The sequence below is a fragment of the Thalassospira sp. MIT121401 genome (genome assembly GCF_047125595.1).
Taxonomy (GTDB): domain Bacteria; phylum Pseudomonadota; class Alphaproteobacteria; order Rhodospirillales; family Thalassospiraceae; genus Thalassospira; species Thalassospira povalilytica.
Map to the genome: position 1 here is coordinate 2,324,113 of NZ_CP138926.1, position 57,671 is coordinate 2,381,783.

The 57,671-nt window shown below is 54.4% G+C and carries 54 protein-coding genes and 1 tRNA gene (2 of these 55 only partly in view); 34 read left to right on the forward strand and 21 right to left on the reverse strand.

Annotated features, from left to right (window positions below):
• The 3 genes from SIB88_RS10655 to SIB88_RS10665 form a co-directional block, all read left to right on the forward strand.
• A protein-coding gene (locus tag SIB88_RS10655; protein WP_412558036.1) for a plastocyanin/azurin family copper-binding protein crosses the window boundary here: on the forward strand, positions 1-281 show its end. The gene continues 286 nt to the left of window position 1, outside the view; the window shows 281 of its 567 coding nt (coding positions 287-567); the start codon falls outside the window, past its left edge; its stop codon occupies positions 279-281.
• 83 nt (positions 282-364) lie between these two features.
• Positions 365-2,203, forward strand: coding sequence for a copper resistance system multicopper oxidase (locus tag SIB88_RS10660; protein WP_412558037.1), 1,839 nt, complete (start codon positions 365-367; stop codon positions 2,201-2,203).
• A gap of 6 nt (positions 2,204-2,209) precedes the next feature.
• Positions 2,210-2,935 (forward strand): copper resistance protein B, encoded by a 726-nt coding sequence (locus tag SIB88_RS10665; RefSeq protein ID WP_412558038.1) that lies wholly within the window; start codon positions 2,210-2,212, stop codon positions 2,933-2,935.
• 83 nt (positions 2,936-3,018) lie between these two features.
• Here SIB88_RS10665 and SIB88_RS10670 read toward each other — a convergent pair whose 3' ends face one another.
• Positions 3,019-3,867, reverse strand: coding sequence for a DODA-type extradiol aromatic ring-opening family dioxygenase (locus tag SIB88_RS10670; protein ID WP_412558039.1), 849 nt, complete (start codon positions 3,865-3,867; stop codon positions 3,019-3,021).
• A 306-nt stretch (positions 3,868-4,173) separates the two neighbouring features.
• Between SIB88_RS10670 and SIB88_RS10675 the strand changes: the two genes are divergently transcribed.
• Positions 4,174-5,226, forward strand: coding sequence for a helix-turn-helix domain-containing protein (locus tag SIB88_RS10675; RefSeq protein ID WP_412558040.1), 1,053 nt, complete (start codon positions 4,174-4,176; stop codon positions 5,224-5,226).
• Between the two features lie 912 nt (positions 5,227-6,138).
• On the opposite strand, the gene SIB88_RS10680 is transcribed toward SIB88_RS10675, so the two are convergent.
• The 3 genes from SIB88_RS10680 to SIB88_RS10690 form a co-directional block, all read right to left on the reverse strand.
• A complete protein-coding gene (locus tag SIB88_RS10680; RefSeq protein ID WP_114100004.1) occupies positions 6,139-6,498 on the reverse strand; it encodes a hypothetical protein in 360 nt (119 codons plus the stop codon).
• 111 nt (positions 6,499-6,609) lie between these two features.
• Complete coding sequence (locus tag SIB88_RS10685; RefSeq protein ID WP_114100003.1) at positions 6,610-8,415, reverse strand: hypothetical protein; 1,806 nt, start codon at positions 8,413-8,415, stop codon at positions 6,610-6,612.
• Positions 8,412-9,176 (reverse strand): hypothetical protein, encoded by a 765-nt coding sequence (locus tag SIB88_RS10690; protein ID WP_147252105.1) that lies wholly within the window; start codon positions 9,174-9,176, stop codon positions 8,412-8,414. The genes SIB88_RS10685 and SIB88_RS10690 overlap by 4 nt, the downstream gene beginning before the upstream one ends.
• A 353-nt stretch (positions 9,177-9,529) precedes the next feature.
• On the opposite strand from SIB88_RS10690, the gene SIB88_RS10695 reads away from it, so the two are divergent.
• On the forward strand, positions 9,530-11,164 hold the full coding sequence (locus SIB88_RS10695; RefSeq protein ID WP_114100001.1) for a tape measure protein: 1,635 nt from the start codon (positions 9,530-9,532) through the stop codon (positions 11,162-11,164).
• 53 nt (positions 11,165-11,217) lie between these two features.
• Here the strand turns inward: SIB88_RS10695 and SIB88_RS10700 are convergent, their stop codons facing one another.
• Positions 11,218-11,592, reverse strand: coding sequence for a hypothetical protein (locus tag SIB88_RS10700; RefSeq protein WP_147252103.1), 375 nt, complete (start codon positions 11,590-11,592; stop codon positions 11,218-11,220).
• 89 nt (positions 11,593-11,681) lie between these two features.
• Between SIB88_RS10700 and SIB88_RS10705 the strand changes: the two genes are divergently transcribed.
• On the forward strand, positions 11,682-12,242 hold the full coding sequence (locus tag SIB88_RS10705) for a helix-turn-helix domain-containing protein (protein ID WP_114099999.1): 561 nt from the start codon (positions 11,682-11,684) through the stop codon (positions 12,240-12,242).
• Positions 12,243-12,291: 49 nt separating this feature from the next.
• Positions 12,292-12,888 carry a DNA-binding protein gene (locus SIB88_RS10710; RefSeq protein WP_114099998.1) on the forward strand — a complete coding sequence of 199 codons (597 nt, stop codon included), beginning with the start codon at positions 12,292-12,294 and terminating at the stop codon, positions 12,886-12,888.
• 78 nt (positions 12,889-12,966) lie between these two features.
• On the opposite strand, the gene SIB88_RS10715 is transcribed toward SIB88_RS10710, so the two are convergent.
• Together SIB88_RS10715 and SIB88_RS10720 are read right to left on the reverse strand one after the other, a co-directional pair.
• Positions 12,967-14,037 (reverse strand): DMT family transporter, encoded by a 1,071-nt coding sequence (locus SIB88_RS10715; RefSeq protein ID WP_412558041.1) that lies wholly within the window; start codon positions 14,035-14,037, stop codon positions 12,967-12,969.
• A gap of 139 nt (positions 14,038-14,176) precedes the next feature.
• Entirely contained in the window at positions 14,177-15,085 is a 909-nt protein-coding gene (locus tag SIB88_RS10720; protein WP_412558042.1) for a DMT family transporter, read from the reverse strand.
• Positions 15,086-15,384: 299 nt separating this feature from the next.
• Between SIB88_RS10720 and SIB88_RS10725 the strand changes: the two genes are divergently transcribed.
• The 13 genes from SIB88_RS10725 (at position 15,385) to SIB88_RS10785 (ending at position 27,574) form a co-directional block, all read left to right on the forward strand.
• Positions 15,385-16,308: a LysR family transcriptional regulator gene (locus SIB88_RS10725; protein ID WP_068518517.1), complete on the forward strand. Its 924-nt coding sequence runs from the start codon at positions 15,385-15,387 to the stop codon at positions 16,306-16,308.
• Positions 16,309-16,452: 144 nt separating this feature from the next.
• Entirely contained in the window at positions 16,453-17,490 is a 1,038-nt protein-coding gene (locus tag SIB88_RS10730) for a C4-dicarboxylate TRAP transporter substrate-binding protein (protein ID WP_068518516.1), read from the forward strand.
• 96 nt (positions 17,491-17,586) lie between these two features.
• Positions 17,587-18,105, forward strand: a complete 519-nt coding sequence (locus tag SIB88_RS10735; RefSeq protein ID WP_068518515.1) for a TRAP transporter small permease subunit — start codon at positions 17,587-17,589, stop codon at positions 18,103-18,105.
• Positions 18,102-19,412: a TRAP transporter large permease gene (locus SIB88_RS10740; protein ID WP_068518514.1), complete on the forward strand. Its 1,311-nt coding sequence runs from the start codon at positions 18,102-18,104 to the stop codon at positions 19,410-19,412. The genes SIB88_RS10735 and SIB88_RS10740 overlap by 4 nt, the downstream gene beginning before the upstream one ends.
• Before the next feature lie 10 nt (positions 19,413-19,422).
• Positions 19,423-20,088 carry a glutathione S-transferase N-terminal domain-containing protein gene (locus SIB88_RS10745; RefSeq protein ID WP_228196539.1) on the forward strand — a complete coding sequence of 222 codons (666 nt, stop codon included), beginning with the start codon at positions 19,423-19,425 and terminating at the stop codon, positions 20,086-20,088.
• Entirely contained in the window at positions 20,085-20,633 is a 549-nt protein-coding gene (locus tag SIB88_RS10750; RefSeq protein ID WP_412558044.1) for a carboxymuconolactone decarboxylase family protein, read from the forward strand. The genes SIB88_RS10745 and SIB88_RS10750 overlap by 4 nt, the downstream gene beginning before the upstream one ends.
• A 48-nt stretch (positions 20,634-20,681) precedes the next feature.
• Positions 20,682-21,554: an amidohydrolase family protein gene (locus SIB88_RS10755; RefSeq protein WP_068518725.1), complete on the forward strand. Its 873-nt coding sequence runs from the start codon at positions 20,682-20,684 to the stop codon at positions 21,552-21,554.
• 10 nt (positions 21,555-21,564) lie between these two features.
• Positions 21,565-22,365 carry an SDR family NAD(P)-dependent oxidoreductase gene (locus SIB88_RS10760; protein ID WP_068518511.1) on the forward strand — a complete coding sequence of 267 codons (801 nt, stop codon included), beginning with the start codon at positions 21,565-21,567 and terminating at the stop codon, positions 22,363-22,365.
• A gap of 202 nt (positions 22,366-22,567) precedes the next feature.
• Positions 22,568-23,497 carry a helix-turn-helix domain-containing protein gene (locus tag SIB88_RS10765; RefSeq protein WP_082817790.1) on the forward strand — a complete coding sequence of 310 codons (930 nt, stop codon included), beginning with the start codon at positions 22,568-22,570 and terminating at the stop codon, positions 23,495-23,497.
• A 500-nt stretch (positions 23,498-23,997) separates the two neighbouring features.
• Positions 23,998-24,978: a C4-dicarboxylate TRAP transporter substrate-binding protein gene (locus SIB88_RS10770; protein ID WP_114114143.1), complete on the forward strand. Its 981-nt coding sequence runs from the start codon at positions 23,998-24,000 to the stop codon at positions 24,976-24,978.
• Between the two features lie 92 nt (positions 24,979-25,070).
• Complete coding sequence (locus tag SIB88_RS10775) at positions 25,071-25,523, forward strand: TRAP transporter small permease (protein ID WP_228196535.1); 453 nt, start codon at positions 25,071-25,073, stop codon at positions 25,521-25,523.
• Positions 25,523-26,803 carry a TRAP transporter large permease gene (locus SIB88_RS10780; RefSeq protein WP_082817781.1) on the forward strand — a complete coding sequence of 427 codons (1,281 nt, stop codon included), beginning with the start codon at positions 25,523-25,525 and terminating at the stop codon, positions 26,801-26,803. Before SIB88_RS10775 ends, SIB88_RS10780 begins: the two co-directional genes overlap by 1 nt.
• A gap of 54 nt (positions 26,804-26,857) precedes the next feature.
• Positions 26,858-27,574 (forward strand): GntR family transcriptional regulator, encoded by a 717-nt coding sequence (locus SIB88_RS10785; protein ID WP_068518721.1) that lies wholly within the window; start codon positions 26,858-26,860, stop codon positions 27,572-27,574.
• Between the two features lie 76 nt (positions 27,575-27,650).
• Here the strand turns inward: SIB88_RS10785 and SIB88_RS10790 are convergent, their stop codons facing one another.
• Positions 27,651-28,490 carry an SDR family oxidoreductase gene (locus SIB88_RS10790; protein WP_412558045.1) on the reverse strand — a complete coding sequence of 280 codons (840 nt, stop codon included), beginning with the start codon at positions 28,488-28,490 and terminating at the stop codon, positions 27,651-27,653.
• Positions 28,491-28,672: 182 nt separating this feature from the next.
• Between SIB88_RS10790 and SIB88_RS10795 the strand changes: the two genes are divergently transcribed.
• On the forward strand, positions 28,673-29,278 hold the full coding sequence (locus tag SIB88_RS10795; protein ID WP_289078480.1) for a TetR/AcrR family transcriptional regulator: 606 nt from the start codon (positions 28,673-28,675) through the stop codon (positions 29,276-29,278).
• 10 nt (positions 29,279-29,288) lie between these two features.
• Here SIB88_RS10795 and SIB88_RS10800 read toward each other — a convergent pair whose 3' ends face one another.
• Positions 29,289-30,359: an EAL domain-containing protein gene (locus tag SIB88_RS10800; protein WP_412558046.1), complete on the reverse strand. Its 1,071-nt coding sequence runs from the start codon at positions 30,357-30,359 to the stop codon at positions 29,289-29,291.
• Positions 30,360-30,834: 475 nt separating this feature from the next.
• Here SIB88_RS10800 and SIB88_RS10805 point away from each other — a divergent pair, with 475 nt between their 5' ends.
• On the forward strand, positions 30,835-32,613 hold the full coding sequence (locus SIB88_RS10805; protein ID WP_412558047.1) for a tetratricopeptide repeat-containing sulfotransferase family protein: 1,779 nt from the start codon (positions 30,835-30,837) through the stop codon (positions 32,611-32,613).
• Between the two features lie 66 nt (positions 32,614-32,679).
• Entirely contained in the window at positions 32,680-33,654 is a 975-nt protein-coding gene (locus SIB88_RS10810; RefSeq protein ID WP_412558048.1) for an adenosine deaminase, read from the forward strand.
• A 75-nt stretch (positions 33,655-33,729) separates the two neighbouring features.
• Here SIB88_RS10810 and SIB88_RS10815 read toward each other — a convergent pair whose 3' ends face one another.
• Positions 33,730-34,710: a phytanoyl-CoA dioxygenase family protein gene (locus tag SIB88_RS10815; protein ID WP_101247637.1), complete on the reverse strand. Its 981-nt coding sequence runs from the start codon at positions 34,708-34,710 to the stop codon at positions 33,730-33,732.
• A gap of 144 nt (positions 34,711-34,854) precedes the next feature.
• Here SIB88_RS10815 and SIB88_RS10820 point away from each other — a divergent pair, with 144 nt between their 5' ends.
• Entirely contained in the window at positions 34,855-35,817 is a 963-nt protein-coding gene (locus SIB88_RS10820; protein WP_412558049.1) for a helix-turn-helix domain-containing protein, read from the forward strand.
• 45 nt (positions 35,818-35,862) lie between these two features.
• Here the strand turns inward: SIB88_RS10820 and SIB88_RS10825 are convergent, their stop codons facing one another.
• The 3 genes from SIB88_RS10825 to SIB88_RS10835 all read right to left on the reverse strand — a co-directional run bounded on the left by SIB88_RS10825 (position 35,863) and on the right by SIB88_RS10835 (position 38,701).
• Positions 35,863-36,816 (reverse strand): alpha/beta hydrolase, encoded by a 954-nt coding sequence (locus SIB88_RS10825; protein ID WP_412565914.1) that lies wholly within the window; start codon positions 36,814-36,816, stop codon positions 35,863-35,865.
• A gap of 2 nt (positions 36,817-36,818) precedes the next feature.
• Entirely contained in the window at positions 36,819-38,123 is a 1,305-nt protein-coding gene (locus SIB88_RS10830) for an alpha/beta hydrolase (RefSeq protein ID WP_412558051.1), read from the reverse strand.
• Between the two features lie 173 nt (positions 38,124-38,296).
• The gene (locus tag SIB88_RS10835; RefSeq protein ID WP_412558052.1) at positions 38,297-38,701 is read right to left on the reverse strand and encodes an OsmC family protein; all 405 of its coding nucleotides are present in this window, start codon (positions 38,699-38,701) and stop codon (positions 38,297-38,299) included.
• 198 nt (positions 38,702-38,899) lie between these two features.
• On the opposite strand from SIB88_RS10835, the gene SIB88_RS10840 reads away from it, so the two are divergent.
• Positions 38,900-39,235, forward strand: a complete 336-nt coding sequence (locus SIB88_RS10840; protein ID WP_068518501.1) for a hypothetical protein — start codon at positions 38,900-38,902, stop codon at positions 39,233-39,235.
• 177 nt (positions 39,236-39,412) lie between these two features.
• Positions 39,413-41,065, forward strand: coding sequence for a diguanylate cyclase domain-containing protein (locus SIB88_RS10845; protein WP_412558053.1), 1,653 nt, complete (start codon positions 39,413-39,415; stop codon positions 41,063-41,065).
• A 30-nt stretch (positions 41,066-41,095) separates the two neighbouring features.
• Here SIB88_RS10845 and SIB88_RS10850 read toward each other — a convergent pair whose 3' ends face one another.
• The 5 genes from SIB88_RS10850 to SIB88_RS10870 form a co-directional block, all read right to left on the reverse strand.
• Complete coding sequence (locus SIB88_RS10850; protein WP_412558054.1) at positions 41,096-43,003, reverse strand: tetratricopeptide repeat-containing sulfotransferase family protein; 1,908 nt, start codon at positions 43,001-43,003, stop codon at positions 41,096-41,098.
• A gap of 113 nt (positions 43,004-43,116) precedes the next feature.
• Positions 43,117-44,868: a tetratricopeptide repeat-containing sulfotransferase family protein gene (locus SIB88_RS10855; protein ID WP_412558055.1), complete on the reverse strand. Its 1,752-nt coding sequence runs from the start codon at positions 44,866-44,868 to the stop codon at positions 43,117-43,119.
• Positions 44,865-45,395, reverse strand: coding sequence for a hypothetical protein (locus SIB88_RS10860; protein ID WP_412558056.1), 531 nt, complete (start codon positions 45,393-45,395; stop codon positions 44,865-44,867). Before SIB88_RS10860 ends, SIB88_RS10855 begins: the two co-directional genes overlap by 4 nt.
• Before the next feature lie 174 nt (positions 45,396-45,569).
• Positions 45,570-46,979: a type I glutamate--ammonia ligase gene (glnA, locus tag SIB88_RS10865; RefSeq protein WP_008890688.1), complete on the reverse strand. Its 1,410-nt coding sequence runs from the start codon at positions 46,977-46,979 to the stop codon at positions 45,570-45,572.
• 62 nt (positions 46,980-47,041) lie between these two features.
• Positions 47,042-47,380 carry a P-II family nitrogen regulator gene (locus SIB88_RS10870; protein ID WP_007091888.1) on the reverse strand — a complete coding sequence of 113 codons (339 nt, stop codon included), beginning with the start codon at positions 47,378-47,380 and terminating at the stop codon, positions 47,042-47,044.
• A 482-nt stretch (positions 47,381-47,862) separates the two neighbouring features.
• Here SIB88_RS10870 and SIB88_RS10875 point away from each other — a divergent pair, with 482 nt between their 5' ends.
• Positions 47,863-49,035 (forward strand): aminotransferase, encoded by a 1,173-nt coding sequence (locus SIB88_RS10875; protein ID WP_068518497.1) that lies wholly within the window; start codon positions 47,863-47,865, stop codon positions 49,033-49,035.
• Positions 49,036-49,138: 103 nt separating this feature from the next.
• Here SIB88_RS10875 and SIB88_RS10880 read toward each other — a convergent pair whose 3' ends face one another.
• A complete protein-coding gene (locus SIB88_RS10880) occupies positions 49,139-50,140 on the reverse strand; it encodes a Gfo/Idh/MocA family protein (RefSeq protein ID WP_101247631.1) in 1,002 nt (333 codons plus the stop codon).
• Positions 50,141-50,478: 338 nt separating this feature from the next.
• Between SIB88_RS10880 and SIB88_RS10885 the strand changes: the two genes are divergently transcribed.
• From SIB88_RS10885 to SIB88_RS10905, 5 genes are all read left to right on the forward strand, one after another.
• Positions 50,479-50,555, forward strand: a tRNA-His gene (locus tag SIB88_RS10885).
• A 223-nt stretch (positions 50,556-50,778) separates the two neighbouring features.
• Positions 50,779-51,789: a serine hydrolase domain-containing protein gene (locus SIB88_RS10890; protein WP_412558057.1), complete on the forward strand. Its 1,011-nt coding sequence runs from the start codon at positions 50,779-50,781 to the stop codon at positions 51,787-51,789.
• Between the two features lie 185 nt (positions 51,790-51,974).
• Positions 51,975-52,505: a hypothetical protein gene (locus tag SIB88_RS10895; RefSeq protein ID WP_412558058.1), complete on the forward strand. Its 531-nt coding sequence runs from the start codon at positions 51,975-51,977 to the stop codon at positions 52,503-52,505.
• Positions 52,506-52,598: 93 nt separating this feature from the next.
• On the forward strand, positions 52,599-53,645 hold the full coding sequence (pyrC, locus tag SIB88_RS10900; protein WP_412558059.1) for a dihydroorotase: 1,047 nt from the start codon (positions 52,599-52,601) through the stop codon (positions 53,643-53,645).
• Positions 53,646-53,738: 93 nt separating this feature from the next.
• A complete protein-coding gene (locus SIB88_RS10905; protein ID WP_412558060.1) occupies positions 53,739-54,425 on the forward strand; it encodes a hypothetical protein in 687 nt (228 codons plus the stop codon).
• A 2-nt stretch (positions 54,426-54,427) separates the two neighbouring features.
• On the opposite strand, the gene SIB88_RS10910 is transcribed toward SIB88_RS10905, so the two are convergent.
• Entirely contained in the window at positions 54,428-55,318 is an 891-nt protein-coding gene (locus tag SIB88_RS10910) for a putative metalloprotease CJM1_0395 family protein (protein WP_412558061.1), read from the reverse strand.
• A gap of 169 nt (positions 55,319-55,487) precedes the next feature.
• On the opposite strand from SIB88_RS10910, the gene SIB88_RS10915 reads away from it, so the two are divergent.
• On the forward strand, positions 55,488-56,459 hold the full coding sequence (locus SIB88_RS10915; protein WP_412558062.1) for a DUF547 domain-containing protein: 972 nt from the start codon (positions 55,488-55,490) through the stop codon (positions 56,457-56,459).
• A 94-nt stretch (positions 56,460-56,553) separates the two neighbouring features.
• Here SIB88_RS10915 and SIB88_RS10920 read toward each other — a convergent pair whose 3' ends face one another.
• The gene (locus SIB88_RS10920) at positions 56,554-56,793 is read right to left on the reverse strand and encodes a hypothetical protein (RefSeq protein ID WP_147250651.1); all 240 of its coding nucleotides are present in this window, start codon (positions 56,791-56,793) and stop codon (positions 56,554-56,556) included.
• 474 nt (positions 56,794-57,267) lie between these two features.
• On the opposite strand from SIB88_RS10920, the gene SIB88_RS10925 reads away from it, so the two are divergent.
• Positions 57,268-57,671, forward strand: partial view of a DMT family transporter gene (locus SIB88_RS10925; RefSeq protein WP_412558063.1) — the beginning only. The gene runs 571 nt beyond the window's last position; only the first 404 of its 975 coding nucleotides appear in the window; its start codon is at positions 57,268-57,270; its stop codon lies beyond the right edge, outside the window.

The window sequence follows — 57,671 nt, forward strand, 5'->3', positions numbered from 1 at the left end:
ATATCGGCACCGCGGCAATGCATGCAGACCATCAGAAGGAAATGTTCATGATGATGGAGCATGGCGCGCTTGAAGCCGACAAAATCAACATGGCGATGATGGAAATGGACATGGGCAACGGTATGACGATGAAGCATGACGATCCCAACAGTGTCCTGCTTGAGCCGGGCCAAAGTGCCGAAGTGATCTGGACATTCCCCAAGGACACCGAACTTGAATTCGCGTGCAATGTGCCGGGCCACTATGAAAGCGGCATGATGGGCAAAATCCGTCTTCAGTAATCATCATTGATGTGACCGGGGGCGTTCGGGATCGGCTTGTCTGCCATCCCGGGCGTCTGTCCGGCCTTTTCAGGTAATTTGAAATGAAACAACGAATTGTCTTACGCGCCCTGTTGGGTGCGCTGGGGACGGTTATGCTGTCTGCGCCCAGTTTTGCCGCGACCTATGATCTGACGGTCGATTATGTCGAGATCGATACCGGAACCATGAAAACGCGCGGCATCGGATATAACGGGTCATCGCCCGGGCCGACCTTGCAATTCAAGGAAGGCGAGGAGGTGGTGATCAATGTCACCAACAATCTCGATGAAGCAACGTCGATCCACTGGCACGGGTTGATCCTGCCCTATCAGATGGACGGGGTGCCGGGCATCAGTTTCCCCGGCATTGAGCCGGGCGAGACTTTTACCTATCGCATTCCGGTTTCGCAAAGCGGCACCTACTGGTTTCACAGCCATTCGGGTTTTCAGGAACCCGACGGGGCCTATGGGTCGATCATTATCGAGCCGCAAAAGCGCGAACCGTTCAAATTTGATCGTGAATATGTGGTGGTTCTGAAAGACAAGCACCCGCATTCGGGCGAACGCATCCTGCGCAATCTGAAAATGATGCCTGATTATTACAACCGCAATCAGCGCAGCCTTGGCGATTTCATCATGGATGTGCGCAAGAACGGCTTGGGCGCGACACTTTCGGAGCGTGCCGACTGGGGCGCGATGCGCATGATGCCGACCGATATCGAGGATGTGCAGGGCTTTGTCGGCCTGATCAACGGCATGTCGCCCGAACAGAACTGGACGGGGCTGTTCCATCCCGAAGAACGGGTGCGGTTGCGGTTCATCAATGCATCGGCCATGACCTATTTCGATGTGCGGATTCCCGGACTTGAAATGACGGTGGTGCAGGCCGATGGCAATAATGTGCAGCCGGTAAAGGTTGATGAATTCCGCATTGCGGTTGCCGAAACCTATGACGTGATTGTCCAGCCCAAAGACGACGAGGCCTATGCGATCATGGCGGAATCGATGGGGCGTTCGGGATACGGATTTGGCACATTGGCCCCGCATGAGGGCATGCGTGCCGAAATGCCCGAATTGCGCGAGGAAGCGCCGCTTTTGACCATGGCCGATATGGGCATGAACCATGGTGACATGGGGCACGGTGATATGGGCCAAAGTGAGATGGGCAAAGGCGATATGGCCGGTATGGATCACGGCGCAGCACCATCGGGCAATTCGGCGATGGGCAATGCGGCAATGGATCATGGATCGGCCGGGTCGATGCCGGGCATGGATCATTCCGGCATGGCCGGTATGGACCATTCGAATATGACTGCCATGGACCATTCTAAAATGGCGGGCATGAACCATTCAAATATGGCGGGGATGGATCATTCGGCGATGGCGATGGGCAATCGCGCCGATCCGTTTTATGCGGCGGGCAGCGGATTGACGCCCAAGGCGGCAAATGGCGGCAAGTTCCTGTCTTATGCCGATCTCAAGGCGCAAAAGCCGCTTTATGCCGACCGTCCGGCCACGCGCGAGATCGAGCTGCGCCTGACCGGGAATATGGAACGTTATAGCTGGTCGATCAATGGCGTGAAATACGAGGATGCCGAACCGATCCGCCTGAAATACGGCGAACGGGTGCGGTTCAAGTTTGTCAATGAAACCATGATGTCGCACCCGATGCATCTGCATGGCATGTGGTCGATCCTTGATACCGGGCAGGGCAAATGGAACCCGGTCAAGCACACCATCAATATCAATCCCGGCACCACCGTCTATTCCGAGACCGAAGTCGATGAGCCCGGCCAATGGGCGTTTCATTGCCATCTGAGCTATCACATGGCGACGGGCATGTTCCGCAAGGTCGTGGTTGAAGGCGGTCCGGCGGTTGCGACACTGAAGAACGGGAATTGATCCATCATGAAACGACATGATCTGATGATGAAAGGCGGCTTTGTCGCCATGGTGATGGCCGCCGTTCCGGGCACCGGACAGGCCGCAGAAGGGCGGACCTATTACGGGTTCCAGGCCGAGCAGTTTGAATATCGTCTTGGTGACGAGAATGAAAAACGGCTGGTCTGGGATGCGGATGCCTTTTGGGGAACGGACGAGCTCAAATTGCGCTGGCAGGGTGAGGGTGAACGCGACCTTGATGCCGATATCAATGAAGGGCTTGAAAACCGGTTGGTGCTGCAAACCCCGATCAGTGACTTTTTCGATGCCAAGGCGGGGGTCAGGCTTGATACCCCGACGGGCACGGATCGCTGGTACGGGACGATCGGGATCATGGGGCTTGCCCCGCAATGGATCGAAGTTGATGCCGATCTTTTTGTCAGCGAAACCGGGGATGGCAGCGCGCGGCTTGATCTTGAATATGAGGGGCTAATTACCAATCGCGTCATCCTGACCCCGTCGATTGAACTGAATGCTGCCTTTTCCGAGGATCGGGAAATTGAAGTCGGCACAGGGATATCAAGTGCAGAGATCGGATTGCGGTTAAGCTACGATCTGATTGATCGCAGTGTCGCGCCCTATATCGGGGTGTCCTATGAACGCAAATTTGGCGATACCGCCGACTTTGCCAAGGAAGACGGCGAGGATTTCGAGGCGACCTATATCGTCACGGGGCTTCGGTTGATGTTCTAGAAACAAGGGCCGGGAGGATGTCCTTCCGGCCCATTTTATATGTGATGATCAGCAAGGCCCGGCAGATCGGGCGGGTAGCTTGATCAGGCCGCAATGCGGTCCTCGTTCGGTCCATAGAAACGAAGGGCCGTCATGGCAAGATTGCCAAATTCATAGCTGTCATGGATGACATCGGGGGCGAAATCATCGGATGCGGCGCCAAGGGCGACATAGAACGGCATCAGATGGTCGTCTTCGGGATGGGCCATGGCGGCATGGGGCGCAAGGCGGCGATAATCGAGCAGGGCGTCAATATCATGGGCCTTGACCCGGTCGATCATCCAGGTGGTGAATTCGATCGCCCAGGGATCAATCGGGCCCTCGTGACGATCAAGCGCACGCAAATTATGGGTCATCGCCCCGCTTGCCACCACCAGAACGCCAAGATCGCGCAACCCGCGCAATTTTTTGCCCAGTTCAAAATGATCGGCCGGACCGCCATGAGCCAGCATGGAAAGCTGGAAGACCGGGATGTCGGCATTGGGCCTTGCAAGGATCAACGGCATCCAGGCCCCGTGATCAAGACCACGCGCATCGTCGGTGGCACAGCCGATCTGATCGGCAATCTGCCGGGCCAGTGCCGGATCGCCAGCAACGTCATAGTGCAACTGATAAAGGGGCTGCGGGAAGCCATAGAAATCGTGAATGGTTTCCTGACGCGCAGCGGTCGATATGGTCGGTTCAGCTGTTTGCCAGTGGGCAGAAACCATCAGGATGGCGCGCACGCCATCGGTATGACGGCCAAGATTGCCGACAAAGAAATCAAATGCCGGCGTGCTTTGGCGCGCCACCAGCATCGGCGAGCCGTGCGAAATAAAGATCGGGGCCAGATTATGCTGGTCTTGCGGCGCGGATTGATCCGGCCGGGACGGGGAGATCGCGGTGTCAGTCATGGCGGACTACCTTGGTCAGAATTGCATCATTTGCCATGACTATGCGCCGCTGCGGACAACAAGACCAGAGCCGGTTTGGCAACAGTCTGTTGCCAGCAAGCAGGCAGGGGTAAACGGACTGGAGTAAAAAGGCAGGGGCAAACAGGCCGGATTTGCCACCGGTTTGCCGCCGGTTTGCCGTCAGTTTGATGACGGGGGCCGATAATGGCACCATTCACGGTGCGATATAAATGACCGGCGGTCTTGATAATGAAACGGAATTGCATCAATCTGGGCAAGTCATTGTTCCACCGAGGCATATTTTGAATGGACCAGCAGCCGCCACTTGGCAGCCGGATATTGGAAAGATCGGTTTTCTCGCTTGATGCGCTTCCACGCGACCAGCAGTTTGAAGTCTGGAAGGACAGCATCAATTGCGTCTATTCGGTTGATGCCCGTCGGCAGGATCGCAAGGACGGCTTTAGCGCCGATCTGAATTCATGGTGCCACAAGGACATGGTGATGGTGCAGGCGAAAAGCCAACCCCAGAACTTTGTCCGATCCTCCCAGATGGCAGGCCGGGACGGGCTTGACCATTACAATGTGCAGCTTTTTACCAGCGGGCATGTTGCGGCGGAAAAAGGACTTGGCGGCGATACGATTTCCCATGGCGGATTGCTTTTGCTTGATCTGGCCCAGCCCACAGAAGCTCAGACCAGCCATTTCAATTCCCTGCATCTGTTTTTGCCACGCCGGCTTCTGGAAGATCAGCTTAAAAATCCCGATGACCACAATCTGCGTTTTTTGTCGGAACGCGATCCGCTGGTGCGGATCCTGCATGACCAGATTTTGGCGTTGCATCGCCATGTTGATGTTATGAGTGACGAACAGATTGCCGTGATGCAGAAAACCATCGTCATGATGCTAGCTGCCTGCATGAATGATGCATCGGGCATGGGGGCGCAAAATACAGGTTTTCGCCAGGATCTTGATAAACTGGTACGTGCGCGGCGCTATTTGCGGGCCAATATGCTGTCGACGGAATTGACCGCAAGACGTGCGGCATCCGATCTTGGGGTGTCGCGCAGTGTTTTGTATCAGCTGTTTGCGCAATATGGCGGCGTGAACCAGTTTGTGCGCGATATGCGCCTGCGCCATGCGTTGCATTTGCTGAGCGATCCGGCACGGCGCAGCAGTTCGATCTATGACATTGCCCTTGAATGCGGATATGCAACCGATGCCAGTTTTATCCGGGCCTTTCGCGCCAAATATGACGTGACGCCGGGGGATGTGCGGGCCGGATATGTACCGCGTTCGACCAAACCGCAAAATGGTCTGCTGGATCATCGCTATGAAAGCTGGATCCACGGCCTGAGCTGACGGCCATGCACCAGCCATCGTAATTCCAAACACACATACGGGCATTTCCGGTGCCGGGTAAGACCGGTGCGGGCCGGGCTTGTCCGGGTAAAACCTGCTTTGGGCGTCGGAGCGCGGGACTTGAGTTGAAAGCGGGCGAGAGAGCGCGTCTTGTCGTGTCGCGTCGTGGTGATGGCGTGTTCGGTTGGTGTCTTGGGAAGGGATGCCAGAGATGCGGTGCCGGAGATCGGCTTTCCGGGGTGCTGCATGGGAACTGCCATTGGGCGTCTGGCGGGGATTGCCGGTGCTTTGTGTTAACCGTCACTTGTTCTTAGAGTAATCCGGGATATACCGGGATAAGGCGGGACTTAGTGGGATGGCATTGATAATAAACATCTTATGCGGTGTTGCATTGGCCCGCACCCAAAAGGTGTTTGAATCTGGAGTAAAACGGAAAGTCACAGTTTTCGCCAGTTGAAGTTGGAGAAAGTCAGTGCGCACTGAACGGTCTCTAAATCGGCTCTTAATCTAATGTTTGCGCGGGATCAAGGTAGTCGCGGCCATTGTCGGTGGTTCCGGGTTGGGCGAGAGAAGTCGGAACGAACTTTCCCACTTCAGCGATAGTTTCCGAGTTGATCAAAATTTCAATAATTATTGTTATAGTTCAGATGCTTAAACACTGTTGACGAGTGGGTATTTCGGTCGATAACTTTCGCCCAACCCGGAACGAATTTGGGTAAATTACCTGACCATTCATTCGGATTGACAGAAGTTTCGGTTTTACGGTTTAGAACCGCAACCGTAAAGTCTGCTTACTGGTTCTCTCTATGTTTACGGTTCTTTGTATGTAGCTGATATGACTTGTTAAAATTCAGGAAGTTTCATTTTCTGGTGCATGCTGAAGAGTAAATAAAAACTTCTCGTCAGCACAGATTAATGGACACTCTCACCCTTTTTTCCGGCATTGGCCAGAATGCTCTTAGCAAAGTGTGAACGAGGTATCTGAGAGAAGGTTGCCCCCCACATTATCGCCCTTGCTTCGTGGATGATTTCTTCGGCCTCATTCAAGGTCACTGATCCATCCAATGAGTTGGCAATCTGGATGGCCTGCTCTGTTTCTTCGGTTGTCATACCAAGAATTAATGCCTGTTTCGAGGCACCGGAGAATTGTCGCAGCCACAAGTACCGCCGCACATCGTCAAGTACCACATCGGCGATCATCAGAGGAACATCATCTAGTTGTTCCGCTAGATCGACTGCGGCGTCTGCGTAGTTGTGTTCTGCGAAGTCCATTACGATCCTATTGATTTGCCAAGATATGAAAAGGGAAGCCGCCACCACGTGAGAAGCACAATCTACATGGTGGCGGCATTGGGCCAGAAGCTGCCAGTGGCCCAAGGTCGATTAGGCGACTACGGATTTGTAGACCCCGCGATAATCAAGCGCCGTGCCGCCATAGATATGGCGGATTTTGTAAGTCACTTTGTCGTGCGTGAACATTGATCCACTGGTCGGACTGTCTTGAACGAAAATTTCCGGCTCTTCTGTTCCACCCAAGAAACCGAGTTCAATAACGGGAACGTCATTGGTGTCAGTTGACAGGCACCAATCATTCACATCTGTCCAGTACCAAACCGGGATAACGTCAAGGCTGAGAGATTGGATGAAAGTTTTGTCCTGTTCCGTATTTCTACGAAACAGATTGACAGCTTCTTCTTCCAGTTCGTCCGGCACCCAGAGAAAACGCGGCCCGATCCCGATCTTTTCGCCGGAATCCTTCTCTGGCTGACTTTTGATAGCAAGCCTTCCAGCAGCAACCGATGCCGCGTCAAGTGCTGACGTACCCAGATTGTTGTGAGTGGCATGGAACAAGGTAACCCCGTCATAAACGACAGGATTGTTTTTCAGGAAATCCAGAACAAACTTTGACAAAGTTCGCTTGGCTGATCGTACCAATTTTGTCGGGATGCGTTGGACCGCGCCGACATCATCGTTGGTGATCATTTCGAGAGTGAGGTCTTCAGTGCCGCCACGCTTTTCTACCGAGTAGGTGGCTTTTTCGTCGGTTGGAGAGGACAGCGAGGTGTATGGATTTGACTCTAGAACTTTCGGCAAGTCGCCATAGCCACCAAACCGCGTGCGCTCCTGGGCACGGAAGTCATTCACTGGAACAATGCTGACAAGATTTTGCCAAACGTCATAAACGCTGGGATTGTTGTATTCGGCGACAAGACGACGAGAAATACTGTCACCCAGAACATCACCAAAACTCTGACTACCAAGAGATTCCCGAAGCCGTGCCTGATCGCAGTTGCGCAAAATTCCGGAAAAAGTTCGGTCGCCAGTGATATCCAGATAGCACTCGCGGATTGAAATAACTGAACGGTCCGAAGGATCAAAAAACGCATCGAGCATCTTGCTGACCTTTTCATCCCGGCTTTCGAGGATCTGGACGCGGCTATTTGAGTGGTAAGCGTCATCACCCAAGCCTTTAACTTTCCCGCTATCGGATACCGATGCCAAATAGTCGGCCTCTGTATTTATGGCTTCCCGCAAGTCATCGGAGGTCACCTGAGAGGGGGACGAATTTTGGTTGATCAATTTCTGTTTGGCGACCAAAGGCAAGCGAGTGGCATTGACGGTGGCTTTGACGTCTTCATCATTCAGGTATTGCGGGTCCATTTCTTGAGCTCCATTGCTTTCAATCAGGTTGAGGACTTGACCACCGGCACCGGGTTCAACGATCAAATCCACGGAACTAACAGCCGAAAAATCGGTAATGATGCGTGCACGCTGCCGCCCAATTTTGCCGACTGTAGATTTTCCTTTTGCATCTATGGAGAGACCCATTAGGTCGGTCATTTTTCGGTCCCACGCTGACTTCAGCTTTTGGGATTCAGGAGCGGTCGGATCGATCATTTCCAAAGTGCCTTCAATCTGACCGGTGTCAGGAGATTGTCCGTCAGAGAAAGACACATCAACAATTCTACCGATCAAATTGCGAACATCTTTACCTTGGCTCTTCAGATGTTCGTTGTCAGATTTAACAAAAACCCGGACACCCTCAAAAAGAGGTACCGCTTTTTTCAAAGTTTCGTCGGGATAAAAATTCATGTTACCCGACAACCCTGCCCGGATAACCCGCACTTTGAAGCGCCCTTTGTATGCATCTTCTTGCGGTGTCTGCATCGCCATCAGGGTATCGGTCATTTTACAGTATCCTTTTGGAGGATGGCGTGGCCATTTGGTTCGGCAGCGGCTCTAAGTTTTGCCAGAAATTGTACGGGATTTTCCCGGTACGCGATCTGATTGGAAGCCGAAAGGCAGGATATCGCCCGTTTGGTGAGAGGCGTATCTTTCAATATCGAGTTGATGAGGCTCCGCACGCTGCTGCACTTTTCTTGTGGCAAATTGAGCTTAGTCGCGACACGAGCGGCAGTCTGTTCATTGCAATTTGCAATTAAACTTTCGGGGCTGTCAGCATTCCATCCCAGTATTCTTAATAGTTCAGGTGAAATTTGAGGGTGGCGGGTGTCAGGTGTTTCGGGGCGTCCAACCCCGATGTCACGCAATTCAGCGAAGATTTTCCTCACGTAACGTTCAGTGACGTTAAACCGTTGAGCGATTGCCTGCTGAGACAGGTTGCCCTCCATCAGTACTCCGATGATGCGATGTTTCTTACTGGAGACTTCTGGTGATTTCGGGATCAGAATATGACAGCCACCGAAAGCATCAATGAGCTTACGGAAATTATCATCACCAACAGTCAGGGAAATCCTGTGGTCAGCCACAAACTTCTTCGGGATATAGAAACGGTCTGACTGAGGCATCGCATTCACAAATGTGAAGGCCGCATGAAACCCGATAATATCGGCCAATGCCAAAAAAGATTGATGGTAATAGATATCCGGTAAATGGCGCATGTTATTCCGATCCATTTGAATAGACCGGAACATTTCACGGATAGACAAAATGAAAACTCCCGGAACTGTTCCGGGAGATACGCAGCCTTATCATCCATTATTTTTGAAGTATGCTTCAATATTGCAATCTGGTCGGTGCAATATCGTCCAGATGCGACCACTAGATCGTAGCGAGGTTGGGCGTCTCGCCGTGACCAGATTGCACTCTTCGATCCTGATGCTTGACGTTAAGGGATCATAATCCTTCTGGCAATGCCTATTCCATTGCTTAAGAGGCGATAAGAGCCGCTAAGAGATGTGTGTCCGATGTTTTCGCACCCATCCCTATCAAATCATGTTACGCGCACTGACGGGGCGATTTTCGGGCTTGTGCGCTTTGGAAAAAACACTGGAGAGCAACCATGTCTCGCGAATTGAATCTCAAGATGATCATTCAGGCCGTTGATCGGGTAACCAAACCGGCCCGCCAGATCGGCGCTGCACTAGGCGATATTGCTCGCCGAGCGCGTCTGGATCGTCTTCAGGCAAATCTTGCTGCCGCGCGGGAACGGTTACAGGCGCTTGGTCAAGCTGCCCGTAATGTGGGGCAGCGGTTCCGCGATTTTGGTGGCGAAGCACTTATGAAGGTGACAGCGCCTCTTGCGGCAATTGGTGGCTTTGCCTTGCGAGCATTCGGGCAAATGGAGCAACTTCAAACATCGTTCCGAACTATGTTGGGCAGTGGAGACGCTGCCAAGAAAATGGTTCAGGGGTTGTCTGAGTTCGCTGCACGCACACCCTTCCAGATGGAAGGGATCGGACAGGCCGCGAGACAACTTCTCGCGTTCGGCGTTGAAGGTGGCAAGGTAATCAAAAAGCTCACCATGCTGGGCGATATCTCGGCTGGTGCGAATATCCCACTGACTGAAATGGCCGCAATCTATGGCAAGGTCAAGGCCAAAGGAAAGGCTATGACCGAGGAGCTTTTGCAGCTTTCTGACCGGGGCGTTCCAGTCATTGACGTACTGGCAAAAGGGCTGGGAAAATCGAAAGACGAGATATTCGAACTTGCGTCTCAGGGGCGGATCAGCTTCGACATTCTCACCCGAGCAATGGAAACCATGACAGCGCAGGGCGGCGTATTCCACAAACAGATGGAAGAACAGTCCAAAACCCTATTCGGCAAACTCTCAACATTGATGGATAATATCGGCCTGTTCTTTACCGAGATCGGCGAAGTAATGACCGAAATGCTTGGCATCAAAGGCGGGCTGGATGGCTTGATCGTTACGATTCAGCGCGTGACTGCTGGTTTCCGGGATTTCGCAAAGGCAAATCCCTTGCTGACACAGGTTGCATTTGTTGCGGGTGTTCTGGCGGCTGCAATTGGGCCATTGGTTTTCGGTCTGGGGCTTGCGGCTTCTGCCGCTGGGGTGTTTGCCACAGGGTTCAGTCTACTCTTGACCCCGATTGCTGCGGTGGTCGCGGCATTGGCTGGGTTGGCCCTCGTTGTTTACAACTGGGAAGCCGTTTCGACGTTCTTTATTGAGGCGATGCAACGCGCATCGATTGCCATCAAGCGGGCATGGGCACCTATCGGAAAGTACTTCTCTGAGTTGTGGGAAGGTGTCAAAGAGACATTCAATTCATTCGTCAAAAGCGTCTTTTCGACCTTCTCCGGTTTCAGCCTTTCGGCCATTGGCGGGCAATGGATTGATGGTCTCTTGCAAGGTATGCAGGCAAAAATGTCCGAACTGATTGCCTGGCTAAGTTCTGCCGTGACCGAATTGATGGACTGGATGCCTGATTGGGTCAAAGAACGGATTGGTGTCGATGCCGGCGGCTTTGGTCAGATGCCCGGTGCTATGGGCAATGCCGCGTCGGCGATAGCACCCGCGATCGGGCGGCAAAATGGGCAGCCTCAGGGCCGCTTTGGTGGTGAGGTTAAGGTTTCCTTCGAGAACGCCCCGTCAAACATGCGGGTCAAGGAAGTCAAATCCGACAACCCCGATTTTGTGCCATCCGTCTATGCAGGCTACGCAATGGGTGGATCGTAAAGAAATCTGCTAAACGAAATGATTGCGTTTAGCAACGGACACCGTGTCCATTGTTAAATCAAACATTCAAGGTAGCTCATAGCAAGTTTGCAAACGACATCGTGTCGTTTGCATCGACCACGCTGCGAGAACGACACGATGTCGTTCTCAATAGGCACCTCAGAAAATATGGAGAACGACATTGTGTCGTTTTCCATTATGGAGAACGCAATCATTGCGTTCTCAAACAGGTTGACGAAACCGGCCCATGCGAATATCTTTTCATCGGGCCTAGAAACCCATCCACTGGCGGCAAACACCGCCGAACGGCTTCCTAGATTGAGGTCGTTGAAGGTGTTTTTTTGTGCCTGAATTCCGACAGGCCTACATTTGCGGATTTCAGGCCGGGGGACCATGGCGAATGTCCAAGGCGTAAGCCCAAAGGTCATGGTGCCGTACCAGTGACGGTTTCTAGCCCCCGGCTGTCTGCGGTGGTCGCAGACAGTGGATGCCCTAGAAAGCACACTGGAGAAACCCTATGGAAAACCCTTATCCGTTCAATAGCCACAGCCCTATGGAAGGGCTTCAGGACTCAATGGATGTTTTGGACCTGATAGATTGCCTGATCTCTGGCAGTCAGGATTTGAGCATGTTGGACCGCAATCCTCTGAATAATTCAATTTCCGGGCTCGTGACGCTGGTCGGCGCAATCCGTAAAAACATAGCGATTGCAACAGATGAACTTGACGAACAATTCCATCGTACCGGGACGGAAAATCTGGATCATCAGTTGCGGGAAGCTGAGCAACGGGGACTGCGAGCCGGGATGATGATGCATAAAATGGCCTCGACAGAACACAGCAGTCAGCAGGAAAATGCGACAACATCAAGTGCTGATGAGAGCTATCCAAAGCTCTCTGTACGTGACCATGCAATCATTGCGACCTATCGCCAAGGTCATCCAGTCGAGGAAATCGCCAAAGCGGTTAATCTTAAAAAACAGACCGTCCAGCGGATAATCGAACAACTCCGCGACAGCGGTGCAATCTCCGACATTGATCCGGATAGTAGCGGCACGGATATGGCCGCTACTGCCTGACCTGTACCGGTGCCGGGTTTATCCGGCACTTCGGTTTTATGGAGGTTGCATGACGGACAAAACCGATAGTTTCGACCTGACAGTGCAGGTGCCCATAGAAGAATGGGCCTATTGCCAGCGTCGGACAACATATCTTGAGGCCGTGCTGGTTCAGGTTTTGCACGATAAAAACCGTATTCAGGAATGGTATGATGCACAGGAATTGCTTGATTTGCGGTTGCCGGGGATGCCTGCCTCAAAGGCCGCAATTACCCGGCTTGCAAACGCCCGTGGCTGGCGCAGACTTGATGCGAAGGGACTAGGCGGCAAGCGATTCAAATATCATTACTCGGATCTTCCGGCTCGTGCTTTCGATGCGCTGATATCGCGGATATTGGCTGTGCCGAGGTCCTATGACGATGTGGACGTTGAGGTGGAGATCTTGCCCGAAATAGAACCGGCACCTGAGTATTTTGAGCCGGAAGAGGATAATACCGCACCGCCGTGGGTTTTACCTTTCATGCGTATCCTGAAAGGAGGCGCTAAAGGCAATATAGGAAAGGCATGGCTAAGTTTGCCAAAGCATTTGCCAGAGGGCGTCCCTGTGCCTTCAAAGCGAGAGGTGGCAGAAACGATAGTCAGATTGGGTTTGATCAAGGATGGATAGCTGGTCGAGAGACATAACTGGCGGCATGGCAATTTATCTCTAAAAATACCAATAAGTTCATCGCGTGAGCCGTTGCTGTTACCAACCTCTACTCCTACACGCGGAACGGCCACAGTGGTACAGTGCTGTGGCCGTTTCTTTGAGCCTTCTGAGAGTGATATAAAAGGCCTCTGAGAATGCTCTCAGATCGGAAGAAAACGTTTTTCCGCTTCCTCCAGATACAAGTGACGAACACTCCAGAAACATGTGGCGGGCTACACCAAAGACTGCCATCAGGGTTTCGGGGGAGGGCACGGGCAGGGTCCAGGGGCGGTCGATGATCGCGGCAAGCGGGATCAGTAGGATGCTCGAGGCGCTGGTCATGCCGGCTGCGGTCAGGATAGGGTTCATGCCGCCAAACCGTTTGCCAAACACCCCGGTGCAGCCATAACAGAATGTCGCAAGCAGGATGGCAAAGGGGGCAAGCGGTGCCAGTGCAGAAGCCGGTTTGAAGGTGTTCTCGCCCTTGGCGGCAATGGTTTCACCACCCGGCAGGCCGATGATCACCACCACCCCGGCAAAGCCGATCAGAACCCCCAGCGCTTTGCGCAGATTGAGCTTTTCATTGTCGGTGGCGATATGGGCGATGACGATGGTGAAAAGCGGGGTGGTCGCATTGAGGATGGCGGCAAGGCCGCTTGCGATATGGGTCTGTCCCCAGACAATCAACGAAAAGGGCACAAGATTGTTAAACGCCCCCATAATGACAATCGCGCCCCAGAATTTCGGATCACGCGGGATCGGGATGTGACGGAGCAACACCACCCACCACAGGATCAGTGACGCAATCGTCACCCGGCACAGCACAAGCGTAAAGGGCGGAAGATCGACAAGCGCTATTTCGGTAAAGAAAAACGATCCGCCCCAAAGAACCGAAAGAATGAGCAACATCGCCCAGCTTGTTCCATCCATCCTGAGATCGGGCATGCGTTGTGGCTGTGTGGGCATGGGGCGGGTTTCCTGTTTGCGCAAATGTCCCTGAAGGGTGGCCTTGGGCGAGGTGGCAGTGGTGGCAAGGCGGTTGCTGTCATCTTGCGGATAAACAGGTTTGCCTGATTGATGATTTTCTTCAAGCGCAAAGCGTTTGGGCGTGATTTCGGTGGGGAGCATTATTTTGTCCGTTCTTTGCTGGTGCTTGTCGGGGCTGGTGCTTGCCGGGGACGCCCCGGTAACGCGCAAAAAAATAGGCGAGCAACAATCTTGCTGCTCGCCATTTTCGGACCTGAAGCCTGATGACCGGTATTGAGGGTTATTTGACCGGCGCGGTATTTCCCGAAAGGCGGATGAATTTCGGCAGCTTGGCAAAGATCGTGATATTGCCGAGCAACACCATGGCAAGGCCGGTCGCGCCAATCGGGGTCCAGACATAGCCTTCAAGGAAGGTCGAAACCGTCAGCGCCACCACCGGGAACAGAACAGTGACATAGGCCGCACGCCCCGCACCAACCCGGTTGACCAGCGCGAGATAGGCGATGAACGCCACCACCGATCCCGGAATGGCCAGATACAGCAACCCGCCGATATAGATCGGGTCGGTCGGCATCACCGGTGTCTGGCCGCGCAAGGTGGCAAAGATAAACAGCAACACCGTGCCATAAACCATGCCGCGCGCAACCGCATCGCGATTGGGAATGCCCATGGAATGCAGCTTGACCGAGACCATGTTGCCGCAACTGAACACAGCCGTCCCGCACAGGGCCAGCAACATGCCGGTGATCGCATGGGGATTATGCGAAAGCGCGTAAATCTGATTGGCAAACAGGCAGGCAATCCCGCCAAGCCCGAAGGCCGCACCAAACACAAAGCGCACACCCGGACGATTGCCATAAAAGGCCCAGTTGCCCAGCGCATTGAAAATGGTCGAGGTGGTGAAAATCACCGCCACAATGCCCGATGCGATATAGGCAGTCGCCGAATACATCAGGATAAAGTTGATGCCAAAAAGCCCGCAGCCCAAAAGCACGATCCACGGATGGGCGCGCCATGGCACCGGGCGCCATTTGCGCGACAGCACCAAAAAGCCGCACAGCACGGCCGCGGCAAGGGCAAAGCGATAGAAGATCGAAATTTCAACCGGGATCGGACCGATCTGGAGCTTGATCGCATACCAGGTAAAGCCCCAGCAGAATGTAACAATGGCAAATAAAAGGGCAGTCATTTCGGGGCTTTCAAACATCGTGGCGCCGTAACGGCACATAAGGGGAAGCGTGGTGACGCAAGAGGGGCTTGGTTGTGCAACGGCCATGTGGGGCATAACCGTCATGCCCGATTAAGCCATAAGCCGGGATTTTGTTCTTTCACGTTCTTGCGGTGTTTTGGGTCCGGTTGACGAAAGTCTCAGGGTTATCGGCTATTGCAATTTTGTGGGGGCTTGGCCTTGATTATGCCGTCCGGTTATAGGGGCCGGATCATCAGCAAGAAAAAGCATGATCACGAATTACCGGGAAGGGGAGCCGGATGAACGGGGAATGGCAACCGGAACTGCGGGCCTTGCGATACTTTGTCAGTGTCGCCGAAGAAAAAAGTTTCACCCGGGCGGCAAACCGCCTGCGCATCGCACAGCCTGCACTGAGCCGTCAGATCAAGCGGCTTGAAGAAGACCTTAAGGTGCAGCTGTTTACCCGCACGGTACGCGGGGCGGACCTGACCGAGGCGGGCGAAATCCTGTTGCGCCGTGCTTATCTGATGTTCAATCAGTTGCAGCAAACCCATCATGACATCACCATTCATTCAACCCATCTGGGCGGGGTGGTGTCGGTGGGGATGCCGCCGACACCGGGGGAATTCATCGCCCCGCGTCTGCTTGAACGCAGCAAGGCGCTGTATCCCGATATCGAATTGCGCTTTGTCGAAGGTTTCAGTGCCGATCTTGAACAGAAGATGGCCAACAACGAAATCGGGGTCGCGGTCATGCATGACCCGACCCCGCGCGATGATATCCAGATCACCGAACTTCTGGTCGAACATCTTTGTCTGGTCGGGCGGTCTGGCACGCTTTCAAAGCCGTCCTACAGCCTCAAAGAGGCCGCAAGCTATCCGCTGATCATGCCGAGTCGACCGAATTTCCTGCGCATTCTGGTCGACAGCTATGCCGAAAAGCATGACGTGTCACTTAATATCGAAACCCGATCGGACGGGATCGGCCATACCAAGTCGCTGGTGCGCTATGGCCACGGGTTCACGATCCTGACCTATGGGGCGATCATTTCCGATGTGCAAAGCGGGGTGCTCGAAGCCATGCCGATTGTCGATCCGGCAATCACATGGCGGCTTTGCGTGGCCATGCGCATGGATCAGGGACGCAAACGCACCCTGAGTGTTGTCGAACAGATGATCCACGAGATCGTTGATGATCTGGTTGCGGCCGGTATCTGGAAATAGCCATGCCGCAAAGGTATGGGAAGCATAATTACATAGTATTTGAATTATAGGTCGCGGCGCGACTAATCAATGAGGACCGGCAGATGGGCATCTGTCGCAAACAAGAAGATTGGTAACCAGGCCCACGCGGCCCAGGGAGGAATGATGAAACGTTTTGGTAAAGGCGGGATGATTGCATCCGCTGCAATGGCGATGGTTGCGCTTGGGGTTGCGACCACTTCTTTTGCAAATAATGCATCGGCAGAAACCTATAAATGGCTGACCTTCAAGCCGCAGGGTGCCGGCGACGCACAGGCGATTTCGACCCAGTGGTTCGTTGATGAATTCAAAAAACGCACCAATGGCGAACATGAAATCGAAGTTTTCTGGGGCGGTTCGGTTGCCAAGACCCGTGAAATTCCCGATGCGCTCAGTGCCGGCGTTGGTGAATTCGGCGATATTGTCACACCGTATTTTGCCGATAAATTCCCGCTTAATAACGCCGTTGGTTTCTTCATTCCGCAGCCGAATTCGACGATCGAAATCGCGCATCTGATGGAAAAATGGCACGCCAAATATCCGCAATTCAGCCAGGAACTGGCCAATTACAACCTTAAGGCCGTCGGGTTCCGTCCGCTTGAAAGTTATGGCCTGCTGTGCACGTCACCGATCCGTTCGCTGGCCGATCTCAAGGGCAAGCGTATCCGTACCTATGGCTTTGCCTATCCGGCACTGGTCGAGGCACTTGGCGCAACCCCGGTTTCGATTGCAACGTCGGAAGCTTACGAAGCACTTGAAACCAGCATCCTCGATTGCACGCCGATTGGTCCGGCGCTGGCCTATGGCTGGAAATATGACGAGGTTGCCAAATACTATATCGAAATTCCGCTTGGCGCGTCGTTCGGTCACCTGATCGCGATGAACCTTGATACCTACAACGCCATGGATGATGCCACCCGTGCGGTGGTCGACAAGCTCGGTCAGGAATATGCCGACGCCTATAATGACGAGCTGGAAAAAACCATCAAGGACGTCCGTGCCGGCTGGCCGGCCAAGGGGGTTGAAGTCATTCAGTTCCCGAAAGAAGAACTGGTCTCCGTGATCAAGGACGAACGCATCCAGGCTGTCCGTCAGGAATGGATCGCGCGCGCCGAAGCCGCGGGCCTTCCGGCCCAGGAAATTGTTTCGGAACTCGAATTCTAAGAGTTGCCGACATTCACCGCCCCGGGAATGCCCGTTTCCCGGGGCGGGTTTGGCACCATGAAATATGGTGACGCGGATTAAGTGGAGTTTCCATCAATGTCGTTGTTCGAACGGATCTGCCAGTCCTATGGCCGGTTCCTGCGCGGCTGCGGATTTGTCGCAGGCTATACAACCTTTGCCATGATGATGCTGGTTGTGGCCAATGCAGTGTCGCGCTTCTTATTCAATTCCCCGGTGCAGGGCGCCCTTGAAATCACCGAAACCATGTTGACGGTTCTGGTGTTCCTGTCGCTTGCACTGACCCAGTATGAAGGTGGCCATATCAAGGTCACGGTCGTTCTTCAGCACATGCCGGTCTTTATGCAGAAACCGTTGCGGTTGTTTGTTCTCGCACTGGGCTGCGTGTTCTTTGCCTGGTGTGCACAGGCGGGCTGGGAATTTGCGATGCGGTCCTTTGCGATCAATGAACAGCAATGGGGATCGGTTCGCTATCCGCTTTATCCGGTCAAATTTGTGATTTTCTTCGGACTGACGATGCTTGCCATTCAGTTTGCACTCGATTTCATGCGTGAACTGATCGGGTCTGCGCCAAACAAGGAGGCCGTGGGCCAATGACGGGGCTTGAAATCGGATCTTTGGGCATTGTGGCCCTGTTTGCTGCCATCCTGTTTGGCGCGAATGTGATGGTTGCGCTTGGTGTTGTCGGGGCAGCCGGTCTTGCGGCCCTGGTCGGGACCAAGGGGGCGACCGCCATGCTGTCGACGGTGTTTTTTGACACCACGCACAGCTTCCATTTCAGTGTTATTCCGCTGTTTTTGCTGATGGGCTTTTTTGCGATGCGCGCGGGTCTTGGCGAAGACATGTTCGAAGCCGCCACCAAATGGCTTGGCAATTTAAAGGGCGGGCTTGCGATTTCGACCACGATGGGGGCGGCGGCATTCGGTGCGGCGTCCGGATCAAGTGTCGGGACTGCCACGGTCTTTACCAAGCTTGCCCTGCCGGAAATGCTCGCTCGTGGCTATGACAAACGTCTGGCATCGGCATCGATTGCCATTGCCGGGACGCTGGCAGTGATGATCCCGCCCAGTGCGCTTGTGGTGGTCTATGGCATCCTGACGGATTCAAGCATCGGCGGTTTGCTGGTTGCCGGTGTCATTCCCGGCGGTGTCTTTGCGGTTCTTCTGTGTATTGCGACCTATTTGACCGTGATGCGCAATCCTGATCTGGCACCGGTTACCGCCACCAATGTTCCGATGAAGGAAAAGCTTTATTCCCTTCGTCTGGCCGGGCCGCTGCTGTTTGTTATCATCTGCATCATTTCCGGGCTTTATCTTGGGGTTTTCACCCCGACCGAGGCCGGGGGCATTGGTGCGGGACTGACCTTTGTTCTGGCAATCATGCGTCAGCGCAGTATCCGCAAACTGGAACTGAGCAAAACCTTGATGGATACCATCAAGACGTCGGGCATGATTTTCGCGATCATCATCTGTGCGCTGGTCTTTTCGAAATTCCTGGCACTGAGCGGTGTGGCCAATGCGATTGGCGGTTTCCTGATCGGGCTTGAGGTCAATCGCTGGATCGTCGTTCTGATCATTGTCGGCATCTATTTGCTGCTTGGCATGATGATGGATGCCCCGGCATTGCTGGCCATCACGCTTCCGATCACCCATCCGGTGATGATGAACCTTGGATTTGATCCGATCTGGTTCGGGGTGTTTGTGGTGTTGCTGGTGGAAATCGGCGCGGTCACTCCACCGGTCGGGATCAACTGCTTTGTCGTGCAGGCCGCCTCTGACGGGCGGGTGCGCCTCGAAGATGTGTTCCGCGGATTGTTGCCCTATATCGCGGCCGGTTTTGTAATGTTGCTGTTGCTGTGCCTGTTCCCGCAAATGGCGCTGTTCCTGCCAGAATCGATGAATTGAGGATCGCAGGATGAATTCAGCAGAAAACCTTTTCCCGTTTGACGGCAAACTGCCCGGACCGAAACTGTTGCGGTCAACCCTGACATCCCCGTTCGGGCGCAAGGTCCGCATTGCAATGGATGTTCTGGGATTGTCCGGACGGATTGACGTTCAGCCCGCCGACACCCGTGATCAAAGCGACACCCTGCGTCAGCAGAACCCGCTTGGCAAAATTCCGTGTCTGATCCTTGAAGATGGCAGCATTCTTTATGACAGCCGGGTGATCATTGAATTTCTTGATCGCTGGTCGGGACAAAACAGACTGATCCCCGAGGCGGTGGATGAACGGGCCCGTATCCTGACCCGTGCGACCCTTGCTGACGGGATTGCCGATGCTGCCTTGTTGATGGTCTATGAAGGACGTTTTCGTGATCCGTCACAGATTTCGGAAGTCTGGCTTGATCATCAGCGCGGTAAAATCAGCCGGGCGCTCGATGCGATGCAAACCGCTTTGCCCGATCCGCGCAAAACCGATGTGGTGTCGATCAGTCTGGCCTGTGCGCTGGGATATCTTGATTGGCGCCAGCCGGTCGAATGGCGGCAAACCTATCCGGTGATTGTTGACTGGCTTGACGAATTTGCGGCTGCCGAGGCGGCCTTTGGACGAACCGAACGCCCCGCGGAGATCCCGGCATGACCCGTATTGCACCCTTGCAACCCGAAAACCTGACCCCGCGCCAGAAAGAAGTGTATGACGCCATTGCATCCGGTCCGCGTGGCCGGGTGCGCGGGCCGCTTGCCGTGTGGCTCAATCGTCCGGACCTTGCTGATCGGGCACAGGCACTTGGCCGGTATTGCCGTTATGATTCCTTGCTTGAACCGCGCCTGTCGGAACTTGCCATTCTGGCGACTGCGCGTGTCTGGAAATCCGAATTCGAATGGGCCGCGCACAAGGTCATCGCCCTTAAGGCCGGGATCAGCCCAGACATTGTCGAGGCGATCCGCACCAACCGGCAGCCGGTCTTTGAAAACGATGACGAAGCGGTGGTCTATGACTATGCGATTACCCTTCATACCGAACGCCATATTGGCGACGAACTTTATGCCCGCGCGGTCAAGATTCTTGGCCAGGAGGCGGTCGTCGATCTGACCGGTATCCTTGGCTATTACACGCTGATCTCCATGACGATCAATGTGTTTGAACTGCCGCCGCCCGACGGGGCTGTACCCGAACTGGAATAGGGTTTCGGGACCACACTGTTTTTGACATCAATACCAACGAGGATGGCCATGAATACTGCGCCCATCACCTATAAACCTGCGCCAACGCAGCCGAAATTCACCATGCCCAAAGGCGCTTGCGACACCCATTGTCATGTTTTCGGTCCTGCTGCTGTATTTCCCTATTCACCGCAAAGCAAACTTCAGCCGGGCGATGCGCCCAAGGAAACGCTGTTTGCCCTGCATGACATGATCGGCATTGAAAAATGCGTGATTGTGCAGTCGGGCGTGCACGGGTTTGACAACCGGGCCATGCTTGATGCCATGAATGCCCGCAAGGGTGATTATCTTGGTGTTGCGCTGTTGCCGGTAACGGTCGAAGACGACGAAATCCGCCGTCTGGATGATCTGGGCGTTCGCGGCATCCGGTTTAACTATATGGCCCATCTTGTACCCGGGGCATCGATTGACGAGCTTTTGCGTCTGGCCGACCGTCTGGCCAGATTTGACTGGCACCTGCAAATCCATATGGAAAGCAGCCTGATCGAAGGCATGGCAGATGGTCTTGCCAAATCAAGCGTGCCCGTGGTGATTGACCATATGGGGCGCGTGGATGCGTCGCTTGGTCTGGATCAGGCACCGTTCAATGCATTGCTGCGCCTGATGGAAAACGATCATCTTCTGGTCAAGGTGTCGGGCTGTGAACGCGCATCGCGTCAGGACGCGCCATATGGCGACGCGGTTCCGTTTGCGCGTACCCTGGTCGAACGTTTCCCCGACCGTGTTTTGTGGGGGACAGACTGGCCACATCCGAATTTCCGGGCCGATGCGCCGGATGATGGCGTTCTGGTCGATCTGATACCGGAAATCGCCCCGACTGCCGAATTGCAACAGGCACTTCTGGTCGATAACCCGCATCGTTTTTACCGTTTTGACAAATAAGGGGGCCGGTATGACAAGACGCCTTGAAGGACGTATTGCAATTGTAACCGGTGCCGGATGTGTCGGGCCGGGCTGGGGCAACGGGCGGGCAACGGCGGTCCGTTTCGCCGAAGAAGGGGCAAAGATCTTTGCTGTTGATCTGAACCCGGACGCGCTTGAAGAAACCATCGAACGCACCCGCAATGTCGGCGGTGAAATCGTCGGTCATATCTGTGATATCACCGATGGTGACGCGGTTGCCGCGATGGTTCGCGCCTGTGTCGATCATTTCGGGCGGGTCGATATTCTGGTCAATAATGTCGGCGGTTCGGCCAAGGGCGGACCGGCTGACATGACCGAAGATGTCTGGGACAAGCAGGTCGATTTCAATCTGAAAAGTGTCTATCTGACCTGCCGCAATGTTTTGCCGATCATGGAAAAACAGCAAAGCGGGGCGATTGTGAATACGTCCTCGACCTCTGGCATGCGCTGGACCGGGGCGGCACAGTCGGCCTATGCGGCAACCAAGGCCGCCGTCATCCAGTTTTCCAAGGTGGTCGCGGTGGAATATGCCGCCAAGGGTGTTCGGGTAAATACCGTTGTGCCCGGGCAGTTGCACACCCCGATGGTCGAAGCCCGCCTTGCCGGGCAACGGGCTGGCGGCGATGTCGATGCGTTGCTGGCGCAACGTCTTGCGCGTATTCCGCTTGGGTTCATGGGCGATGGTCGCGATACCGCCAATGCGGCGCTGTTTCTGGCATCGGACGAGGCCCGCTTTATCACCGGGACCGAAATCGTTGTTGATGGCGGCATGACGGCGCGCTGTGACTGAACAAATGAACTTGTAAATTTCTACCGGACAATAAACTTCCTTCTGCGTCATGCAGTGTGCGGCGATGGGCCTTGGCTCATCGCCATTCTTTTTTCGGGCTTTTATATATTCTTGCGCAATTCAGGGCAGGGATGCGTGGAACGGGCTTTGCAACCGGCAAGGCCGGTGCGATGATCGCATTCTGGAATTTCAGGATGCCTTGATGTCAGAGCCGCTTGCCACAGAATGTGCCGGATCGGGTTTTCAGCCCAACGGCCGCTATCAGAAGTTTGAAGTCTTCAATCAGTTGATCGGGGATGCCAATCTGCTGCGCGCCGGGGATTTCGGTGACGGCATTTCGGCGGCCCATTGGCGGCGCAAGGCCCATGTCACCACCAGATATACCGACCCCGATCATCACACGATCAGCCTGTATATCAATGGCGGAACAGGCATCCAGCGCCAACTTGGTCCCGATCCGGTAACCGGTGGCGGACCGGGGCGTTGTTGCCTGATGCCGGCTTTCATGACATCGGACTGGCTGGTTCAGGGCGAGGTGGAGCTGTTCCACCTTTATATCCCCCACGCCGCCTGGGAACGTGCGGTGGTAGAGGCCTTCGATATCGAACCCAATGCGGTCGAGGTGCCCGAGAAAACCTTTTTCCTTGATCCCCTGATCGAACAGACCGTGCGTCAGGCCATGCTGCCGCTTGACTGGAATGTGCCGGCCGACCGGATGGCCATGTCCAATGCCGGGCAATTGTTGATGGGGCATATGCTGCGCAGTTATTCGACGCGGCGCGACCTTGGCTTCGCGGTGCGCGGCGGATTGTCCCCGGTCGTCAAACGGCGGGTTTTCGACTTTGTCGAAGCCCATCTTGACCAGCCACTGACCATCGAAGATTTGGCAGACGTTGCCGATTTGTCGGCCTATCACTTTGCGCGGATGTTCCGCAAAACCGTGGGTGAGGCACCCCACAAATTTGTTTTGCGCCAGCGTATCGAACGCGCCATGGAAATGTTGCGCGATGACCGGGCATCTGTTGCCGAAATTGCACTGGCCACCGGGTTTTCAAGCCAGGCACATCTGACCACACGGTTCAGCCACTTTACCGGTCTGACCCCGGCGAAATACCGCAATATTGCCCGCTGACGGCGGGCATCAAGGTCTGCGTATCAAATCCCGTCGGCCTGTCGGCTTTTGATCCAAAATCACTGTGTTGCATGACCAGAAACCGGCGGGGTGTTCCCGTGTTCCCGGATCGATACCAACTGTCTGGGTGCTTGGTTACTTGGGTATTTAGTCTTTCGGCCGTTTGATAGGTTGCTTCGCACGGCCTGATACGGTGAGTTCGAAACGCACATAAAGCGGATGGCAATTTGGCCATCAGCACGCACCTTTTTGCCGCGCGACATATCCCGAAATAACACCGGTTTTCGGACCGAATGGCAGTGCATCCTGACCGCTATTTGCGTGTTGGTTGATTACAAGCGCGCCGATCACAAAATGCATAATCAAAATAAATAATTGAAATTAAACGATTTTTACAAGTTGAGAAATCCGTTGACAAGATCGCTGAATCGTAATTAGGATTTCACAACAACTAAAATATCAATTTAGGCAAAATGCCAATCCAACGGGAGGACATCCAAATGAAAGTGACTGTGAAAACACTCGGACTCTGTGCCGTGCTGGCCGGCGCGGTGGCGCTGGCGGTGCCGGCAACTGCGGCAACCACGCTTCGGATCGGAACGGTTTTGTCGCCGAATGATCCGATGGGCCAGGGACTTGAAAAATTCAAAGCCGATGTGGAAAAGGCGACCAATGGTGATGTGATCATCGAGGTGTTCCACAACTCGCAGCTTGGCGATACCACCGAAATGATCGATCAGGCCCGCGCGGGTGCGGCGGTCGGCACCGTGACGGATGTGGCCCGTCTTTCAAGTTTTGTACCGTCACTTGCCATCATGTCGGCACCGTTCCTGTTTGATACCTATGAACAGGCTGACAAATTCGCCCTGTCGCCGGAATACATTGCCTGGGGTGACGAGTTGCGCGAAAAATCCGGTCTCGTGATGATTGCGTCGAACTGGTATCAGGGCGCACGCCATGCCCTGACCCAGAAGCCGATTTCAAGCCCGGCTGATCTTTCCGGTGTTCGTATGCGGACCATCGGTGCGCCGGTCTGGATCGAAACCATTCGTGCCATGGGGGCAGAACCGACCCCGATCGCATGGGGCGAAGTTTACACCGCCTTGCAGCTTGGTTCGATCGATGCTGCCGAAGCCCAGCCGACCGCCATCTGGAATGCCAAGCTTTATGAAGTGATCAAGAACGTCACCAAGACCGGTCACATTCAGCTGGTTACCGCCCTTGTTGTCGGGGCGCAGGCGTGGGATGAAATTTCCCCGGAAAACCAGAAAATCGTGCGTGATCTTGCCGTCGAAGATGGCCGTTACGCATCCCAGTTGACCATCGAACTGGGTGAAAAGGCACTGGCCGATGTTGCTGCAAGCGGTGTGACCGTCAGCGACGTCGATCTGGCCCCGTTCAAGGAAGCTGTCGCACCGGTTTACAAGATGCTTGATCTCGAAGCAGAAGCCGCGACCGTCAAAAAGGTTCTGGGCCGCTAAGTCACACGGCCTGACCAATCTGCCTTGCCTAGGTGCGTTGCCTTGCAGTTTTCGGGGCAACGCACACCAAACATCAGGATGGAATTGAATACATGCTCAAGCGAATTGAGTTTGCCTGTGCCGGGGGGCTTCTTGTTGCTGTTGTTGTCCTTGTGGCCATTGCGTCGGTTGCGCGCGCCATGGGATCGCCGATCATCTGGTCGGTGGAAATGGCGCAATTGATCTTTGCCTGGCTTTGCATGCTGGCAGCCGATATCGCCATGCAAGAAGACCGCCATTTCGGCCTTCAGGTTTTGCAGGAAATCTTTTCGGCGCGCACGGTTGGCCTGATCGAGATTTTCAACATTCTCGTGGTCATCGGTTTCCTTGGATTTCTGCTCTATTACGCGTGGGGCAATATGATCCTGATGCATCCGCGCCTTGTTGGTGCGGCCCAGATTAATGCCTCCTACATCCATGCGTCGATGGTGGTCGGTATCCTTCTTATGATGCGAACCATGGTGTTCCAGCTTGTTCGGCGCATTCGGACACGGGGGACCATGTGATGTTGATATTGATTGCTGTTCTTTTTGCGGTTTTCCTGATTATCGGTATGCCGGTGGCGTTTGCTCTGGGCCTGGCATCCATTCCGGTCTTTGTCGTCAGTGGCGCCATGCCGCCAACCGTGGTCATTCAGAAAATGGTGACCGCGACCCAAAGTTTCCCGTTGCTGGCTGTTCCGTTCTTTATTCTGGCCGGGAACCTGATGAATGTGACGGGGATTACCTATCGCCTGGTGAAATTTGCCCGGCTTCTGACCGGCTGGATGGCCGGTGGTCTGGCACAGGTTTCAATTGTGCTCAGCTTCATGATGGGCGGTATTTCCGGGTCCGCGGTTGCCGATGCCTCGATGGAGGCGCGCCTTCTTGGTCCGAGCATGATCAAACAGGGCTATTCCAAGGCCGCTACGGCAGCTGTTCTGGCATTCGGGTCGGTCATTACCGCAACCATCCCGCCCAGCATCGGGTTGATCCTGTTTGGTTTTGTCAATGAAGTCTCGATCGGGCGCCTGTTCCTTGCCGGGATTGTGCCGGGTATTTGCCTGACCCTTGTTCTGATGGCGACATCGTGGTTTGTGGCGCGCAAAAACGGGTATCAGCCTGATCTTCCGGAAATGCCGGGCCGTCGCGAATTGTTGAAAAGTTTCTCGGAAAGCATCTGGGCACTGGCCTTTCCGGTGATCCTGATTGTCGGGTTCCGCTTTGGCCTGTTTACCGCGACCGAGGCCGGGGCGTTTCTTGTTTTCTATGCGCTGGCAGTCGGGATATTTGCCTATCGCGAACTTGATTTCACCAAGTTCAAGGAGGCCGTGACAAGTTCGGTTTCCGATCTTGGCATGGTGATGTTGCTGATCATTATGGCGGCGGTTCTGGGCTATGCGATGACCATTGAACGTGCCCCGCAACAGATCACCGAATTCGTCACGACCCTGACCGAAAACCGGGCAATGATCCTTGTACTTGTTGTGGCGGTGCTGGTGATCAGCGGCATGTTCCTTGAAGGGGCGGCCAATATCCTTCTGGTGACGCCGATTGTCATGCCGGTTCTGGTCAATGCCGGGTACGATCCGGTTCACATGGGCATCCTGATTGTCACCCTGATCAATTTCGGCGGTCTGACACCACCGGTCGGGGTCATCATGTTTACGGTCTGCGGCATTCTTGACGTCAAAACCGGGGCCTATAGCCGGGCATCAATCCCGTTCTTCATTGCCATGGTGATCTTTTTCATCCTGATGGCAGCGATCCCGAGTTTGACGTTGTTGTTGCCCAATGCATTAATGTAATCAGTGATCTCAAGGATTTAGGCATTCAAAGAATTGCCAGGGAGATAGATGAAAATGAACACATCTACGAACGGACTGATTGGGATCCATGATGGCGGGATCAAGGGCAATGCCCATGTCCCGGCATCGGCACTGGTGTATGAAGATATCCGCAACCGGATCATTTCACTGGCGCTGTTGCCCGAAACGACACTGGTACGTGCCGAACTGGCCGACAGTTTCAAGGTCAGCCAGTCACCGGTGCGCGAAGCGATCATGCGTCTTGAGCAGGACGGGCTGGTCGTGTCCTATCCGCAGTCGCGCACTGTGGTCACCAAAATTGACGAGGCCCGCATCCGCGAAGAACATTTTCTGCGGGTTGCCGCCGAATGCGAAGTGGTGCGCCAGCTTGCCGATATCAAGGAATCCGCCGCGGTCACCAAGGCCAAGGGCATTCTTAAAATGCAGGAAGCCCTGGTTGGTGATATCGAACAGATTGATCTGTTCAAGCAGCTTGATGACAGCTTCCATGCCGCTTTGTTTAACGGGGTGAACCAGTCCAACCTGCATCTGCAAATCACGGCGCGCAGCGGTCATCTGGCGCGGGTGCGGACCCTTGATCTGCCGCGTGCGGGCAAAATGGTGTCTGTCCTTGAAGGCCACAAGGCCGTCATTGACGCCATCCAGTCAGGCGATGCCGCCACGGCCGTTGCCGAAATGCGCCAGCATCTGTCTGGCACGATGGAACGTTTGCCACTGATCATCGAAGAAAACAGATCGCTGTTTTCCTGATACCGCGTTTTCCGAACCCCGATGGTGGGGTGTTGCTGAACTGGTGCGTAGCAGAAGACCGCTACGCACCATTTTTTTATGCGCGTTTGGCAAGTTTCCAGATCCCGGTCTGCGCAGTTTGTCGGGCATAATCGGCAAGCGATGTCGGCATGCGGCCAAGGATATGTTCGATATCCCCGGTTGGTGCGCTGTTGCGCCCGTCAAGGACTTCGGAAAACAAATAGGAAATCAGACTGCGGAAGCCCTGCGGAACGCCGTCGCTTGCCAGTCCGGCATCAAGCTGGTCAATCGTGATCGGGACGAAATCGATCTTGCGGTTGGCACTGTTGCCGATGATCGATGTGACGTCTTCAAAGGTCAGGGCTTCGGGACCGGACAGTTCATATGTCTTGCCGATATGGTGCGGATCAAGCAGGCAGGTTACCGCACAATCGGCAATGTCATTGGCATCAACAAACGGTTCGGGAATATCACCCGCAGGCAGGGCAAGGGTGCCGGCCTGGATATAGGGCAGGAAAAGATCTTCGCTGAAATTCTGAAAGAACCAGTTGGCGCGCAGAATGGTGGCCTCTGCACCGGATTGAAGCAGGACCTGTTCAGCACGGTGGGCGGCTTCTTCGCCGCGTCCTGACAGCATCACAAGACGTTTTGCACCATGCTTGAGGGCGCCTTGCGCAAAACGGGCAATGGTTTCGGCCGATCCCGGAACCGCCAGATCAGGCTGGAACGTGATGTAAACGGCATCAACATCGCGCAAGGCGTCGTCCCAGCTTTCCGGTTTGGTCCAGTCAAATGCAGGGGACGTGCTGCGTGATACAGCGCGAACGGAATGTCCAAGGGCGGTCAGTTTTTCCGCGACACGGCGGCCGGTTTTGGCGGTCGCGCCAAGAACCAGAAAACGGGGTTGTGTTGTCATATTGCTTGCTCCTGAAGGGTAAAACAAAATGTGAGTAATCCTCACATTTGCCAAATGTGATAAATCCTCGTATTTTGATCGTCAAGAGAGTTTGGCAGTCACAAGCCCGTGAGCAGCGCCGTATACGGCATGTCCCAAGGGTTAAAACAGGACGTAACCAATTGTCGGAAAACGCGAAAAAAATGCGCAAGGCACCCACACAAAAAAGAAGTCGCGAACGTGTGGAAAATATCCTGAAAGTGGCCTGTGAGCTGATCGCAGCCCAGGGAAGCGATGCCATGAAGATGGGCGAACTGGCCCAAAAGGCAGGAGTCTCGATCGGATCGCTCTATCAATATTTTCCCGACAAGGCGTCGGTCATTCATGCTCTGGCGGATCGCTATAACGACGAATCCCGTCACTGCATCGAAGACGCATTGGCAGACGTGTCATCAAAAGATGAACTTGTCCGTGCGTTTGATCAGCTGATTGATACCTATTACGAGCTGTTTCTGGCCGAACCGGTGATTTGCGATATCTGGACCGGCACCCAGGCCGACAAAACCTTGCGCGATATGGAAATGGAAGTCAGCCGCGCCAATGCCGCCATGCTGACCAAGGCGATATTGCGCATCCGGGAAAATGATGGCGATGCCAGTACGATCGCCGCGCGTTGTCTTCTGATCATGTATAGCGGCGAAGCTACCATGCGGCTTGCCATTTCGGTGCCGTCAAAAGAAGGCCGGGAAATCGTTGCCAGCTATAAACGCATGGTGGGGCGCGAAATTACCGATATGACCCGCGTGTGATTTACGGACATCAGGCGGATTTAGCCTGATAGGGGCCATCGCCCGGCCGACCCAGCAGGAAGCCCTGCACATAATCGACATCGTGTTCGATCAGGAAGTCGAGTTCTTCCTGACGTTCGATCCCTTCGGCAATGACTTCGATTTCAAGCTGTTTTGCCAGTGCAATCAGCTTGCTGACAATGGCCTGTTTGTAATTGTCATGGTCAACATGATCGACCAGTTCGCGGTCGATCTTGATGATATCGGGGCGCAGTTCGGGCAACATATTCAGGGTCGAATAACCCGATCCGACATCATCAAGTGCCACCCGAAAACCGGAATTGCGATAGGACTGCAAAATCGCACTCAGATGTGCTGTGCTGCGGACCTTTTCGGTTTCAATGACTTCAAACACCACATTCTTGCGGTCAAGATTGCATTCCTCGACAACGTCGATGGTGGATCGCAGGCAGGAATCCGGATCATAGATCGAACTTGGCGTGAAATTGATGAACAGGTTCCCCGAAACCCCGGCCCTGGTGGCGTTGCGCACATTGGCTGCGCGCGCCGCACGGTCAAGCTGGAACAACAATGTGGCTGATTGCGCTGCTTCAAACAGTTGGCCGGGATTGATGACGCTGCCATCGCGCGCCGCCCCGCGAATAAGGCATTCATGGGCATAAGGGGTACCAAGATCACCAATCGGAAAGATCGGTTGAAATGCCGAATTCAGGCGATTTTCACGCAACAGATCACCGAGCCATTCCGCACCGATCGCGGCGCGAATGGCCCCCAGGCTGGTGACGCGACTGATATCGTCAATGTCGGGTTTCTGGCCTTCTGCCATGATCAGGGCTTTGGTGTCGGCCAGTTCTTCGGGCAGAAGATCCTTGGCGATGGTGTCGATCAGTTTGCGCAAGCCCGGACGACTGTAATGGATCGAAAGGGTGGAGACACTTGGCGTTTTATCGACCGACAGCGAAATCGATTTGGCACCGGCAAGAATTTTACCGGTGGTATGTGCCACCGGTGGCCACAGATAAAGCGTGCCCAGACGTGGGGCAATTTCCGGAACCGCGTCGCATTTTTCGCAGTATGTCACCTTCTTCTCCCCATCGGTTTGTCACATGGCGGTCTGGCCATCAGGCCGGGTGGCTAAATTCCAATATTGTAATTTTTACCATACGAGATGCGCTGATTAAAAGTTCAGGAAGAAAAATATATTTTTCAAGACGATAGGGCGCTTTTTCTGTGTGGCAGAAGCCGATGAACTTTCACCGGCGGCAGCGTGTTTTCAATCGTCGGCTCATGCCATGTCGCCCGTGGCTGTTTGCAATGGTCAAACCATTTGCCTTAATCTGAAAATGAATTCGGTTCAGTCAAGGCCGACCAGCGTCCTGCAATAGGCTATGAAGTTCTGCATCTATAGCAAGGGTTGTGGTTATATTGTCACAATCTCGTGATCTTTGGTGTTCATATCAACATTTGTGCTGTGCGATAAATTTTAAGTGACCTATAGTCGTTTTGTGCTTGGGGAGGGGGCGTGAGATTATTTGATCGCATCCAGGGACAGATGAATGACGCAGTCAAAAAAGGATATTGCCGGGGATATTAAGCGGGCAATGTCAGCAGCCGACTTTGATACGGCTGCCAAAATTGGTGCCCGTATTTTGCGGCTGCATCCAAGACGTACTGATATCGAGATTATGACTGCTGTCAGCGAGTTGCAGGGGAAAAATCCTGCGTCTGCGGGGCCGCGTCTTCGCAAACTGTTTCGCACTGTCCCGACCAATGACAGACTGTTCACGGCTGTCGCCCAGAATCTGCTGCAATATTCATATCTTACAAGTGACTTTGGTTCATTCGAGTCGGTCCTTGAGGAGCGCCTTCGCGCTGCACCAAAGGACGGATTTTTGGCCTTTTTGCTTGCCGATGTCCTGTTTCGCGCAGAGTCTCATGTCAGTCCCGGAAAATGCGTTGCACCTAAACTTGCGCGTGCTGTTTCGGTGCTGAAAACCGTTGGGGAAAGCAGTTCCCATTTCAACGATGCGCAGACATTAATGGCGCGTATTCATTTGCATCAGGAAGATCACGCACAGGCTTTTGCGATTCTGGAAAAGGCGGTTGCGCGGCAACCTGGCAATCTTGAATTGCGGGTAGTTCTGGCATCAAGCTACGCCATGGCAGGCGAGGTCGAGCAGGCGGTATCAACCAGCCTTTCGATCATCAATGATCGTCCCGGATATTCAGCCCAGCCTTATATGGTCATCTCCTTCATGCGGCCCCAGGCCATGCCCGAGGATGCTGTCAAACATCTTGAGGCGATCCTTCAGAACCCCAAATCAGACAGTTCCGAAAAGTACAAGGCCGCCTATGCCTTGGCCAAGATCGCCGAAACCGAAGGCGATATGGAACGGGCCTTTGCCTATTACGGCAAGGGACATGCGGCCAACCGCGCCGCCCGCCCGTTTGATATGGAACGCGAATTGCTCGAAATGAAGACGCTCGAAGACATGGCGCGCCAAGCCGAAGCCGCCGCAACGGATATGGCATCGGGCGATGTGATGGCACTTGATGCCAAGGGCCCCAAGCCGATCTTTATCGTGGGCATGCCACGATCGGGAACGACGTTGACCGAACGCATTCTTGGTGCGCATCCTGATGTCTATGCGGCCGGTGAAATCGGTGATTTTGCCAAGGCGGTCAATGATGTCGTCGGCAAAGGCCGAATTTCCGAACAATTGTCGCGTATTGATGACAAGGCCGCGCGCAAGATCAGAAGCCAGTATCTGGAAGCAATGCGTGCCTATGCCCCGGACAAACGGTTTGTCACCAACAAGACACCGGCCAATTTCGTGCGCCTTGAAATGATCCGCCGGGTATTTCCCGACGCACCGATCATTCATACCCATCGTCATCCGCTGGCAACCTGTTTGTCGGTTTACACGACACCCTTTGCCATTCCGATGCGCTATTCCGATGATCTTGGCGAACTGGCCGATTATTATCGTGCCTATGTCGGGCTGATGAATGTGTTCTTTGAAACTGACCGCAATGGCATGCTTTATGATCTGTCCTACGAGGATCTGGTGGCCAATCCGGACGTTGTCGCAAAGGACTATCTGGCGCATTGCGGGCTGGACTGGCATCCGGAATGTCTTGAATTTTACAAGACCGATCACACGGCCACCACGGCCAGCATGATCCAGGTCCGCCGGCCGATTTTCAAGGACTCGCTTGGCAAATGGCAACGGTTTGAACCCTATATCGGCCCGTTGGCGACGCTTGTTTCCGATGCAGACGAGACAAAGGTCAAGACAGCACAGAAATCGTCACGCAACGCGGTTGCTGCGTGACGTGGCTGGGGCTTCGGGTTAGAAGGTATTCATAGCAAAAAATACCGACAGATCCGGAGCGCCCAAATGACCCTGTCCATTCCAAAGGCCGAATTGCATCTGCATCTTGAAGGGGCCCTGACGCCTGCGCTGGTGCGTAGCTTTGCCAAGCGCAACAATCTGACCCTGCCTGATGACATCTATGATGAACAGGATCGTTATATCTGGGGCGATTTTCCGGAATTCCTCAAAAGTTTTGACAAGGCGAGTGCGGCCATCCGCACCAAGCAGGATTATTCGGACCTGACCCACTTTTACCTGACCGAACAGGCAAAGGTCGGCGCCCTTTATGTCGAGCTTTTCTGTTCACCGACCCATGCCGCTGATTGTGGTCTTTCCTATGACGAACATCTCGAAGCGGTGGTCGATGGCATTGACCGTGCCGAAAAGGAAACCGGGATTATCGGCCGGATCATCATGACCTGTGTGCGCCATGTCGGTGGCGATATCGCGGTCAAGGTCGCGCGCGAAACAGCAGATTGCGGGCATGCCTATATTGTCGGTTTCGGCATGGGCGGGAATGAAAGCATGTTTTCGCAAGAAACGTTTTACCCGGCCTTCAAGATCGCGGCGGATGCGGGGCTGGGCTGCACCACCCATGCTGGCGAGGTACAGGGGCCACAAAGCGTCTGGGATGCGATTGACAAACTGCCGGTAACCCGTATCGGCCATGGCGTGCGGTCAATCGAAGACCCGAAACTGGTCGAAACACTGGCAAAGCGCGGAATTGTTCTGGAAGTCTGTCCGGGATCAAACATTTCACTGTCGGTCTATCCGGATTATGCATCCCATCCGCTGCGCAAATTCCATGATTCCGGGGTGAAAGTCACATTGGGATCGGATGATCCGCCCTTCTTCCACACCAGTCTGGCCGAGGAATATCAGCGTGCCAAGGATGTGTTCGGTTTCAGTGATGCCGAATTGCTGGGGGTAACGCGCACCGCGATCGAAGCGGGTTTTGTTGATGACGCGACCAAGGCAAAATTGCTGGCCAAACTCTAGGCCCGGTTTTTATGCAAAAATCAAAAGAGCGCCCGGTGTGATTGCCGGGCGCTCTTTGTTTTATGGGGGAGGGCTTTACCAGGGCGTCTTGCCCAGAAGCTTTTCACCAAGTGGGGTCAGTTTCGCCCGTTCATAGCGGGTCTGTTCCCAATTGCGCGGATCACCGGGAAAGGCATAGCCGCGCGCAGGTAACCGTTCGGACCAGCTTTTAACCCGCCAGTCGACAAGATCCTGTTCCTCGGGTGTGGCCGGTGCCATGGAAATATATTGCGCGATGCGGGCCTGATCGGACCGGTTGGCGCGAATGCCGTGAGCCAGCAGGCTGTTGAAAATCACAAGATCCCCGGCCTTCATGGCAATGCGTTTGGGTGTATAGGGCACCGTATCCATATCCGGGCGGAACGGATCACGATCCGCAGGGGCGGTTTTGCGCCATTCTTCGAAATTCGCAAACAGATCGGGCACGCACTGGAAGCCGCCCATGTCATCGGTGGTATCAACCAGTGACAGCACGCCTTGCACATTGATTGGCAGCGGATCGGCACTGGTATCGGCATCCCAGTGAATGAAACCGTCAAAGGCACGCGTGCCCTTGTTCGGGGTATTGAGGTTGGCACGATCAATCGAAACCCAAAGATCGGTACGATCCCAGATATCGACAAAGGCGTCATAGACCCGCTGGGTCTGGCGGTTATCCCAAAGGGTCTGGTGATTGTAAATCTCTACCATGCCGGAATTGTTCAATTCCTTCATCGCATTGTCGCGCATTTGCGGGCGGCCCCAGCTTTCCGGATCGTTGGGGTCCATTTCTTCGAATTCCCACAAAAGATCGACGGTCGCCTTGACCTGTTCGGCGGGGACTGCGTTTGGAACAACCACATATCCATATGTCTGCCAATGGGCAAAATCGTCTTCGGACAGGACGCGCAACGGAAGTTTCTTTTTCAGATCGCGCAGCTGTGTACCGCTGACTTCCTTGGTGGATGCATTTCCCGGACGGTCACTGTTCGGGGCCATGGTGGGCGTCATGGTCGGGGCATTGGCAAGCATGGACATGATGTTCCTCCGTCATCCTGTTTTGATCTGGAAAAAATTAAAACAGGATGACGGGCACCTGCACACTGACAGGGCGGACAAAGAATGATACTATTTGGCCAAATTAATCCAGATTATGTTCCGTAAAGGCATGGTTGCGATCTGATGAAGCTTTTGTTCGAACATGTTCAGATTGCCCCGGACCGATCTTGGAAGGGCCTGTATCGCAATCTTCTGGCGATCCCGTTTGAATGGCATTTTCACCCGGAATATGAACTGACATTAACGCTTGGAAGTCACGGGCAGCGTTATGTCGGTGATCATATCGGGTCTTATGGCGATGATGATCTGGTGCTGTTGGGGCCCAATCTTCCGCATACTTGGCATTCCGCGAACGCCCAGCCGCCATCGGCCAGCCACGGCGAATTGCGTGCCCACGAAGCCGCCCTGCAGGTTGCGGGGACAACAAAGGGACATCAGGCCTTTGTTTTCTGGTTTACGGCCGACTGGATCAATACCGTTTGCAAAACCATGCCCGAACTGGCCGGGCTTGAAACCGCATTGCGACTGTCGCGTCGCGGTGTTCAGTTTGATGCGGTAACGGCCCGAAAAGTCGCGGCATTTGCCCCGGTCTTTGAACAAGGCACACCGGCAGATCAGCTTGTCATGTTGATCGACGTGCTTCGGACATTGCTTGATGCGAGCGACCTGATACCGCTGGCATCTGATCGTTTCGATGCGGCAATTCCCGATCATGATGATGCCAGCCGCCTGGGCAGGGTTCTTGATTTGCTGCATGGCAGTTATTTCGAACCGGTCAGTAGTGCCTGGATCGCGCGCAATGCCGGGATGAGCGAACGCACCTTGCGCCGGTTTTTCCAGCGCCATATGGGGTCCACCATTCAGGATTATCTGATGGGGTTGCGGCTGGGCCGTGCGGCAAGCTTGCTGTTATCGTCAGATATGCCGATCTATCGGGTTGCCGAAGAAGCCGGTTTTCAAAACCTGTCGCATTTTAACCGCCAATTCCGTCGTCACCGCGGAATGGCACCAAGCAGCTTTCGCAAATCACGGTTCGAAGGCATCCTGACCCCCGCCGCGACGCAAACCCGCCATTCAAAGGCCTGATAGCCTGATGGCTTGTTGGACGGAAACAGGCGGAAACAGGCGGAATTAGGCCCCGTAAAGGTCCATATGCCGGTCAAAAGCCGCCCAGAACTGATCACGATACAAATCGCGTTCCTGCAAGATTTCATGGCGGGCTTCGGGGATTTCCCTGATCGTTACATTCGGGAAATGGCCAAGCAGCTCTTGTGTCGTCCGGTTTGAAACGACTTGGTCATTGCCCGCCAGAATGATGGTCATTGGCGGAAGTTTCTGCGCCATGTCGGGCTGTGCCAAGCGATCGGCTGTTTCCGATTGTGCCCTGAAACAGGCATCAAGCCATCCCGCCGATGTGCCGCCAACCACCAAATCGGGCGCGGCTTGCAGGATCGTACGGTTAAGGTCATGGCGGTGCGGATCAGATGTCAGGATGTTTTCCGGATCAAATTCTGCAAGCGGGCTGAGGTTTCGCTGCCCGGGCAGATATTGTTTGTCAAAACCATATCGGCACAAGCTGCCAGACAGGATCTGGGCGGCTATCGAAAACCATCGCGGGCCACCAAGCCCGAAGAACGGCGCAATCATCACGACACTTTTCCAAAGATCAGGCTGATCAAGCAACATTACCATCGCCACCAGCCCGCCGGTTGAATGGGTCATGACGGTGTCACAGGTAATGCCGTGCTGATGTTTGACGTGATCAATGACGTGACGGGTATCGGCCCCATAATGCGCAACATCACGCACATATCCCATCATCGGGTCCGGGGTGGCGCGTGAAGATCCGCCGTGTCCGCGAAAATCGAATGTCACGGTGCCGTATCCGCGCCAGGCCAGATCGTTGGCCGTCTCGCGGTAGCGTTCAACGAATTCACCGCGCCCCTGAAGAATAAGAACATGCCCGCGAGTATCGGGCGGGGTCATGATGGCGATGCGCAACCGCACGCCATCGGGGGCGGTGAAGTGATCAATGGTAAAATCCATCAGATCGGAAGATGTGCCTTTGCCGGGACGTGATTGCACGGTCATTGCGCAGCAGGCTGTTTGTTTACGCCAAGCGATGCCGCAACAAAGATTGCCATCTTGTCCATCATGACGTTGAAATCAGGATTAAACGTGCCCCGGCGCAGGGTCCCGGGGGTTGCCGATTTCAACAGATTGCGTTCGCCGTAAACTGTATCGGTGCCGGACTGGCAGGATGCAAGTTCGTCGGGATCATCATAATGGCCGCAATCAAGTACCGCACCATCAAGACCGTAAACCGGGTTTTCCGGGCTCATGGTAATGGCGGTATGGGCGTGATTGATGGTTCGCATGTCGTCATTGGCGGATTTCACGATATCGATGTCATCACATTGGGGATGTTCATCAACAGTATTGATTTCGCCCTGATACCAGATCATCTGGCGGATCGGGCTTTGGACCTTGTTGCAGAAATAGTCCAGGGCGGCCAGTGGGTTAACGGTCTGGTCATCGGAACTGATGGCAACAAAAACCGGAACGTTGGAAGCCGGGATTGATGCATCGCGATACGGCGCGGTCAAAAGATGAAATTCGGCTGCTGCATTCATTGCCATGGACCCGTATTTTCCGGGATCATTTTCAGATCCCTGACCGACCCATTTTTTGACATACCGGACATAGGGCGTCAGCCATGCCATATCGCTTTTGGCGGCAAGCCCCGGGGACAGCATGATCATGGCACTGATGCGCGGATCATTGCTGCGCGCGGCGATATCACGCCCGATCAGGGTGGCCCCGGTTGAATAGCCAATTGCGATGATATGTTCGATATCCTTGTCAAAGGCCGTCATGCCGTAATTCACGGTATCCAGCCAATCCTGATAACTGACATCGATCAGATCACCGGGCGCCGTGCCATGACCGGGCAACAGCACGCCGTTAAAGGTGGCGCACGGGAAATCCCGGCGCAGCTGATCGCGCACATCGCTTAGCCAATAGGGGCTGTCTGTCAGGCCGTGAACGGCCAGAAAACCGACTTTTTCACCATGGGCAAGTCCGCGTCCGGCCGTCAGACAGGCGGCCTCGTCCGCCCCAAGGGAATAGGGGCTTCGCATATCGACAACCTGATCAATATCGAACGAACCGAACGGGTTTGCTTCGGCCTCGAAACGGGCCGATATGACATCGCGAAGCTGCTTGCGCGTTGCAGTGACATAGTCATCAAAGGCCAAACCGTTGGCCGGGCTTGTGACGGCTTTGCCGGACGGCTCATATTGCCCGAACGCCTGCGTGCCAATGCCGATTGCCATGACAGCACCCAGGGCAAGTGACGTGATGCCGGTCCGTAATGTTTGTCGTTTGACCATGGGGTGGCTCCGTATCGGTTGGCGCAATCAATTGTAATCGATATCGTTTCAGGCAGAACGCGATGTTAACCCGTCTGGTGGCCGGGTGCGAACAACAAAAAAGCGGCCCGTATCCAGACCGCTTTTTCTAGGTCATCATCGTGACCTGTTTGGGGCAGAAAGTCAGATGCCCGTTATTCCATGACTTCCCAGCTATGGGTGATTTCGGCGGCCTTGGACAGCATGATCGATGCCGAGCAGTATTTTTCTGCCGAAAGTTCAACCGCACGTCCGACCTTGGTTTCATTAAGGTTCTCACCCTTGACCTTGAAATGCAGGTGGATTTTGGTGAAGACCTTGGGATCGGTTTCAGCGCGCTCTGCCTTGACGTCGGTTTCAACATCAAGAACGTTTTCGCGGCCTTTTTTCAGGATGTGCACAACGTCAATCGACGAACAGCCGCCAATCCCCAGAAGCAGCATTTCCATCGGGCTCGGTCCAAAGCCGTTATCCTTGTCCCCGTCCATGACAACGCCATGACCGGTGCCGCTGGTGCCGGTGAAGGTAAGGTTCTCAAGCCACTTGACGCGTGCTTCCATGATAGAATTCCTGTGTTTGAAAAATCATTGTCCCATCCTCTAGCGCGGTTATCGCGCGCCTGCAAGTTGCGATCCCGACAGACGGGATGCAAAATGGCCGATGGCGGACTTCGGGTAGCAAACTGTTATAGGTGTTTTTACTTTCCCGCGTAATACTGTCCCATGAATTCAGACCCTTATGATGTAGGAGTAAAGGGCATGTCACAGGATACAAACCGCAGCAAAAGCCGTTTTATGATGGGCATGGAACATGTCCTGCGTGAAATCAATCACGAAATCATCAGCCCGGCCATACCTGACATGTCGGTGGAAAACGCGGTGCCGCTTATGATCACGGTTGCCCGGTTGCGCGCCGATTATCTGAAATATGCGTTCAAGCTCAGTGCCGATCGCACCGACCAGCACCCGACCGAGGAAGAGCTTAAAAAGCTCAGACATTTGCGCGAAACCTATCAGGAAATGCTGGCGGCGGCGCGAGAACTCGAACATTGCATTGATCGCGGCTATATCGATCTGCCCATTCCGACGAAATAATCTGCAACGACAAGGCCGTAAGGCATTCTTCTGGCCGCAAGAAAAATAATGACTTATCCTCAAGTATATGCAATGGGTGTTGCTTATATAAAGAAAGACCGGTCAAAAAAGGTCTGAGCTGGGACATCTATATAACATAGCCGAGGGAGCACGTCGTTTTGCGGCGTGCGGGGTGTCTTGTCAGTTAGTGTGGATGTGGTGGCAACAGCAGCGTTGTCACGTGATAGTCTTGTTTTTCTTGATAAGGGCGATCTGAAAATCGTTCATGTCAATCCGGCCGCCGAGAAACAGCTCGCTGCGGCGAAAACTGTTTTGCGTGCCGGAACCGAAATCAAACAGTTTCTCGCCTTCCTTGCCAAGAAGGGCGAATTCTCCGACGGGGATTCTGTCGGATCGGTTCGCCACGCGCTGGGCGCGATTTCATCTGGCGGGCGTGCGGATCTGCCGGGATTTCGGCTCGAAAAGACGGTGTTTTCCTGGCATTGCGACACCGGGCCCGGCAATACGATTGCCCTGGTCCTGCGTGATGGTGGCAAGGCCCAGGAACTGGCGCGTGCACTGGCAGACCACAAAATCTTTATCCAGCATCTGATCGACGTGTTGCCGACCCCGGTTTACCTTAAAAACCTCGAAAGCGTTGTGACGCGCTGTAACGGTGCCTTTGCGGAACTGTTTGATCTTCAGGTTACCGACGTTATCGGAAAAAAGCTTGTCGAAGTGGCGCCAAAAGACCTGGCCAAGACCATTACCGATCACGAAAAGGCATTGCTGGTCAAAGAAGGCCAGGTGCGTGATGAAATCACATTCGCGCTTGGCGATGACAACCGGACGGCTTTGTTTGCCGCATCAAGCCTTAAGGGGCCAAGTGGCAGCATCGCCGGCACCATCGGATCCTTGATTGATGTCACCAGCCTGAAAAAGGCGCAGGCCGAAGTCGCCGAAGCAGCCCAGCGCCTGACCGGGCTTCTGGAAAGTGCGCCGATCGGTGTCGGCATTTCCAGCCGGGAAACCGGGGTGTTCCAGTTTTTCAACAGCACCTTTGCCAACATGCTCGACATCAAGGACGAGAAACAACCGACCGATGCGATATTGCTGTCGGACCGTTATCGCCAACAGTCGCTGAGCGACATGGATATGCTTGGCGAATTGCATGATGTCGAAATCCGGTTGCGCCGCCCGAACATGTCAGAGGCCAAATGGCTCAAGACATCGCTGGAACCGCTGTCGTTCGAGGGCGAGGAATCGGTTCTGTGGTGGACCAGTGACATCACCAAACAAAAACACGCGGCACGCGAACTGCAAAACAAGGCCAACAATGATGAACTGACCGGCTTGGCCAACCGGGCGCGTTTCATGCAAAAAATTGATCAGTGTGAAACCGTGCTGCGCGGCACCAACACCCCGGCCGCCATGTTCATTCTCGATCTTGACGGGTTCAAGAAACTCAATGACGAGAAGGGGCATGCCGCGGGGGACTGGCTTCTGAGCGAGACCTCCAAACGGCTGAAGCGCGCAGCGCGCCGGGCCGAAGAAGTCGCGCGTCTTGGTGGTGATGAATTCACCATGCTGTTCATCAACAAGGGCGGTGAAAAGGAAATGATCGAGATGGCCGATGCCATCTTGTCGGAACTCAATCAGCCCTTCGTCTGGAAAGGCGAAGATTGCGGTGTGACCGCATCAATCGGTTTTGCGGTCTTTGATGGCGGCAGCAGCGACATGAACGAACAGCTGCGCCGTGCCGACAAGGCAATGCATCAGGCCAAGGCATCGGGCAAGGCACGCCATTGCCTTTATACCCCCGATCTTGAACCGGAACTGCATCAGGACTGACATCGATATCAGACCGCCAAAAGGCCAGCGTCAGCTGGCCTTTTTTGTATCGGTGTCGCGCGGGTTGCCCTGTTCATCAAGGCCCAGTGTTTCAAGTAACGGACCCAGATGTTTTGCATAGGGCTGCCAGCCCTTCAGGCTGGTGCGATAAATCGGTTTGCGGACCTGCAGGGCGCTGTGTGTGCGGACCTGACGTTCGTTCTGATGGAAATTCAGACAGGCATCATCCCAAGGCAGGCCAACGAATTCGATCAGTCGACGGGCTTCTGTTTCAAGATTGTCGACGACATTTTCGTAATCGACTTCGATCAGTCGGTCCGATGGCAAAACATCGCGCCAGTGATCCATAAACCGTTCATAGGTATTGTAGTAATGCCCAAGATCGCGCTGGTCATAGGCAAAGTTCTGCACACCGCCAAACCGGCGATTATAGATCGAAAAGCATGATGCCACCGGATGACGCCGGCAATGGATGATCCGGGTGTTTGGCAACATCAGTGCCAGCATCCCGGCCCGCGTGAAGTTTGATGGCAGCTTGTCGACGATCCTGCGGATGGTGGCGGTGCCGTTATCGCTGCTGCCGGACTGGATGCGCGTGATCCGGCCCAGTGTTTCCTTGCGGTATGCCTGACCAAGAATACGGATGAAGTCATCATCGTATTTCATGACATCTTCGCGTGCGGCCCCGTTTTTGACCTTATGCTCGATCAGGGCATGATGGTGATAGACCATGGTATCAAGCTCGCCCGCGCCGAATACATCGGGGTGTGAGCTCAGGATCTGCTCGGTCAGGGTCGTGCCCGAACGGGGCATGCCGACAATGAAAACATGCTGGGGTTCGTCGGCATCGTTACGAACCGGACCAAGATGGGCAAACCGTTCGGCCGGAAACCGGTCACGAACATGATCAAGCATGTCTTCGATTGCAGCGGGGGTGTAATTGATGGTTTGGCGTTTGGTCCGGTTGGCTTCGGCAAGTGCCTTCATCGCGGCATCGACATTCTTGGCTTCCATTTCGACCTTGCCGATCGAAAACAGCAGCATTTCCTGTTCGTTTACCGGCATCGATTGATAGCGGCCTGATTGATAGATATCGAAAATGACGGCGCGTGCCGGGTGGTCTTCGGGCACGCGTGTCGCCAGGGTCAGGCAATGCCATGCCCGCACATTATGGGGTTCCTGCGACAGGACAATTTCAAACAATGCGCAGGCTTCGGCGACATTGCCCAATTCCTTCTGACATTCGCCAATACTGATGCGGATATCATTGATCGCCTTGGCGTCGGCATTGGCCTGTGCACATTTCAATGCCTTGCCCATATGTTGCAGGGCGGCTTCGATGTCATCAAGCGACAGCAACACAACCCCCATGGCACTCCAGGCGGTCCAGTCATTCGGCGCAAGGGCAATGGCACGTTTAAGATGGGGAATGGCATTGCGGGTGCCCATGCCGCGGGCTTCAAGAAGCCCCAGCTGCAAGTGAACTTTTCCGTCAAGCGCAAAGCGTTTTACCGCGGCATTCAGAACGGTTTTGGCTTGTGCCTCATACCCGGCATTGGCCAGAACGGCCGAAAGATCGGTGAAATAGACGGGCTTGGGCGATGCGCAGTTGCATGCGCGCTCAAGACTGCGGACCGCATCGGAAACCTGTCCGCTTTCATTGCAAATCAGCCCGTTGATCTGCAACAGATCACCATTGTCGGGATAGTCTTGCAGAAGCTTGCCGCACAGCCTGCGGGCCGCACGTCTATGCCCGGAACTCCATTGCGTCCGGATTTCAGAAAGCCCGGTTGCCAGTTTATGCGCCGGCACCGATGGCGCCGCCCCGCGATTGTCCGGCAAAGACGTGCTGTTTTTGGGCGGTATGGCCGGTTGCAGGCGAAGTTTGGCCCGCACATGGGCGGCGTTTGGTGCTGTTGTGCTTTGATCGTCACTCATGGCCGACATCCTGTTTGCTCAGTGATGCGGGCGAATGCAAAGCCCGCCCATTATGAGCAAACACGTATCAGCAGGCAAAAACTGGCGCGCGACGTGACGATTTTATGGTGTGATCAGTCCGGATTGATGCCAAGTGCCTCGATCAGCGGGGTCAGTTCCTTTTGATAGGGGCGCCAGCGTTCCAGACTGCTGTTATAGACGGGCTGGCGGACTTCAAGGGCGCTATGGGTGCGGACTTCACGCGTGTTGGCATAAAATTCAAGACACGCGTCCTGCCAGTCAAGGCCAAGGAAATCAACAAGCCGGCGGGCTTCGTGATCAAGGTCGGCAATGACTTTTTCATAATCGACCGTGATCAGTTGATCCTTTGACAGGGTCTTTTCCCAATAGGCCATCAGATCGCGATACGCGACATAGAAATTGCCGATTTCACGCAGGTCACACAGATATTTATGTCCGTCGGCAAAGAAATGGGTAAAGCATGAAAACGCGGTATCCATCGGATCGCGGCGCGCGTGAATGATTTTTGAATTGGGGAATGCCATGGCAATCAGGCCGACTGACACAAAGTTGCCCAGCATCTTGTCAACGATATAGCGCGGGCCTTTGCCATTTTTCAGGACTTCCGGCGGCAGCATCCGCAATACTTCGTCACGATAGGCCTTTGCAAACAGGGCCAGCCGTTTGGGATCGGCCAAAAGTTTTTTATGGGCGGGCAGGGACGGGAAGCCATCGCCGTAGGCCCGCTTCAAAAGCCCGGGCAGGGTGCGAATTTCCCCGACGCCAAACGCGTCGCTGTGACTGTCAAGAACCTGTTCTAGCAGGGTCGATCCGCAACGCGGCATGCCGACAATAAAGATGAATTGCTGTTCATCCCCGGTTTCGTTCAGGGTGTTGCCGGCAATCGCATCCGGGGTAAAGAAATTCGGCAGGTTCGCAAGGAATGCCAGGGTCTTTTCCTCGTTATAGTCGATCTGTTCACGCTGATAGGCATTGGCCTTAAGGTAATGGGCCATCGCGGCTTTGCCGTCATCGCGCGTCATATAGGCAAGGCCAAGCGCGTGGTGCAGATATTGTAGATCAAGCTTCGATAATTTGCCGCGTTCCGCACCGATCATTTTCTCGACCGTTGCGACATCATCGTCGGTAAATGCCTTGAGCGTTGCCAGTTCCGCCCATGCACGCGCGACATATTTTGTCTGGGCGATTGCGGCGCGAATAAGGGCTGTGCAGCCGTCTTTGTCGCCGATGGTTTTAAGGTGATCGGCCTTGGCCATCAGGGTATTGGCAATATCGGCTGGCGACGGCGTTACATCCGCATCCGATGTGCTGGCACCCTTCATGATTTCAAGTGCCTGGTCATAAAGTTCGGCGGCCTGTTTGGGCCGGGATGATTTGGCGACCGAATTTGCAAACAGGGTCCATCGTTGCCAGTTTGACGGGCTTTGGGCCATCACGTGACTGAACAGTTTGACACCCTGATCAAAGAAACCGTTCAGGATCAACATGCTGCCAAGCTGGGCCTGGATTTCCTGATTACCCGGATCGCGCTTCATCGCAACCGTCAGGACATTCTGGCTTTCGACATACATTTGCTGTTTGCCAAGCAGTGATGCCAGATCAAGGAAATACAAGCTTTGGCTGTTGGGCGCCTTGCAGGCAAATTCCAGATGTTTGATTGCCCCGAATATATTGCCCTGCTTTTCCAGAACGCCCGCAAAGAAATGCAACAGCGGCCCGTCATTGGGATTGGCCCGCAAATAGGTCGAAACAAGGTCGTAGGTTTTCTGGGACTTGCCCTGCGCCCAAAGTTTCTGCGCCTGCTCCAATACCTGTTCGGGTGTCTGCGATGTCGCCGTGTTCATGAATTTTCCCTGTCGCTATCATGCAGGCCAAGTGCGGATAAAAGTGGCTGAATATAGGGTTCGTACGGTTTCCAGCGTTCAACACTGGTTTGATAAAGTTTTTGACGGACTTGTGCCGCACTGGCGGTTCGAACAGACCGGCTTGCCTTTTGGAAATCAAGCACGGCATCGCGGTTCAGCAGGGCCACCATGTTTTTTATATCGTCGCTGTCGGCAGTGAGTTTGGTGATATCGGAAAGATATTTCCAGGCCCGGCCGCAGGTGGGATTGGCTTTCAGCACGTTGCGAAAACAGGTGCGCGCGGCTTCCATATCGCCAAGATGCCGATGGGATTCGCCGGTCAGAAGCAGGGTGCGTTCAAGCTGTTCGGGATTGTTGCGCGCAAGTTCGGACGCCCGGTCAAGGTAGGGGATTGCTTCCTTGTCCCGGCCCGTTGCCAGCGCATTTTTGGCCGTCCGCACCAGTTTGTCGGCTTTTTGCCGATTGCGTTTTTCGGAAAAACTGGGCGTTGAAGGTTTGCTGCTCATAGGTCTGATTAAATCCCGATACGAAAGGTCAGGTCAAATCTTATCGGGAAGGGGTAAGCAAACCGTTTAATGATTACCGCCTGTTATGCACAAAAGATGATGCACAAATGAAAACGCCCGGCCAGATGGCCGGGCGTTTCCGATATTTCGCGTCTTCCTTTCGGGTGAAAGGAATTAGCCGCTGTAATACATGTCGAATTCGACCGGGTGCGGAGCCTGTTCGAAACGAACGACTTCTTCCATTTTCAGCGCGATATAAGCGTCGATCAGGTCGTCGGTCATAACGTCGCCCTTCTTCAGGAACTCACGGTCAGCATCGAGGCTGTCGAGAGCTTCGTGAAGCGAACGGCAAACGGTCGGAACTTCTTTGAGCTCTTCCGGCGGAAGGTCATAGAGGTTTTTGTCCATTGCTTCGCCCGGGTGGATCTTGTTCTCGATACCGTCAAGGCCAGCCATCAGCATTGCAGAGAATGCGAGATACGGGTTGGCAAGGGCATCCGGGAAGCGGATCTCGACGCGCTTGCCCTTCGGCGAAGCGGTGTACGGGATACGGCAGGAAGCAGAACGGTTACGTGCAGAATATGCCAGCAGAACCGGTGCTTCGAAGCCCGGGACCAGACGCTTGTAGGAGTTGGTCGTCGGGTTGGTGAATGCGTTCAGTGCTTTGGCGTGCTTGATGATACCGCCAATGTAGTACAGAGCGGTTTCAGAAAGATCAGCATAGCCATTACCAGCGAACAGCGGCTTGCCTTCGTGCCAGATCGACTGGTGGGTGTGCATGCCCGAGCCGTTGTCACCGAAGATCGGTTTCGGCATGAAGGTTGCGGTTTTGCCATACTGGTGTGCAACCATGTGGATGCAGTATTTGTAAACCTGAACGGCGTCAGCATGTTCGATCAGGGTGCCGAATGCGATACCCAGTTCGTGCTGCGACGGTGCAACTTCGTGGTGGTGCTTTTCGCAACGCACGCCCATTTCGTTGATGTAGTTGACCATTTCGGCACGGATGTCGTTTGCCGAGTCAACCGGCGGTACCGGGAAGTAACCACCCTTCGGACCCGGACGGTGGCCGCGGTTGCCGCCTTCGAATTCGGTGCCGGTGTTGTACGGACCTTCTTCGGAGTCAAGCGCGTAAGCCATGCTCTCCTGCGAGGTGCTCCAACGAACGTCGTCGAACATGAAGAATTCCGGCTCTGCGCCGAAATATGCGGTGTCGCCGATACCTGCCGACTTCATGTAAGCCAGTGCGCGTTTCGCGGTCGAACGCGGGCAACGCTCGTAACCCTGGCCGGTTGCCGGTTCGATAACGTCGCAAACGAGGATCAGGGTCGGCTGTGCGGTGAACGGATCAACAACAGCGGTCGACGGATCCGGCATCAGGATCATGTCGGATTCGTTAATTTCTTTCCAGCCGGAGATCGACGAACCGTCGAACATGATGCCGTCAACAAAGACGTCTTCGTCGATCGTGCAGATATCCTGCGCGGTGTGCTGCCATTTACCTTTGGTATCGGTAAAGCGCAGATCGACAAACTGGATGCCTTTTTCTTTGATCAGATTAAGTACAGAAGCAGCGTCAGACATGATGCAACCCTTTAAAACTCAAATTTAGTTACCGTACGGTGTTCTTTGACAGGCAAGACCGATCAGATCGCGTCGTTGCCCCGTTCACCGGTACGAATACGGATCGCGTCCTCAAGTGAGGAAACGAAAATTTTACCGTCGCCGATACGGCCGGTATGAGCGGCTTGCTGGATTGCCTCAATCGCACGCTCAACCAGCGTGTCCTCAACGACGATTTCCAGCTTTACCTTCGGCAGAAAGTCCACAACATATTCGGCGCCGCGATACAGCTCCGTGTGACCTTTCTGACGGCCGAAACCTTTGGCTTCGGTGACGGTAATCCCTTTGAGGCCGATCTCCTGAAGGGCCTCTTTTACCTCGTCAAGCTTGAATGGCTTGATGATGGCTTCGATCTTTTTCATTAAGCGCCCTCTGCTTTTTGCGAGAGTTGCGTAGAACTCGGAAAGCGTAATGCTTCGCACGGTGTCTGTTGCACGGACCATGCCAAGTTTGGTCCGCGGTGGCATTCTAAGGATTCTTTGCGCGAAAACCCAGCAAAACCCATGAAATTTTTAAGATTTTCTTGATTGCAGGTGATCGAGTTTTAGGCAAAATGATCAAAAAATATGCAAACGCCCTGCATCATCGCCGGGCAGAGTGATCCGGATTGCTCAATCCTTGCCAGAATGACACCGGCATGCGACAGGATTTGCCGCAAAAGAGTGAATTGTGTCATGCATATGTGCCAGATGACCTTTAATCGGTCTGTCTGATATATGGACTCGAACAATTTGCCTTTGGGCGATTATAGTACGGCACGGATGACCCATAAAATGGCCTGATCGGGCCGGGCTGCAACCGGACGCCACCATCCGGCGAACGCATATAATATAAAGGACGCCTCATGACCGAATTTGTCGGCAACCCGCTTTTTGCTTCGGGCGGTATTACGATCTTTGAAGTGATGAACGAACTGGCCCAGAAACATCAGGCCATCAATCTGGGGCAGGGTGCACCCGATACCGACGGCCCGGCCGATATCCGCGAAGCCGCCGCCAAGGCAACCATGGAACTGTCCAACCAGTATCCGCCGCTTGCCGGGGTGCCCGAATTGCTTCAGGCCGTTGCCGATCACAATAAACGGTTCTATGGCATCGATGTGGATCCGAAAACAGAAGTGCTGGTTGCAGTCGGCGCGACCGAGGGGCTGGCTGACGTGATCCTTGGTCTGGTGGCCCCGGGTGATGAAGTCATTCTGATCGAACCGCTTTATGACAGCTACCTTCCGATGGTGAAGCTGGCCGGCGGTATTCCCAAACTGGTGCGCGTGACCCCGCCGCACTGGGAATTGCCGCGCGAAGAACTGGCCGCCGCCTTCAGCGAAAAGACCAAGCTGATCCTGATCAACTCGCCGCAGAATCCCTGTTCCAAGGTTTATAGCGACGACGAACTGCAATTTGTTGCAGATCTGTGCATCAAGCATGACGTCATCGCGCTGTGTGACGAGGTGTATGAACATCTGGTCTTTGATGGCCGCAAACACAAACCGCTGATGACTTTCCCGGGCATGCATGATCGCACCGTGCGGATCGGATCGGCGGGCAAGACATTCTCGCTGACCGGCTGGAAGATCGGTTATGTCACGGCCTGTGCCAAACTGATGGAGCCGATCAAAAAGGCGCACCAGTTCCTTGTCTTTACCGTGCCGCCGGGGCTTCAGCATGGTGTGGCCTATGGGCTGAACAAGGATGACGAATATTTCGAAACCTTCACCGCCGAAATGCAGGCCAAGCGTGATTTCCTGATGAAGGGACTCAAGGAAGTCGGGTTTGATGTCCTGGATTCCCAGGGGACCTATTTCATCACCTGTGATTTCCGCCCGCTTGGCTATGATTGTGATGATGTCGAATTCTGTCAGATCATGATCAAGGAAGCCGGCGTGGTCGCCATCCCGGTGTCGGCCTTCTATCAGGGCGAAGATGGCGGCGTGCGCCATTTCGTGCGGTTCTGCTTCTGCAAGGAAGAAACAAAGATGCAGGATGCCATCGACCGCATGAAAAAGGCCTTTGCCAAATAGGATTGCCGTGCCGTGATCCGGCTGGTGCCGGATATGCCGATACACAAAGGGCGCAAGCATCTGCTTGCGCCCTTTGTCATTTAAGAAGGTCGATACCTGCTGATCAGGATTTGACCATTTCCCAACTGCCGGTCTTGGCCGAACGGGCAAGGGCATCCAGGATCTGCATATTCATGATCGCATCTTCGATCGGATAATCGACCGGGCTTTCACCCGCAAAGATCGCGGTCGCCGATTCCCCTTGCAGGGTATAGTGATTGCAGACCGGGAATTTGATTTCGCGTGCTTCGTCAAAGCCCGGCTGTTTCTGTCCGCCAACCCGGATGATTGCCGGGTTTTCCGGGATCGGGTTGAACGGCATCAGGATTTCGATCCGGCCCTCAGAACCCAGAATATGCACGCGCTGAACCGCGGCGGACTGGGTGCCGCAGACAAAGCTTGCCTGCAGGCCCGAACCGAAATCAAGCATCCCCGATACAAGCCGGTCGGTGCCGAATTTCGGGTCCTTGTCCATCAGCGACACAACGCGGACCGGCTCCTTTGCCGTGACAAAGCGCGGGCCGACAACGCAATAACAGCCGATATCAAGCAACCCGCCGCCGCCAATGTCCTTTTTGTTGCGCACATTGTTCGGGTCGGCATTGAAATAGGTAAAGATGCTTTGCACCGCGGTCAGCTGGCCGATCTGACCGCTTTCAACGATCTTGCGGGCTTCCAGCCATTGCGGATGATGACGCACCATAAAGGCTTCGAGAACCTGTTTGCCGCTTTTGTCGCGCGCAGCAATCAGGCGCTTGGCATCTTCGGTATCAAGGCCGATCGGCTTCTCGCACAGGACATGTTTGCCTGCTTCCAGCGCCTTGATCGTCCATTCGACATGAAGATGGTTGGGCAGGGGATTGTAAACCGCCTCGATTGACGGGTCGGCCAGAAGCTCCTCATAGGAGCCATAGGCGCGCGGAATACGCAAATTTTCGGCGACCTCGCGGGTCTTTTCAAGATCGCGTCCGGCAATCGCCAGAATTTCAAGCTTGTCGCTTTCCTGCATGGCCGGAATGACCTTTTCCGTGCCGATCTTGGCGGTGCTGATAACGCCCCACTTCATTCCGATACTCCGTCTGTTTTTCTGTTTTGTGGCCGGTTGCCCCAAGATCAACCATCGGGTGCCGGCAATCCGCAAATACATATATGCATGGTTTTGCACGCTGTTTTGCGGTTCAGTTCGTGACCCCGATTAATTAAGGCATGTGGCCCGACATGCAAGATGTTCAGACGGGTAGGTCGGCGAATTTGTATGAAGAATTCACCAGCCAAACCACCACCACATCGCCCAAGCCCGCAAAATTCGGCGCTTTGAAGGGCTTGGGAAAAATCAGCGGAAAAAAGTGAAAATATGCGCTTGACGTTGGGGGCCACGGGCCATATAAACCGCGCCACACGATGGCGGGTGTAGCTCAGGTGGTTAGAGCACCAGATTGTGGCTCTGGGGGCCGTGGGTTCAAGTCCCATCACTCGCCCCATGTGAAAAGGTCAGGCAGAAATGCCTGGCCTTTTCGCGTTTCAGGACGGATTTCCGGTACGACACGATCCTGTCCCATTGTGGTTGGATGTCACATTCCTGACGAATTGATTGCCAATAAGGAATTTAACTTCCGGGTCGATGGCCGGGAAGTCGCACGGTGCAGTCCATGGTCAAATGGACTGCGTATAGCGAATGATCCCGATTTCCAAGGACTGATGGATATGCCAAGCGACAGGCCACAACCGATGCTGACCCGCCGTGCCTTTGCCGCGACCCTTCTGGGGGCGGTGGCCGTTCCCTTTGTCGGCCGTGCCTTCTCCCAAACACCGTCCGACATCCGTTCGCGAATTGCGAACATGCCCCAGCTTCATGCCATCATGGTCCAACGTGGCGAGGAGGTCATCGTTGCCGAAGCACCGCGCGGGCCGGGACTGGATCGGGTTGCGAATATCAAGTCCTGCTCAAAAAGCATCATCGGTCTTTTGACGGGAAGCGCAATTGCGCAAGGAGCGATCCCCTCGGTCGATGCAACCATCGGCGAAATTGCACCCTCTATCATTCCGTCGGATGCGACCCCCGGTGTGGAAGACATCACCATCGAGGATCTGGTCACACTCCGGGCCGGGCTTGAAGGAACCTCGGGGCGGAACTACGGCGCCTGGGTCAATTCGGACAACTGGGTTTCCTTTGCACTGCGCCGCCCCATGGTTGCGACACCGGGCGGGCGCATGATCTATTCGACCGGCACAACCCATATTCTTGGTGCGGTGCTGATGGTTGCGACTGGGAAAAGCCTGCTGGAACAGGCGCGCGCGGTGCTTGGTCAGCCGCTTGGTATTGAGATTCCGGCCTGGACACGCGATCCGCAAGGCTATTATTTCGGCGGAAACGAGATGGCGCTGACGCCGCGTGCGATGTTGCGCATCGGGGCGCTCATGCGCGATCAGGGCCGGTTCGATAGCGATCAGATCATTCCGGCCGACTGGATCGACCAATCAACCGAGCCCCGCACCCGATCCCCTTATTCGGGCCTTGATTATGGCTATGGCTGGTTCCTCAGCCGTAGTGGCTTCATTATCGCCCGCGGCTATGGCGGCCAGATCATCGCGGCACATCCGGAAAAGAACCTCGCAGTGGCGATTACCTCAGACCCGACGTCGCCCGCTCGATCAGGCGGATATTTTGAGGACTTGATGGACCTGCTTGAAGGCCCGGTGCGGTCACTGGTCTGATGGCTGGGGTGTGAGAAATAAATTGGCCTCCGTCCCCTTTTTTTCATCGCAAAGCAGGCTGAGGGTGGTCGGTTCAAAATCTATCACCCGCCGTTCGCGAAAAGACTGAGATAACATACCTGACACTTTATTCTTCCGCACTTTTGTCTCCTTTTCTCGCGTGATACAAAACTGAGTATCAACCTATGATTTATTGGGGCGAGGGTGAAGTGAACATTGATCAAGTGCGTTATATAGCGATGTCCGACCTCAATCCTGGACGACTATTCATCCGTGAGCGCGACGGAAAAAAAATGTTGGGGGTTAGCCTGACTGGTTCGCAATCTGGTTGCAGCGTTATTTTTGAGGATGATCCTCGCCGAGTTCGACGACATGTTAATGTTACTAACGCACAAGTGTTGGAGTTGGGGTGCGAATGGAGTTTCGATGCAGAGAAACTGTCGAGAATCTCCCGTTTTACTGCTCTAGATCACGATAGCGTTCCGATTATCGTAGATGACAAAGCCACCTATATGCCAGTCGAGGTAGATGTTAATGGGCGCGGTGCCTGGCAAATGGAATGGCTGATTTTGTCTGGTGGAAATCGGTTTGAACTGGCATCAGGTGAAATTGCTCCTAGTTTTGCTCGTGCTTGTGTCTTGGGGGAATTCTCCGTTCAGATATGCTTGGGTGATACCAAGAAAAAAATTGACCCGTTCAATGTTTTGTCCCTCTAGGCATAGCACAGTTGTTCCCAACTCCGTGCCAATCTGCTAGGTAACGCTCCATACTTCCCAAACGGGGCTTAACGGTTGCCAGGAGATCGCCACATGTCGACACATCGCATTACCCTTCGCCGTCCGGATGACTGGCATTTGCATCTGCGTGATGGTGAGATGCTCAAAGGTGTGATTGGCGAGACGTCGGAGCATTTTGCCCGTGCGATCATTATGCCGAACCTGGTGCCGCCGGTGGTCAAGACTGCTGATGCCGTGGCCTATCGCGATCGCATCACCGCAGCCATTCCGCAAGGTCATGATTTCACCCCGCTGATGACCCTGTATCTGACCGAGGGCACCAATCCCGATGATATCGAGGAAGGATATAAGGCCGGTGTGATCACCGCCTTGAAGCTGTATCCGGCCGGTGCAACCACCAATTCCGACAGCGGGGTGCGCAATTTCGATAATGCGATGCCGGCGCTTGAGCGGATGGCAGAGCTTGGTATTCCGCTTTGTGTGCACGGCGAAGTCACCGATGCGGATATTGATATCTTTGATCGCGAAGCGGTGTTTATCGACCGGGTTCTTGATCCGCTGCGCAAGCGTCTGCCGGAACTGCGTGTGGTGATGGAACACATCACCACCGAAGACGGCGTTGAATATGTCAAAGCCAATGACAAAAACCTGGGCGCGACCATCACGACGCATCACCTGATCATCAACCGCAATGCCATTCTGGTCGGCGGCATTCATCCGCATATGTATTGCCTGCCGGTTGCCAAGCGTGAAAAGCACCGTTTGGCCCTGCGGGCGGCGGCAACGTCGGGTGATGCGCGTTTCTTCCTGGGCACGGATTCCGCGCCGCATACCGATGATCGCAAGGAAAGCCCGTGCGGCTGTGCCGGTATCTTTACCGCCAACAACACCGTGCAGCTTCTTGCCCATGTGTTCGAGCAGGAAGGCGCGCTTGACAAGCTTGAAGCCTTTGCCTCGATCAACGGGCCGCAATTCTATGGTCTGCCGCTAAACGGTGATCAGATCACGCTGGAAAAACGCGCGGAACCGGCGAAATTCCCCGCCAAGATCGAAACCGGCGACGGTCCGGTCACGGTGTTCAATCCGGGCTTTGATATTTTCTGGCATTACCGCAAGTAACAATAGTTAGGGTTGTAGTTAGACCTTTAATTGATGCTTTTAATTCAATACACTTCCGATAGCGTTTTGGAGGCGGTTAGGGGCGTTAGTTGAATGTTTAGTGATCAATTCCTTGGTCAATTGTCGAGCGATATGCGTATCGCAGTCTATGATGTCGTTAGAGCTGCCCGGCAAGAACTCGAGGAGACTAGGAGTTCTGATAACTGGTCAGCTGAGAAGCGCTATGTTGCACAGCTCAGGGGATTTATTGATGCGTTTGAACTGGATTGGGATGTTGCAGAATCTGCTCCCCCGCAGCGTGCGGAAGACTTCAAACTGTATTTTGAATGGTTTGATCACCAAATAGATTACTATTGCGCCAAGTTACGTTTTTCTTCGTTTAGGCGAGATGCCGATGAGTTCAGTGAGAAGGTTGAGCTTTCCGAAGATTATCGGGGTCAAATTCATAATTATTTGCTGAAAATTCGCAGAGTGCTGCAAGCCGTCGCTTTGGAAGAACGTCAGCGAGAAAATATCCTCAGAAAGCTGAATGAGCTTAGCACTGAAATTGATAAGAGCCGCTCGGGATTAACTCGCTTCACAAGTGCATTTATTGAGATAACAGCTGCGGTTGGAGAAGGGGCGGAAAGCTTGGAACCCGCAGTGAAGTTGATGGAGAGAGTTGCTGCTCTTTTTGGAAAAGCAAAGAAAGAGAATGACGTCAATCGAGAACTCGGTTTTGGCGAAACCAAGTTGCTTAAAGGACCTGAATCTGCTCAGGAAGAGGATGTTCAAGAGTAATTTTAACCGCTGAGATCAATCTTGCTTGGCGCGGCATTGAGGCCAAGGGTTATGCGATAGCTTTCGGCTGCGGCACTGGCCTGTGATGCGATCATCGCCGATATATTCATTGATGCGCCCTTGGCGACATTGAAGTCGGCCGCCGAGCTTCCCGGTACCGATGCCGCGCGCGATATCGCGGCCTGATTGGCGATGGCGGCGATACCGTCCAGCCCCTGAAGCGGGCGAATGCTGACCTTGCCGCCGGTGGCATAAAGCCGCCCGTCAGGTCCGGCGGTATAGCTATAGGTGATCATGCCGGCATTTGCCCCGGCAAGGGCCTGGTGACTTTCTTCCTCGGTTCTGACGGTGGCGTCGCGGGCGCGAAGCTGCTGGACGATTTCGCGTTCGCTTGCGGTCAGAAGGGCCGGGTTGGCGGTGGGTTGCCGGGCGCTTTTCGGGGTGTCTTCGCGTTCCTGTTGCTGACGTTCGGTCGGGCTTCTTGTGTCTGTTTCCCCGGCCGTTTGTTCGCCCGCAATATCGCGGGGATCAAGTTGCTGAATGATCGTGATCACCGATGCGGCCCGGTTGACCGGCGCGGTTGAGGGCGGGGGTGATGGCTGCGCGGGTTCCGGGCTGCTGGCGGTCCCCGCCGTCGATCCGAGGGAACCGGACAGCCCCGAACGTGACAGGGTGTTCGATCCGGCTTGTGACGGGTTGGGCGCGGGGGTGTTGCTGGCAAGTGGTACAAGGGCGACGGCGGCTGGCATGGTTTGCGGCGCAGACGCGCCCGTTCCGCCCGACCCGCTGGTCGGCGGCTGGCTCCCGGAGCCGGGCAGGGCGCGTGTGGCAATAATCTGGCCAAGTTGCCCACCACTCCCGGGGATGACCTGTATTGCACCTGCCTGTATCATGGGTGATAGTGTAACCCAACTTGGGGTTAAAAGTACATAAAGCAGGTTCCCGTGATCACGCCGGTTTGATGAGGCTGTGACGTGCTGAAACGGGTTACACTGTAAGCTGTTCCAAAAGCCGACAGGCGCTTGCCTGATCCTGTATCACTGACGAAACGGTTTTGCGGTTATGCGTTCTTTGCCCCTTTTGCCATTTGTTTCCGGTCTTTGCCGTCTTTGCCGTCTTTGCGACCTGTGCGGCCTGTGGCGTCTGGTTCGACGCGGCAGTTTGCCCGGGTTGCCCGGATGGCGTGGTCTGGCCAGCCTTGCGCCTGTGCTTGTTGTCATGGTGATGCTTGCGATGCCGGGGGCGGTCAAGGCCGCGCCAAAGGCCGATCTGTGGCCGGACTGGCAGGTTTACGATCCGCAAAGCACGATCATGGTCGATCATTCGGAATGGCAGGGGGTTCTTGACCGGTTTGTGGATCAGCCCGAAGCCGGGGTGACCACATTTGATTACCGGCGTGCCTTGTCGGAGCGCGCAAACGGGATTTATGCGGTTGCACATTATATAGACCAGATGGTCGATATATCGGTCAGTCGCCTTAACCGGGCCGAGCAGATGGCATACTGGATCAATCTTTATAATGCGCTGACCGTGAAGGTGGTGCTTGACCATTATCCGGTGGCATCGATCCGCGATATCGACATTTCGCCGGGCCTGTTCGCATCGGGTCCATGGGGCAAAAAGCTTGTCCGTATCGAAGGGCGGACCTTGTCACTTGATGATATCGAACACCGGATCCTGCGCCCGATCTGGCAGGATGCGCGCATTCACTATGCGGTCAATTGTGCATCGGTCGGCTGTCCGGCGCTGGCGCGCGATGCCTATGATGCCAAACGGATCGAAAGCCAGCTTGATCAGGCCGCGCGCGGTTTTATCAACCATGCGCGCGCCATCCATAGTGACGGCGATGGCGGCTTTGTGATTTCAAGTCTGTATGATTGGTATCGGGATGACTTCGGGGCGGGGGATGCGCAATTTGTCGCCCATCTTCTGACCTTTGCCGGGCCTGAGCTGACCGCACAGCTTGATCATATCGGCGGGTTTGATGTTTCCGACGATGAATATGACTGGGCGCTGAACGCACCGCAATCCTGACAAAGGTGCGGCAATTCCGGCGTGCCGATTGCCCAACGATCATGATCAGATCTCCGGGCGCGCTTGATGGCGCCCGGTGGCAAGGCCGGCACGATCAGGCCGCGTTGTGGCGCAGGCGGCTGGTGTTGGCATGGGGGGCACCCCAGTGCAACCGGTTGTGATGGTGCGTCCCGGGCAGGGCCGCCTCGGCCTTTTGGGCGCGATTTTGATTTACCTGCTCGATCGTGTGACGAACGTCACTGGCAGAAATGCCGTCATAGCGCATTAATGTCTGCACGATCGGGTCGGCAAGCATGTCTTCAATCGACAATTCCTGATCAACGTAACTCATCATCTCGTATCCTGGTCTTTTTGTTGCGCGTAATGTAGTGCTATTGCAAATCATTCGTAACAAAAAACTTGCGCCGATTTTACTTTTTTCCACTTTTGCTGGTTTGCTGCATTGATCTGCCTTGGTGTTCGGTGAAAATCACCGGGTACTGGCAATCAAAAATCCGTACCTTGCTGACCGTATAAAACCCGGAAATCTGCATCTTTTGGCTGTATGGTCCGGACAGGGCCGGGTGTTCTGGTTCTATCCTGTTGGGTTGATGTTTTTCAGTGGTGGCTTTGCTGTCTTGGCCGGGTGGTTCGGGCCCGGCCGGTTTGGGTCCCTATGCGTGGTCCCATGAAGGGGCAATCGCGCCAGCCTTTGGGCTGTCGGGGTTCTATTTTCTTGATTCTTTGGTATTTGGCCTCTAACGCTGGATGCCGGTTTGATCACAACCGTGATAAAGCCCAAAAACTATGGCGAAAATAGGCTGGGAACATGACACGTCCGGGAATTCGTGAATATGGCTTGCTGTTGCTGCTGGCGATGATTTGGGGCAGTTCGTTCACCTTTATTAAGATCGGGGTTCATGCCTATTCCCCGCTGGTGGTGGCGGGCGGGCGGCTGACATTTGCGGCCCTTGTCTTGTGGTGTTTTGCCCTGATCCGCAAATCCGACATGCCGCGCGGGCGGCGGGCCTGGATATCGACATTCATGGTTGCCCTTGTTGGCAATGCCATTCCGTTCTTTCTGATCAGTTATGGTGAAATTCGCGTTGATGCGGGGCTTGCGGCCATTCTGATGTCGACCGTGCCGCTGACCACCGTGGTTCTGGCGCATTTCTTTACCCATGATGAAAAGCTGACACTGGGCAAGGTGATCGGGGTGATCATGGGCACCAT

Bases quoted from the DNA above. Each gene is read 5' to 3' on its own strand.
- SIB88_RS10805 (WP_412558047.1), top strand. From the start codon at position 30,835: ATGACGCAGTCAAAAAAGGATATTGCCGGGGATATTAAGCGGGCAATG.
- SIB88_RS10915 (WP_412558062.1), top strand. From the start codon at position 55,488: ATGCGTTCTTTGCCCCTTTTGCCATTTGTTTCCGGTCTTTGCCGTCTT.
- SIB88_RS10820 (WP_412558049.1), top strand. From the start codon at position 34,855: ATGAAGCTTTTGTTCGAACATGTTCAGATTGCCCCGGACCGATCTTGG.
- SIB88_RS10780 (WP_082817781.1), top strand. From the start codon at position 25,523: ATGTTGATATTGATTGCTGTTCTTTTTGCGGTTTTCCTGATTATCGGT.
- SIB88_RS10755 (WP_068518725.1), top strand. From the start codon at position 20,682: ATGAATACTGCGCCCATCACCTATAAACCTGCGCCAACGCAGCCGAAA.
- SIB88_RS10745 (WP_228196539.1), top strand. From the start codon at position 19,423: ATGAATTCAGCAGAAAACCTTTTCCCGTTTGACGGCAAACTGCCCGGA.
- SIB88_RS10670 (WP_412558039.1), bottom strand. From the start codon at position 3,867: ATGACTGACACCGCGATCTCCCCGTCCCGGCCGGATCAATCCGCGCCG.
- SIB88_RS10700 (WP_147252103.1), bottom strand. From the start codon at position 11,592: ATGACCTTTGGGCTTACGCCTTGGACATTCGCCATGGTCCCCCGGCCT.
- SIB88_RS10890 (WP_412558057.1), top strand. From the start codon at position 50,779: ATGCCAAGCGACAGGCCACAACCGATGCTGACCCGCCGTGCCTTTGCC.
- SIB88_RS10775 (WP_228196535.1), top strand. From the start codon at position 25,071: ATGCTCAAGCGAATTGAGTTTGCCTGTGCCGGGGGGCTTCTTGTTGCT.
- SIB88_RS10835 (WP_412558052.1), bottom strand. From the start codon at position 38,701: ATGGAAGCACGCGTCAAGTGGCTTGAGAACCTTACCTTCACCGGCACC.
- SIB88_RS10795 (WP_289078480.1), top strand. From the start codon at position 28,673: ATGCGCAAGGCACCCACACAAAAAAGAAGTCGCGAACGTGTGGAAAAT.
- SIB88_RS10785 (WP_068518721.1), top strand. From the start codon at position 26,858: ATGAACACATCTACGAACGGACTGATTGGGATCCATGATGGCGGGATC.
- SIB88_RS10715 (WP_412558041.1), bottom strand. From the start codon at position 14,037: ATGCTCCCCACCGAAATCACGCCCAAACGCTTTGCGCTTGAAGAAAAT.
- SIB88_RS10680 (WP_114100004.1), bottom strand. From the start codon at position 6,498: ATGGACTTCGCAGAACACAACTACGCAGACGCCGCAGTCGATCTAGCG.
- SIB88_RS10730 (WP_068518516.1), top strand. From the start codon at position 16,453: ATGAAACGTTTTGGTAAAGGCGGGATGATTGCATCCGCTGCAATGGCG.
- SIB88_RS10675 (WP_412558040.1), top strand. From the start codon at position 4,174: ATGGACCAGCAGCCGCCACTTGGCAGCCGGATATTGGAAAGATCGGTT.
- pyrC (WP_412558059.1), top strand. From the start codon at position 52,599: ATGTCGACACATCGCATTACCCTTCGCCGTCCGGATGACTGGCATTTG.
- SIB88_RS10765 (WP_082817790.1), top strand. From the start codon at position 22,568: ATGTCAGAGCCGCTTGCCACAGAATGTGCCGGATCGGGTTTTCAGCCC.
- SIB88_RS10880 (WP_101247631.1), bottom strand. From the start codon at position 50,140: ATGAAGTGGGGCGTTATCAGCACCGCCAAGATCGGCACGGAAAAGGTC.
- SIB88_RS10830 (WP_412558051.1), bottom strand. From the start codon at position 38,123: ATGGTCAAACGACAAACATTACGGACCGGCATCACGTCACTTGCCCTG.
- glnA (WP_008890688.1), bottom strand. From the start codon at position 46,979: ATGTCTGACGCTGCTTCTGTACTTAATCTGATCAAAGAAAAAGGCATC.
- SIB88_RS10725 (WP_068518517.1), top strand. From the start codon at position 15,385: ATGAACGGGGAATGGCAACCGGAACTGCGGGCCTTGCGATACTTTGTC.
- SIB88_RS10860 (WP_412558056.1), bottom strand. From the start codon at position 45,395: ATGAGCAGCAAACCTTCAACGCCCAGTTTTTCCGAAAAACGCAATCGG.
- SIB88_RS10840 (WP_068518501.1), top strand. From the start codon at position 38,900: ATGTCACAGGATACAAACCGCAGCAAAAGCCGTTTTATGATGGGCATG.
- SIB88_RS10850 (WP_412558054.1), bottom strand. From the start codon at position 43,003: ATGAGTGACGATCAAAGCACAACAGCACCAAACGCCGCCCATGTGCGG.
- SIB88_RS10760 (WP_068518511.1), top strand. From the start codon at position 21,565: ATGACAAGACGCCTTGAAGGACGTATTGCAATTGTAACCGGTGCCGGA.
- SIB88_RS10740 (WP_068518514.1), top strand. From the start codon at position 18,102: ATGACGGGGCTTGAAATCGGATCTTTGGGCATTGTGGCCCTGTTTGCT.
- SIB88_RS10770 (WP_114114143.1), top strand. From the start codon at position 23,998: ATGAAAGTGACTGTGAAAACACTCGGACTCTGTGCCGTGCTGGCCGGC.
- SIB88_RS10660 (WP_412558037.1), top strand. From the start codon at position 365: ATGAAACAACGAATTGTCTTACGCGCCCTGTTGGGTGCGCTGGGGACG.
- SIB88_RS10875 (WP_068518497.1), top strand. From the start codon at position 47,863: ATGACCGAATTTGTCGGCAACCCGCTTTTTGCTTCGGGCGGTATTACG.
- SIB88_RS10910 (WP_412558061.1), bottom strand. From the start codon at position 55,318: ATGATACAGGCAGGTGCAATACAGGTCATCCCCGGGAGTGGTGGGCAA.
- SIB88_RS10810 (WP_412558048.1), top strand. From the start codon at position 32,680: ATGACCCTGTCCATTCCAAAGGCCGAATTGCATCTGCATCTTGAAGGG.
- SIB88_RS10685 (WP_114100003.1), bottom strand. From the start codon at position 8,415: ATGACCGATACCCTGATGGCGATGCAGACACCGCAAGAAGATGCATAC.
- SIB88_RS10735 (WP_068518515.1), top strand. From the start codon at position 17,587: ATGTCGTTGTTCGAACGGATCTGCCAGTCCTATGGCCGGTTCCTGCGC.
- SIB88_RS10665 (WP_412558038.1), top strand. From the start codon at position 2,210: ATGAAACGACATGATCTGATGATGAAAGGCGGCTTTGTCGCCATGGTG.
- SIB88_RS10870 (WP_007091888.1), bottom strand. From the start codon at position 47,380: ATGAAAAAGATCGAAGCCATCATCAAGCCATTCAAGCTTGACGAGGTA.
- SIB88_RS10705 (WP_114099999.1), top strand. From the start codon at position 11,682: ATGGAAAACCCTTATCCGTTCAATAGCCACAGCCCTATGGAAGGGCTT.
- SIB88_RS10855 (WP_412558055.1), bottom strand. From the start codon at position 44,868: ATGAACACGGCGACATCGCAGACACCCGAACAGGTATTGGAGCAGGCG.
- SIB88_RS10905 (WP_412558060.1), top strand. From the start codon at position 53,739: ATGTTTAGTGATCAATTCCTTGGTCAATTGTCGAGCGATATGCGTATC.
- SIB88_RS10710 (WP_114099998.1), top strand. From the start codon at position 12,292: ATGACGGACAAAACCGATAGTTTCGACCTGACAGTGCAGGTGCCCATA.
- SIB88_RS10790 (WP_412558045.1), bottom strand. From the start codon at position 28,490: ATGACAACACAACCCCGTTTTCTGGTTCTTGGCGCGACCGCCAAAACC.
- SIB88_RS10920 (WP_147250651.1), bottom strand. From the start codon at position 56,793: ATGATGAGTTACGTTGATCAGGAATTGTCGATTGAAGACATGCTTGCC.
- SIB88_RS10815 (WP_101247637.1), bottom strand. From the start codon at position 34,710: ATGTCCATGCTTGCCAATGCCCCGACCATGACGCCCACCATGGCCCCG.
- SIB88_RS10750 (WP_412558044.1), top strand. From the start codon at position 20,085: ATGACCCGTATTGCACCCTTGCAACCCGAAAACCTGACCCCGCGCCAG.
- SIB88_RS10720 (WP_412558042.1), bottom strand. From the start codon at position 15,085: ATGACTGCCCTTTTATTTGCCATTGTTACATTCTGCTGGGGCTTTACC.
- SIB88_RS10695 (WP_114100001.1), top strand. From the start codon at position 9,530: ATGTCTCGCGAATTGAATCTCAAGATGATCATTCAGGCCGTTGATCGG.
- SIB88_RS10895 (WP_412558058.1), top strand. From the start codon at position 51,975: ATGATTTATTGGGGCGAGGGTGAAGTGAACATTGATCAAGTGCGTTAT.